The sequence below is a fragment of the Streptomyces sp. TSRI0281 genome (assembly GCF_001905125.1).
Classification (GTDB): domain Bacteria; phylum Actinomycetota; class Actinomycetes; order Streptomycetales; family Streptomycetaceae; genus Streptomyces.
The window spans coordinates 1-57,671 of sequence record NZ_LWLE01000021.1; the positions used below are offsets into that span (position 1 = coordinate 1).

General features: G+C 69.5%; 49 protein-coding genes, 1 tRNA gene, 2 pseudogenes and 1 riboswitch. Of the genes and pseudogenes, 32 read left to right on the forward strand and 20 right to left on the reverse strand.

Annotated elements, in window-relative coordinates; genetic code table 11:
* Nucleotides 1-146: 146 nt before the first annotated feature.
* The 10 genes from A6A29_RS24550 (at nt 147) to A6A29_RS24595 (ending at nt 10,138) form a co-directional block, all read left to right on the forward strand.
* Nucleotides 147-755 carry a CDP-alcohol phosphatidyltransferase family protein gene (locus A6A29_RS24550; protein WP_073722888.1) on the forward strand — a complete coding sequence of 203 codons (609 nt, stop codon included), beginning with the start codon at nt 147-149 and terminating at the stop codon, nt 753-755.
* A 112-nt stretch (nt 756-867) separates the two neighbouring features.
* On the forward strand, nt 868-3,363 hold the full coding sequence (locus A6A29_RS24555; protein ID WP_073722890.1) for a mannose-1-phosphate guanyltransferase: 2,496 nt from the start codon (nt 868-870) through the stop codon (nt 3,361-3,363).
* Nucleotides 3,364-3,460: 97 nt separating this feature from the next.
* Entirely contained in the window at nt 3,461-4,381 is a 921-nt protein-coding gene (locus A6A29_RS24560) for a DUF881 domain-containing protein (RefSeq protein ID WP_073722892.1), read from the forward strand.
* On the forward strand, nt 4,378-4,710 hold the full coding sequence (locus tag A6A29_RS24565; RefSeq protein ID WP_003970459.1) for a small basic family protein: 333 nt from the start codon (nt 4,378-4,380) through the stop codon (nt 4,708-4,710). Before A6A29_RS24560 ends, A6A29_RS24565 begins: the two co-directional genes overlap by 4 nt.
* Before the next feature lie 5 nt (nt 4,711-4,715).
* Nucleotides 4,716-5,516 (forward strand): DUF881 domain-containing protein, encoded by an 801-nt coding sequence (locus A6A29_RS24570; RefSeq protein ID WP_073722894.1) that lies wholly within the window; start codon nt 4,716-4,718, stop codon nt 5,514-5,516.
* Between the two features lie 190 nt (nt 5,517-5,706).
* Nucleotides 5,707-6,465 carry an FHA domain-containing protein gene (locus A6A29_RS24575; RefSeq protein WP_073722896.1) on the forward strand — a complete coding sequence of 253 codons (759 nt, stop codon included), beginning with the start codon at nt 5,707-5,709 and terminating at the stop codon, nt 6,463-6,465.
* Between the two features lie 41 nt (nt 6,466-6,506).
* Nucleotides 6,507-7,250: a transcriptional regulator FtsR gene (gene ftsR, locus A6A29_RS24580; RefSeq protein ID WP_073722898.1), complete on the forward strand. Its 744-nt coding sequence runs from the start codon at nt 6,507-6,509 to the stop codon at nt 7,248-7,250.
* Between the two features lie 53 nt (nt 7,251-7,303).
* Nucleotides 7,304-7,777, forward strand: coding sequence for a bifunctional nuclease family protein (locus A6A29_RS24585; protein WP_006123076.1), 474 nt, complete (start codon nt 7,304-7,306; stop codon nt 7,775-7,777).
* Nucleotides 7,778-7,945: 168 nt separating this feature from the next.
* A complete protein-coding gene (locus A6A29_RS24590) occupies nt 7,946-8,563 on the forward strand; it encodes a MerR family transcriptional regulator (RefSeq protein ID WP_073722900.1) in 618 nt (205 codons plus the stop codon).
* 99 nt (nt 8,564-8,662) lie between these two features.
* Nucleotides 8,663-10,138 carry a DNA polymerase IV gene (locus A6A29_RS24595; protein WP_073722902.1) on the forward strand — a complete coding sequence of 492 codons (1,476 nt, stop codon included), beginning with the start codon at nt 8,663-8,665 and terminating at the stop codon, nt 10,136-10,138.
* Here the strand turns inward: A6A29_RS24595 and A6A29_RS24600 are convergent.
* Entirely contained in the window at nt 10,060-10,431 is a 372-nt protein-coding gene (locus tag A6A29_RS24600; protein ID WP_073723006.1) for a PRC-barrel domain-containing protein, read from the reverse strand. The two genes, A6A29_RS24595 and A6A29_RS24600, sit on opposite strands and share 79 nt — an antisense overlap.
* A 132-nt stretch (nt 10,432-10,563) precedes the next feature.
* Nucleotides 10,564-10,661: riboswitch (glycine riboswitch) on the forward strand.
* A gap of 194 nt (nt 10,662-10,855) precedes the next feature.
* Between A6A29_RS24600 and gcvP the strand changes: the two genes are divergently transcribed.
* A complete protein-coding gene (gene gcvP, locus A6A29_RS24605) occupies nt 10,856-13,741 on the forward strand; it encodes an aminomethyl-transferring glycine dehydrogenase (RefSeq protein WP_073722904.1) in 2,886 nt (961 codons plus the stop codon).
* Nucleotides 13,742-13,822: 81 nt separating this feature from the next.
* Here gcvP and A6A29_RS24610 read toward each other — a convergent pair whose 3' ends face one another.
* A complete protein-coding gene (locus A6A29_RS24610) occupies nt 13,823-14,029 on the reverse strand; it encodes a DUF5999 family protein (RefSeq protein WP_073722906.1) in 207 nt (68 codons plus the stop codon).
* Between the two features lie 330 nt (nt 14,030-14,359).
* Nucleotides 14,360-14,944 carry a hypothetical protein gene (locus A6A29_RS24615; RefSeq protein ID WP_073722908.1) on the reverse strand — a complete coding sequence of 195 codons (585 nt, stop codon included), beginning with the start codon at nt 14,942-14,944 and terminating at the stop codon, nt 14,360-14,362.
* Between the two features lie 486 nt (nt 14,945-15,430).
* Here A6A29_RS24615 and A6A29_RS24620 point away from each other — a divergent pair, with 486 nt between their 5' ends.
* Nucleotides 15,431-16,936 (forward strand): glutamate-cysteine ligase family protein, encoded by a 1,506-nt coding sequence (locus A6A29_RS24620; RefSeq protein WP_073722910.1) that lies wholly within the window; start codon nt 15,431-15,433, stop codon nt 16,934-16,936.
* 103 nt (nt 16,937-17,039) lie between these two features.
* Here A6A29_RS24620 and A6A29_RS24625 read toward each other — a convergent pair whose 3' ends face one another.
* A complete protein-coding gene (locus tag A6A29_RS24625) occupies nt 17,040-18,830 on the reverse strand; it encodes a substrate-binding and VWA domain-containing protein (RefSeq protein WP_107468316.1) in 1,791 nt (596 codons plus the stop codon).
* Between the two features lie 185 nt (nt 18,831-19,015).
* On the opposite strand from A6A29_RS24625, the gene A6A29_RS24630 reads away from it, so the two are divergent.
* Nucleotides 19,016-19,795, forward strand: coding sequence for a CPBP family intramembrane glutamic endopeptidase (locus A6A29_RS24630; protein ID WP_073722914.1), 780 nt, complete (start codon nt 19,016-19,018; stop codon nt 19,793-19,795).
* A gap of 119 nt (nt 19,796-19,914) precedes the next feature.
* Here the strand turns inward: A6A29_RS24630 and A6A29_RS24635 are convergent, their stop codons facing one another.
* Nucleotides 19,915-20,922 (reverse strand): aminoglycoside phosphotransferase family protein, encoded by a 1,008-nt coding sequence (locus A6A29_RS24635; protein WP_107468317.1) that lies wholly within the window; start codon nt 20,920-20,922, stop codon nt 19,915-19,917.
* Between the two features lie 292 nt (nt 20,923-21,214).
* Between A6A29_RS24635 and A6A29_RS24640 the strand changes: the two genes are divergently transcribed.
* The 5 genes from A6A29_RS24640 to A6A29_RS24660 all read left to right on the forward strand — a co-directional run bounded on the left by A6A29_RS24640 (nt 21,215) and on the right by A6A29_RS24660 (nt 27,073).
* On the forward strand, nt 21,215-22,450 hold the full coding sequence (locus tag A6A29_RS24640; protein WP_073722916.1) for an epoxide hydrolase family protein: 1,236 nt from the start codon (nt 21,215-21,217) through the stop codon (nt 22,448-22,450).
* Nucleotides 22,451-22,593: 143 nt separating this feature from the next.
* Entirely contained in the window at nt 22,594-23,835 is a 1,242-nt protein-coding gene (locus A6A29_RS44280) for a Clp protease N-terminal domain-containing protein (protein WP_073722918.1), read from the forward strand.
* Between the two features lie 76 nt (nt 23,836-23,911).
* A complete protein-coding gene (locus tag A6A29_RS24650; RefSeq protein WP_079182996.1) occupies nt 23,912-25,405 on the forward strand; it encodes a sensor histidine kinase in 1,494 nt (497 codons plus the stop codon).
* Nucleotides 25,406-25,409: 4 nt separating this feature from the next.
* On the forward strand, nt 25,410-26,063 hold the full coding sequence (locus A6A29_RS24655; RefSeq protein WP_073722920.1) for a response regulator: 654 nt from the start codon (nt 25,410-25,412) through the stop codon (nt 26,061-26,063).
* Nucleotides 26,064-26,446: 383 nt separating this feature from the next.
* Nucleotides 26,447-27,073: a PadR family transcriptional regulator gene (locus tag A6A29_RS24660; RefSeq protein ID WP_073722922.1), complete on the forward strand. Its 627-nt coding sequence runs from the start codon at nt 26,447-26,449 to the stop codon at nt 27,071-27,073.
* A gap of 90 nt (nt 27,074-27,163) precedes the next feature.
* Here A6A29_RS24660 and A6A29_RS24665 read toward each other — a convergent pair whose 3' ends face one another.
* Nucleotides 27,164-27,595: a type II toxin-antitoxin system Rv0910 family toxin gene (locus tag A6A29_RS24665; RefSeq protein ID WP_073722924.1), complete on the reverse strand. Its 432-nt coding sequence runs from the start codon at nt 27,593-27,595 to the stop codon at nt 27,164-27,166.
* Nucleotides 27,596-27,674: 79 nt separating this feature from the next.
* A complete protein-coding gene (locus A6A29_RS24670; protein ID WP_073722926.1) occupies nt 27,675-27,869 on the reverse strand; it encodes a hypothetical protein in 195 nt (64 codons plus the stop codon).
* 245 nt (nt 27,870-28,114) lie between these two features.
* Between A6A29_RS24670 and A6A29_RS24675 the strand changes: the two genes are divergently transcribed.
* The 3 genes from A6A29_RS24675 (at nt 28,115) to A6A29_RS24685 (ending at nt 30,859) form a co-directional block, all read left to right on the forward strand.
* On the forward strand, nt 28,115-28,657 hold the full coding sequence (locus A6A29_RS24675; RefSeq protein ID WP_073722928.1) for a Clp protease N-terminal domain-containing protein: 543 nt from the start codon (nt 28,115-28,117) through the stop codon (nt 28,655-28,657).
* Between the two features lie 40 nt (nt 28,658-28,697).
* Nucleotides 28,698-29,726: an EamA family transporter gene (locus A6A29_RS24680; RefSeq protein ID WP_073722930.1), complete on the forward strand. Its 1,029-nt coding sequence runs from the start codon at nt 28,698-28,700 to the stop codon at nt 29,724-29,726.
* A gap of 158 nt (nt 29,727-29,884) precedes the next feature.
* Nucleotides 29,885-30,859, forward strand: a complete 975-nt coding sequence (locus A6A29_RS24685) for a DMT family transporter (protein ID WP_073722932.1) — start codon at nt 29,885-29,887, stop codon at nt 30,857-30,859.
* Nucleotides 30,860-31,055: 196 nt separating this feature from the next.
* Here the strand turns inward: A6A29_RS24685 and A6A29_RS24690 are convergent, their stop codons facing one another.
* On the reverse strand, nt 31,056-31,748 hold the full coding sequence (locus A6A29_RS24690; RefSeq protein WP_073722934.1) for a pyridoxamine 5'-phosphate oxidase family protein: 693 nt from the start codon (nt 31,746-31,748) through the stop codon (nt 31,056-31,058).
* Nucleotides 31,749-31,783: 35 nt separating this feature from the next.
* Between A6A29_RS24690 and A6A29_RS24695 the strand changes: the two genes are divergently transcribed.
* Nucleotides 31,784-33,115, forward strand: a complete 1,332-nt coding sequence (locus A6A29_RS24695; protein ID WP_073722936.1) for an aminotransferase class I/II-fold pyridoxal phosphate-dependent enzyme — start codon at nt 31,784-31,786, stop codon at nt 33,113-33,115.
* Nucleotides 33,116-33,196: 81 nt separating this feature from the next.
* On the opposite strand, the gene A6A29_RS24700 is transcribed toward A6A29_RS24695, so the two are convergent.
* A complete protein-coding gene (locus tag A6A29_RS24700; RefSeq protein WP_073723012.1) occupies nt 33,197-34,267 on the reverse strand; it encodes a DMT family transporter in 1,071 nt (356 codons plus the stop codon).
* Between the two features lie 74 nt (nt 34,268-34,341).
* Between A6A29_RS24700 and A6A29_RS24705 the strand changes: the two genes are divergently transcribed.
* Nucleotides 34,342-35,262, forward strand: a complete 921-nt coding sequence (locus A6A29_RS24705; RefSeq protein ID WP_073722938.1) for a LysR family transcriptional regulator — start codon at nt 34,342-34,344, stop codon at nt 35,260-35,262.
* 90 nt (nt 35,263-35,352) lie between these two features.
* On the opposite strand, the gene A6A29_RS24710 is transcribed toward A6A29_RS24705, so the two are convergent.
* The gene (locus A6A29_RS24710) at nt 35,353-35,817 is read right to left on the reverse strand and encodes a pyridoxamine 5'-phosphate oxidase family protein (RefSeq protein ID WP_073722940.1); all 465 of its coding nucleotides are present in this window, start codon (nt 35,815-35,817) and stop codon (nt 35,353-35,355) included.
* Nucleotides 35,818-35,966: 149 nt separating this feature from the next.
* Between A6A29_RS24710 and A6A29_RS24715 the strand changes: the two genes are divergently transcribed.
* The gene (locus tag A6A29_RS24715) at nt 35,967-36,635 is read left to right on the forward strand and encodes a cysteine hydrolase (protein WP_073722942.1); all 669 of its coding nucleotides are present in this window, start codon (nt 35,967-35,969) and stop codon (nt 36,633-36,635) included.
* 14 nt (nt 36,636-36,649) lie between these two features.
* Here the strand turns inward: A6A29_RS24715 and A6A29_RS24720 are convergent, their stop codons facing one another.
* From A6A29_RS24720 to A6A29_RS24735, 4 genes are all read right to left on the reverse strand, one after another.
* Nucleotides 36,650-37,093 (reverse strand): Rieske (2Fe-2S) protein, encoded by a 444-nt coding sequence (locus A6A29_RS24720; protein WP_073723014.1) that lies wholly within the window; start codon nt 37,091-37,093, stop codon nt 36,650-36,652.
* 430 nt (nt 37,094-37,523) lie between these two features.
* Nucleotides 37,524-39,434 carry a TerD family protein gene (locus tag A6A29_RS24725; RefSeq protein ID WP_073722944.1) on the reverse strand — a complete coding sequence of 637 codons (1,911 nt, stop codon included), beginning with the start codon at nt 39,432-39,434 and terminating at the stop codon, nt 37,524-37,526.
* 355 nt (nt 39,435-39,789) lie between these two features.
* Nucleotides 39,790-40,662 (reverse strand): hypothetical protein, encoded by an 873-nt coding sequence (locus A6A29_RS24730; RefSeq protein WP_073722946.1) that lies wholly within the window; start codon nt 40,660-40,662, stop codon nt 39,790-39,792.
* A gap of 457 nt (nt 40,663-41,119) precedes the next feature.
* Nucleotides 41,120-41,191, reverse strand: a tRNA-Arg gene (locus A6A29_RS24735).
* 210 nt (nt 41,192-41,401) lie between these two features.
* On the opposite strand from A6A29_RS24735, the pseudogene A6A29_RS24740 reads away from it, so the two are divergent.
* The 3 genes and pseudogenes from A6A29_RS24740 to A6A29_RS44285 form a co-directional block, all read left to right on the forward strand.
* Nucleotides 41,402-42,292, forward strand: a pseudogene (locus tag A6A29_RS24740) (endonuclease NucS domain-containing protein); the annotation flags it as partial.
* A gap of 10 nt (nt 42,293-42,302) precedes the next feature.
* On the forward strand, nt 42,303-42,752 hold the full coding sequence (locus A6A29_RS24745; RefSeq protein ID WP_338012894.1) for a SpoIIE family protein phosphatase: 450 nt from the start codon (nt 42,303-42,305) through the stop codon (nt 42,750-42,752).
* Between the two features lie 140 nt (nt 42,753-42,892).
* The gene (locus A6A29_RS44285) at nt 42,893-43,183 is read left to right on the forward strand and encodes a hypothetical protein (RefSeq protein ID WP_198953208.1); all 291 of its coding nucleotides are present in this window, start codon (nt 42,893-42,895) and stop codon (nt 43,181-43,183) included.
* Nucleotides 43,184-43,365: 182 nt separating this feature from the next.
* On the opposite strand, the gene A6A29_RS24755 is transcribed toward A6A29_RS44285, so the two are convergent.
* Nucleotides 43,366-43,755, reverse strand: a complete 390-nt coding sequence (locus A6A29_RS24755; RefSeq protein WP_073722950.1) for an ATP-binding protein — start codon at nt 43,753-43,755, stop codon at nt 43,366-43,368.
* A 2,718-nt stretch (nt 43,756-46,473) separates the two neighbouring features.
* Between A6A29_RS24755 and A6A29_RS24770 the strand changes: the two genes are divergently transcribed.
* Nucleotides 46,474-48,231: a dihydroxyacetone kinase subunit DhaK gene (locus tag A6A29_RS24770; RefSeq protein ID WP_073722952.1), complete on the forward strand. Its 1,758-nt coding sequence runs from the start codon at nt 46,474-46,476 to the stop codon at nt 48,229-48,231.
* A gap of 37 nt (nt 48,232-48,268) precedes the next feature.
* On the opposite strand, the gene A6A29_RS24775 is transcribed toward A6A29_RS24770, so the two are convergent.
* Entirely contained in the window at nt 48,269-48,967 is a 699-nt protein-coding gene (locus tag A6A29_RS24775; RefSeq protein WP_073722954.1) for an HAD family hydrolase, read from the reverse strand.
* Between the two features lie 527 nt (nt 48,968-49,494).
* On the opposite strand from A6A29_RS24775, the gene A6A29_RS24780 reads away from it, so the two are divergent.
* Nucleotides 49,495-49,767 carry a DUF5133 domain-containing protein gene (locus A6A29_RS24780; RefSeq protein WP_073722956.1) on the forward strand — a complete coding sequence of 91 codons (273 nt, stop codon included), beginning with the start codon at nt 49,495-49,497 and terminating at the stop codon, nt 49,765-49,767.
* 315 nt (nt 49,768-50,082) lie between these two features.
* Here A6A29_RS24780 and A6A29_RS24785 read toward each other — a convergent pair whose 3' ends face one another.
* Nucleotides 50,083-53,094, reverse strand: a complete 3,012-nt coding sequence (locus A6A29_RS24785) for a S8 family serine peptidase (protein ID WP_274535835.1) — start codon at nt 53,092-53,094, stop codon at nt 50,083-50,085.
* Nucleotides 53,095-53,396: 302 nt separating this feature from the next.
* Between A6A29_RS24785 and A6A29_RS24790 the strand changes: the two genes are divergently transcribed.
* Nucleotides 53,397-54,359, forward strand: coding sequence for a helix-turn-helix transcriptional regulator (locus A6A29_RS24790; protein ID WP_241838643.1), 963 nt, complete (start codon nt 53,397-53,399; stop codon nt 54,357-54,359).
* A gap of 342 nt (nt 54,360-54,701) precedes the next feature.
* On the opposite strand, the gene A6A29_RS24795 is transcribed toward A6A29_RS24790, so the two are convergent.
* The 3 genes from A6A29_RS24795 to A6A29_RS24805 all read right to left on the reverse strand — a co-directional run bounded on the left by A6A29_RS24795 (nt 54,702) and on the right by A6A29_RS24805 (nt 56,480).
* The gene (locus tag A6A29_RS24795; protein WP_073722991.1) at nt 54,702-55,514 is read right to left on the reverse strand and encodes a hypothetical protein; all 813 of its coding nucleotides are present in this window, start codon (nt 55,512-55,514) and stop codon (nt 54,702-54,704) included.
* Between the two features lie 116 nt (nt 55,515-55,630).
* The gene (locus A6A29_RS44950) at nt 55,631-55,996 is read right to left on the reverse strand and encodes a hypothetical protein (RefSeq protein WP_143197070.1); all 366 of its coding nucleotides are present in this window, start codon (nt 55,994-55,996) and stop codon (nt 55,631-55,633) included.
* 286 nt (nt 55,997-56,282) lie between these two features.
* A complete protein-coding gene (locus tag A6A29_RS24805; RefSeq protein ID WP_073722995.1) occupies nt 56,283-56,480 on the reverse strand; it encodes a hypothetical protein in 198 nt (65 codons plus the stop codon).
* Between the two features lie 167 nt (nt 56,481-56,647).
* On the opposite strand from A6A29_RS24805, the pseudogene A6A29_RS46925 reads away from it, so the two are divergent.
* Nucleotides 56,648-56,746 (forward strand): annotated as a pseudogene (locus A6A29_RS46925) (MerR family transcriptional regulator); the annotation flags it as partial.
* A gap of 500 nt (nt 56,747-57,246) precedes the next feature.
* Complete coding sequence (locus tag A6A29_RS24815) at nt 57,247-57,450, forward strand: cold-shock protein (protein WP_073722997.1); 204 nt, start codon at nt 57,247-57,249, stop codon at nt 57,448-57,450.
* Nucleotides 57,451-57,671 lie beyond the last annotated feature (221 nt).

Here is a 57,671-nt window from a genome sequence, read left to right on the forward strand (position 1 = left end):
GGGAAAGCCCCGTACCGCAAGGTACGGGGCTTTTCTGCGTTCACCGGCCTTTCGCCGGTGCTCGCGTACCCCTGTGCATCCGTCGGCGGTCGCTGAGGGTAGGGTCAGGGGGCATCATTGGCACGTTCTTCACAGGAGGCCCCCGGGTGGAGGTCCAGGAGACTCGGGTTCAGACGGACCGGGTCCTCACCATCCCCAATATTCTCAGCATGGCTCGCCTGGTCGGCGTACCGCTCTTCCTGTGGCTGATTCTCCGCCCTGTGTTCGGTGGGCCAACCAGTGACGGCTGGGCCCTGTTGGTGCTGATGCTCAGCGGCATCAGCGACTATCTCGACGGCAAGCTCGCGCGCCGGTGGAACCAGATCAGCAGCCTCGGGCGGCTCCTGGACCCGGCTGCTGACCGCCTCTACATCCTTTCGACTCTTGTCGGGCTCACCTGGCGGGAGATCCTTCCGCTTTGGCTCACGGCCGCACTTCTGGCCCGAGAGCTGATGTTGCTGGTGATGGTGGGAATCCTGCGTCGCCATGGCTATCCGCCGCCGCAGGTGAACTTCCTCGGGAAAGCTGCAACGTTCAACCTGATGTACGCGTTCCCCTTGTTGCTGCTCAGCGATGGAAGTGGTTGGCTGGCAACGCTGGCCGCCATTTTCGGATGGGCGTTCGCAGGATGGGGTACAACTCTCTATTGGTGGGCAGGGATCCTCTACGTGGTTCAGGTCCGCCGGCTCGTCAAGGCGGATGCAGTAGCCGATTGAGCTCGTTGATGCGGTGTCGCGCAGTGTGGCCGGCCCGCGGTTGATGTCTTGGAACCTGCCCCGACGGGCACAGTCGGCTAGCCGTCGTCTCTTCTAGGAGGACGTTTCCGACATGAAGGCCGTCGTGATGGCTGGTGGAGAAGGCACTCGCCTTCGCCCCATGACCTCAAGCATGCCCAAGCCGCTATTGCCCGTGGCCAATCGGCCGATCATGGAGCATGTGCTGCGGCTGCTCAAGCGGCATGGGCTCAATGAGACAGTCGTAACCGTCCAGTTCCTCGCCTCTCTCGTCAAGAACTATTTCGGCGACGGCGAAGAACTCGGGATGGAGCTCACCTACGCCAACGAGGAGAAGCCACTCGGCACCGCAGGGAGCGTGAAGAATGCCGAGGAAGCGCTCAAGGACGATACGTTCCTCGTCATTTCCGGTGACGCACTCACGGACTTCGACCTGACCGACCTCATCGCCTTCCACAAAGCGAAGGGCGGGCTGGTCACGGTCTGTCTGACGAGGGTCCCCAATCCACTGGAATTCGGGATCACGATCGTGGACGAGGACGGACAGGTCGAGCGTTTCCTGGAGAAGCCCACCTGGGGCCAGGTCTTCTCGGACACCGTCAATACGGGCATCTATGTCATGGAGCCCGAGGTATTCGACTACGTCCAGGCCGACACCTCCGTGGACTGGTCGGGTGATGTCTTCCCCCAGCTCATGAAGGAAGGCAAGCCGATCTACGGCTATATCGCCGAGGGCTACTGGGAAGACGTGGGCACCCACGAGAGCTATGTGAAGGCCCAGGCCGATGTGCTGGAGCGCAAGGTCGACGTCGAAATCGACGGCTTCGAGATCTCGCCCGGCGTATGGGTCGCCGAGGGCGCGGAGGTCCACCCGGACGCCGTGCTGCGCGGGCCGCTCTACATCGGTGACTACGCCAAGATCGAGGCGGATGTCGAAATCCGCGAGCACACGGTCATCGGGTCGAACGTCGTCGTGAAGACGGGGGCGTTCCTGCACAGGGCGGTGGTGCACGACAACGTGTACATCGGCCAGCACAGCAACCTGCGAGGCTGTGTGATCGGAAAGAACACCGACATCATGCGGGCGGCCCGCATCGAGGACGGCGCCGTCATCGGCGACGAGTGTCTGGTCGGTGAGGAATCGATCATTCAGGGCAATGTGCGGGTGTACCCGTTCAAGACCATCGAAGCCGGCGCCTTCGTCAATACCTCGGTGATCTGGGAGTCCCGCGGGCAGGCGCATCTGTTCGGCGCCCGTGGCGTCTCCGGAATCCTGAACGTCGAGATCACCCCCGAACTGGCGGTGCGGCTGGCAGGTGCCTATGCCACGACGCTGAAGAAGGGCTCGACGGTCACGACGGCGCGTGACCACTCGCGTGGTGCCCGTGCGCTGAAACGGGCGGTCATCTCCGCTCTCCAGGCCAGTGCCATCGACGTCAGGGACCTGGAGAACGTGCCGTTGCCCGTGGCCCGCCAGCAGACAGCACGGGGCAGCGCGGGCGGCATCATGATTCGTACGTCCCCCGGAGTGCCCGACTCGGTGGACATCATGTTCTTCGACGAACGGGGCGCCGATCTCTCCCAGGCGCGACAGCGCAAGCTGGACCGGGTCTATGCCCGCCAGGAATACCGCAGGGCCTTCCCCGGTGAGATCGGGGACCTGTACTTCCCGTCCAGTGTCTTCGACTCGTACACCGGTTCCCTGCTCCGTAACGTCGACACCACCGGTATCGCCGAGGCGGCGCTCAAGGTCGTCGTCGATGCCTCCAACGGCAGTGCGGGGCTCGTTCTGCCCAGCCTGCTCGGGCGGCTCGGTGTGGACGCGCTGACCATCAACCCGGGGCTCGACGAGTCGCGTCCCACCGAGTCGGCCGAGACCCGGCGGGCCGGGCTCGTGCGGCTCGGCGAGATCGTGTCCTCGGCGCGGGCCGCGTTCGGGGTGCGGTTCGACCCCGTGGGCGAGCGTCTGTCGCTGGTCGACGAGCGCGGCCGGATCATCGAGGACGACCGGGCTCTGCTCGTGATGCTCGATCTGGTGGCCGCCGAGCGGCGCAGCGGGCGGGTGGCCCTGCCCGTGACGACCACACGCGTCGCCGAGCAGGTGGCGGCGTACCACGGCACACAGGTGGAGTGGACGACCACCTCACCCGACGACCTGACCAGGGTGGGCCGCGAGGAGACCACCATCTTCGGAGGAGACGGTCGCGGCGGCTTCATCGTTCCCGAATTCAGCAGTGTTTTCGACGGCGCCGCCGCTTTCGTGCGGCTGATCGGACTCGTCGCGCGTACGCAGCTCACGCTCAGCCAGATCGATGCCCGCATTCCGCGCGCCCATGTGCTGCGGCGCGACCTGGCGACGCCCTGGGCGGTCAAGGGGCTCGTCATGCGGCGTGTGGTCGAGGCCGCGGGGGACCGCAGCGTGGACACCACGGACGGGGTCCGGGTGGTCGAGGCGGACGGACGGTGGGTGATGGTGCTGCCCGACCGGGCGGAGGCCGTCACGCATCTGTGGGCCGAAGGGCCCGACGACGCCTCGGCGCAGGCCCTGCTCGACGAGTGGTCGGCGATCGTGGACAGCGCGGGCAACTGATGTGAGGGCGGTGCACCGGGAGTTGTCGTGCCACGGCTCCCGGTGTACCGGTGGGGCCATTCGGCGGTAGCCGTAGTGACGTGCGACGATGTGCGGCATGTCGCAGCAGCCCCCCGATCGGAGCACCGTCCCGCCACCCGCACGCCCCGACGCTTCCATGTCGCTGCTGACCAATGTGATGGACCACAGTCTCGACGACGGGTACGCCGAGGCGACGGCCCGTCGCAAGGCCGACGGGAGCGCGGGGCTGCCCCGCACGCTCAAGTCGAAACTGGGTCTGGCGGCCGGACTGGTGGTGGCGGCTCTGGTGGTCACCCTCGGTGCCGCCGAGGCGAGGGTGTCGGCGCCGGTCGTGGCCAAGGAGCGCGAAGAGCTCATCGACCGCATCGACGCGGAGACCAGCGCGGCGGACACGCTGGAGTCGGACGTCGAGGAACTGCGCGCCGATGTGGGCGAGCGGCAGCGCAAGGCGCTCGAACAGCACGGCGGGGACCAGGGCCAGCTCGTGGCGCTGCTGTCCGGTGCCACCCCGGTCGAGGGGCCCGGTGTGAAGCTCGTCGTCGACGACGCCAAGGACACCGACCAGGGCGGTGGCGGGCCGCGTGAGTCGACCGGCTTCGCCGACACCGGGCGGGTGCGCGACCGGGACATGCAACGCGTCGTCAACGGCCTCTGGGAGTCGGGCGCGGAGGCCATCGCCATCAACGGCCAGCGACTGACAGCACTGTCGGCGATCCGCGCGGCGGGCGACGCCATACTGGTCGACAACAGACCGCTCGTGCCGCCGTACACGGTGCTCGCGGTGGGGGACGGCAAGAAGCTCAGCGCCGCGTTCCAGGACAGCGCCGACGGTCAGTATCTGCACGCGTTGCAGGAGAGCTTCGATATCCGTACCAGCATTTCCAGTCAGGGGAAGGTGCGGCTTCCGGCTGCGCCGAGCCTGATCGTCCGTACAGCAGAGCCGAAGTCCGCCGGCACCGGCAGTGGCGCGGCAGACACAGGGAAGGGCACATCGTGATCGCCGTACTGGGCCTCGTGGTGGGAGTCGTGGTCGGACTGTTGGTCCGGCCCGAGGTGCCGGCGGTGGTCGAGCCCTATCTGCCGATCGCCGTGGTGGCCGCGCTCGACGCCGTATTCGGGGGGCTGCGGGCCATGCTCGACGGCATCTTCGTCGACAAGGTCTTCGTGGTGTCGTTCCTGTCCAACGTCGTGGTGGCCGCGCTGATCGTGTTCCTCGGCGACAAACTGGGTGTCGGTGCCCAGCTCTCCACCGGTGTGGTGGTGGTGCTCGGCATCCGGATCTTCTCCAACGCCGCCGCCATCCGCCGGCACGTCTTCCGGGCTTGAGGCCGATGAGTAACGAAGAATCCCCCCGCAACGAGGAGCGCACCGGCGACGAGCCGGTCGACGCACCCGCGCCCGCACGCCAGGAGATCTCCGGACGCCAGCGGCTGCTGGCCGGTCTGTGGCCGCCCCGGGTGAGCCGTGCTCAACTCATCGTGGCGCTCCTGTTGTTCGTCCTCGGTCTGGGGCTGGCCATCCAGGTCCGGTCCAACAGCGACAACAGCGCCCTGCGTGGCGCGCGGCAGGAGGACCTGGTCCGGATCCTGGACGAGGTCGACGACCGGACGCAGCGTCTGGAGGACGAGAAGCAGCGTCTGGACGATCAGCGTACGGAGCTGGAGAACAGCTCCGACCAGGCCGAGGAGGCCCGGAAGCAGACGCTGGAAAAGGAGCGGCAGCTCGGTATCCTCGCCGGTACTGTGGCCGCGCACGGCCCCGGCATCACGTTGACGATCAACGATCCCGGTAGTGCTGTCGCGGCCGACATGCTGCTCGACGCCATCCAGGAGCTTCGTGCGGCCGGTGCCGAGGCGATCGAGGTCAACGGCGTGCGCGTGGTGGCCAATACGTACTTCGCCGGGGACGGCGGTGACATCCAGGTCGACGGGAAGAAGATCGAAGCACCTTATGAGTTCAAGGTGATCGGTAAGCCGCAGGATCTGGAGCCGGCGCTCAACATTCCCGGCGGTGTGGTCCAGACGCTGGAGAAGGAGCAGGCCACCGCTGTTGTCGAGCGGTCGGAAGACATCGTCGTGGACGCCTTGCGACCGGCGAAGCAGCCTGACTACGCTCGGTCGTCGTCGCAGTGAGCCACCGGCGCATGGGGGCGGAAGGACACGGGCAGGAGGTTGCGGGGGGTCGGCGCTACGGATTGGTGGCGCGTGGTGGAAACTGTCGGGTGGATACGGACGTTGTGAAGATGTCCGGGTCGGCAGGTGTGTTCATTCAGGGTTCGTCCTGCCCCACGGGCGGGTCTATGTCGGTCAAGGGGAATCGCCCGTGAAGTTTTTTGCGAAGTTGTTCGGAAAGAGTGCCCGCGAGGACAGCAACAGCGCTGCCCGCCACCGTGCTCCGCGCCAAGGCCAGGGCGAGGAGCAGGGCGGGGAGCGTCCGCTCTTCCGCGATGAAGTATCCGGTTCCGCCGGTGACGTCCCGGGTGCGCCCGGCGTGCCGTCCGGTGACCCCGCCGGTGCCGGACGCATAGGTTCCGGCGCACCGTCGGGCTCGTCCGCGCCGGTCTGTACGAGGTGTGGGCACCGTAACGCGGAGGCCAGCCGTTTCTGCTCCAACTGCGGTGCGCCGCTGCGGGGCGGTATCCCCGAGCGTGCCTCGGAGACGACGTCGACGATCTCGATCTCCGGTCTTGAGGCGTACGAGGCGGAGGCGACGGGCCAGACCGCCCTGCCTTCCCTTTCGCCGGAGGCTCAGGCGGCCGTCGACGCCCTGCCGGGCGGTTCCGCGCTGCTGGTGGTGCGCCGCGGCCCGAACTCCGGCAGCCGCTTCCTGCTGGACGGGGATCTGACCACGGCCGGCCGGCACCCGCAGAGCGACATCTTCCTCGACGATGTGACCGTGTCGCGGCGTCATGTGGAGTTCCGCAGGAACCCGGACGGTAGTTTCACCGTGAGTGATGTCGGCAGCCTCAACGGCACCTATGTCAACCGTGAGCGCATCGATTCCGTCGCGCTGTCCAATGGCGACGAAGTCCAGATCGGTAAGTACCGGCTGGTCTTCTACCCGAGCCAGCGGGGCGTGTGACCCTTCCCCCACTCCGTCCGGGGGGACCCCCAGGAAGGCCCATGCTGCGAACACCGACAGGCGGTGCCGGTCACGGCACCGCCACCGCGGACGCCCGCTCGATGAGCATCGGTACGGTGCTTCTCCAGCTGCGCGACGAGTTTCCCGAAGTCACCATCTCCAAGATCCGATTTCTGGAAGCCGAGGGGCTCATCGAGCCGCAGCGGACGCCTTCCGGGTACCGGAAGTTCAGCCCCGGCGATATCGAGCGGCTCGCGCAGGTGCTCCGGATGCAGCGGGACCACTATCTTCCGCTGAAGGTCATCCGGGGGCATCTCGAAGCCCTGGCCAGGGGGGAGCAGCCCGCGCTGCCCACCCCGGGCGGCCAGCGGGATCTCACCGAGGGCCTGTGGGACTCCGGCCTCGGTACGCCGACCGCCGTGCGGATCGGGCGCGCCGAGCTGCTCGCGGCGGCCGAGGTCGGCGAGGAGCAGCTCGACGAGTGGGAGTCGTACGGGCTGATCGTGCCGATGCCGGAGGGCGGCTACGACGCCGAGGCGGTCACCGTGGCGAGACTTGTGGCGGATCTGGGGCGATTCGGCCTGGAACCTCGTCATCTGCGGGCCATGAGGGCGTCGGCCGACCGTGAGGCCGGACTGATCGAACAGGTGGTCGCGCCCTTGCGCCGGCACCGGAATCCGCAGACCAGAGCCCATGCGGAGGCCACCGCTACGGAGCTCGCGGAGCTCTCCGTGAGGCTGCACGCAGCCCTGGTGCAGACGGCTCTGCAGGTCCGGCTCCACTGACCATGGAGGAGCCCGACTACCCAAACATGGCGGGCACGTCCTAGGGTTGCTGTGTGAACGAGCTTGACGTTGTCGGTGTCCGGGTGGAAATGCCCTCCAACCAACCGATCGTTCTCCTGCGTGAAGTGGGAGGCGACCGGTACCTCCCCATTTGGATCGGTCCTGGGGAGGCGACCGCGATCGCCTTCGCTCAGCAGGGAATGGCTCCGGCCAGGCCGCTGACCCATGATCTTTTCAAGGATGTGCTTGAGGCCGTCGGCCAGGAGCTCACCGAGGTCCGCATCACGGACCTCCGCGAAGGCGTCTTCTACGCGGAGCTGGTCTTCGCCAGCGGGGTCGAGGTGAGCGCCCGGCCGTCCGACGCCATAGCGCTCGCCCTGCGGACCGGAACGCCGATCTACGGCAGTGACGGTGTGCTGGACGACGCGGGGATCGCCATCCCCGACGAGCAGGAGGACGAGGTGGAGAAGTTCCGCGAATTCCTCGACCAGATCTCGCCGGAGGACTTCGGTACCAACAGTCAGTGACCGTCCCGCAGGGGTGTCGTCAGCGCATCCGACAAGCCTTTCCCGGTAGCGAGACACGGGAAACCACCCTCAGGGTGATTATCACTCGGCGTGCCGAGTGTGGCGATCGTTGACGCACCCCAAGTGACTGCCTACCTTCGAGTGGGCAGGTCAAGGACGGAGGTCGGCGTGAGAAGCAGCGGCGACGGTACGGCAGCGGGCGGGCCGTATCCGCAGCACGGCAGTGCAGCCGACCACACCATCAGGCAGCCGGTTCAGCCGGCTGCGGTGGCGGTGGAAGGCGTGGCAGCAGCGAGTGATATCGGCTATCGCGGACCGACGGCATGTGCGGCGGCGGGGATCACCTACCGCCAGCTCGACTACTGGGCGCGCACGGGGCTGGTGGAGCCGAGCGTGCGTCCGGCGTACGGCTCGGGTACCCAGCGTCTCTACAGTTTCCGGGACGTGGTCCTTCTCAAGATCGTCAAGCGGTTCCTGGACACCGGGGTCGCTCTGCAGAACATCCGCACGACGGTCCAGCATCTGCGGGCCCGGGGGTTCCAGGATCTAGAGCGGATGACCCTGATGAGCGACGGTGCGACGGTCTACGAGTGCTCCTCGCCCGCCGAGGTCGTGGCCCTGCTGCAGGGCGGGCAGGGGATCTTCGGGATCGCCGTCGGTGTGGTGTGGCGGGACGTGGACGCGGCGCTGTCCCAGTTGCACGGCGAGCGGATCGACACCGGCGAGACGCTGGTCGGCAACAACCCCACCGATGAACTCGCGCGTCGGCGCAACCGCGCCGGATGAGCGGCTGACCGGACCGGCGGCAGCGGCCAGGACCGCCCGGCACCCCGCACGGGGTGCCGGGCGGTCGCGTTGTCAGTGGCGTAGGGCAGCATCGGTGAGGTGAGAGCCGCGCCCACCATCCTCCATCTGGACATGGATGCCTTCTACGCCTCGGCGGAGCAGGCAGCCAAGCCGAGTCTGCGCGGCAAGGCGGTGGTCGTCGGTGGGCTCGGGCCGCGCGGAGTGGTCGCCACCGCGTCGTACGAGGCGCGGCGCCTGGGCGTGCACTCGGCGATGCCGACGGCGCAGGCCCGCCGGCTGGCACCGAACGCGGCCTACCTCGTGCCGCGCTTCGCGCTGTACCGGACCGTGAGCGACCAGGTGATGGAGCTGCTGGGCAGGCTGTCACCGTTGGTGGAGCCGCTCAGCCTGGACGAGGCATTCGTCGATCTGGAGGCGGGCGGGGTCGCGGACGACTCGGAGTCGGCCCGGGTGATGGGCGAGCAGCTGCGTGCCGCCATCCACGCGGTGACGGGGCTCAGTGGATCCGTCGGGCTCGCCGGGTCCAAGATGCTCGCCAAGATCGCCTCGGAGGAGGCCAAACCGGACGGACTGCTGCTGATCGAGCCGGGCACCGAACGGGAGCTGCTGGCGCCGATGCCGGTGCGGATCCTGCCGGGAGTGGGCCCTGCCACCGGGGACCATCTGCGGCGGGCCGGTATGACCACCGTCCACGACCTGGCCGAGGCGGGCGAGGCGGAGCTCGTACGGCTGGTGGGCAGGGCTCACGGTGTCTCGCTGTACCGGATGGCCCTGGGGCTGGACGACCGTCCCGTGGTCGCCGAGCGGGACGCCAAATCCGTATCGGTCGAGGACACCTTCGACATCGACCTGCACGACCGGGTACGGGTGCGCACGGAGGTGGAGCGGCTGGCGGGCCGGTGCGTGGAGCGGCTGCGGGCCGCGGAGCGCTCCGGACGCACGGTGGTGCTCAAGGTGCGCCGGTACGACTTCTCGACCCTGACCCGCTCCGAGACCCTCAGAGGGCCCACGGACGACCCCACAGTGGTGCGTGAGGCGGCCGCCAGGCTGCTGGAGGCAGTGGACACCACTGGGGGCGTACGGCTCCTGGGAGTGGGCGTCACGGGGCTCGCCGACTTCACCCAGGAGGATCTCTTCGCGCAGGCGGCCGATGCCCGGCACGCGGCGGAAGCGGAGGCCGAGGCGGAGGCACAGGAAGGCGCGGCGTCGGACGGCGGCACGGCGGACACCGGGGCCACCGTCGAGGAAGCGGCGCTGGAGAGCGCCGAGCCGCCGGCCGCCCGGCGCTGGCCGTCCGGGCACGACGTACGGCACGCGGTGCACGGCCACGGCTGGGTGCAGGGGAGCGGGGTGGGCCGGGTGACGGTCCGGTTCGAGGAGCCGGGCGACGAACCCGGCCGGGTACGTACGTTCCGCGTCGACGACCCGGAGCTGAGTCCGGCCGATCCGCTGCCGCTGGTGCGGGACCCCGCGGACTACTCCTCCTGGCCGGCCAGTCTGCCGAAGTCCCGGTCCGGACCGGTCTCCTCCGTGGGCGGGGAGTCAAGCCCGTAATGGCGGTAGAGCTGCAGTTCCTGCTCCGGGGAGAGATGCCGGCCGACGCCGAAGTCCGGCGCGTCCTTGATCAACGCCCGGTCGAAGGGGATCCGCAGCGAATCCCCGACGAACTCGCTGGGTTCCAGGGGGACGAAGGCGTCTCTGCTGAAGAGTCCGGTGCGCACGGCCGCCCACTCCGGGACTCCGGTCGCATCGTCCAGATAGACCTCATCAACCGTTCCGATCTTGGCGCCCTTGCGGTCGAACGCCTTGCGGCCGATCAGGCTGCGCGGATCGATGTCGGTCTGCACGGTGCCTCCCACTGGTCGCAACTGCTCGGGTGGTCGCAACTACTCCACAAGCACTACAAAAGTGCAGATCTCGGGCATCGGCCACTTGAGAAATCCGGCCCGGACCCCGCTGGTAGGCTGGCATATGGCTGCTGACCCCGTGCGGGAGAGTCCTCCGGTGCAGAATCCGGAGGCGCCGAAGGAGCAAATCCTCCCCGGAATCTCTCAGGCCCCCGTACCGCACGGACGAGGTCACTCTGGAAAGCAGGGCGGGTTTCGTGCGGGCATGTGCCGGGACGGATCCCTCCCTCACCGACGGTGAAAGCCGGTGCGCCGTGAGGCGGGCCGGTGAAGCTCTCAGGTTGAGATGACAGAGGGGGAGGCCGTTCGGGCACCCACGCCGTGGTGCCCCTCGCAGGTCGTGACAGACCAGGAGGCCTCCATCATGACCCCCCGTCGCACCCCGCTCTCCCAGCTGGAACAGGGCATTCCGTTCGAGCAGCGCCACATAGGGCCCGATGGTGCGGCCCAGGCGAAGATGCTCGCCCAGGTCGGCTACGGCTCGCTCGACGAGCTCACCGCCGCCGCGGTGCCCGACGTGATCAAGAGCGCGGAGGCCCTGAACCTTCCGTCGGCCCGTACCGAGGCCGAGGTGCTGGCCGAACTGCGCTCGCTCGCCGACCGCAACCAGGTGCTCGCCCCGATGATCGGGCTCGGCTACTACGGCACGTTCACCCCGCCGGTGATCCTGCGCAACGTCATGGAGAACCCCGCCTGGTACACGGCCTACACGCCGTACCAGCCGGAGATCTCCCAAGGGCGGCTCGAAGCCCTCCTCAACTTCCAGACGATGGTCGCCGAGCTGACCGGGCTGCCCACCTCCGGCGCCTCCCTGCTCGACGAGGGCACCGCGGCGGCCGAGGCCATGGCGCTGGCGCGGCGCGTCGGCAAGGTCAAGAACGGCGTCTTCCTGGTCGACGCCGACACCCTGCCGCAGACCGTCGCCGTGATCGAGACCCGCGCGGAGCCGACCGGTGTCGAGGTCGTCGTCGCCGACCTCACCGGCGGTATCCCGGCGGAGCTCGTGGAGCGCGGGGTCTTCGGCGTGCTCCTCCAGTACCCGGGTGCCTCCGGAGCCGTCCGGGACATCAAGCCCGTGATCGAGCAGGCCCATGAACTCGGTGCGATCGTCACCGTGGCCGCCGACCTGCTGGCGCTCACCCTGCTCACCTCGCCCGGCGAGCTGGGCGCGGACATCGCGGTCGGCACCACCCAGCGCTTCGGTGTACCGATGGGCTTCGGCGGTCCGCACGCGGGCTTCATGGCCGTCCGTGAGAAGTTCGCCCGCAGCCTGCCCGGCCGCCTCGTCGGCGTCTCCGTCGACGCCGATGGCAACAAGGCGTACCGACTGGCCCTGCAGACCCGCGAGCAGCACATCCGCCGCGAGAAGGCCACCAGCAACATCTGTACCGCACAGGTGCTGCTCGCCGTCATGGCCGGGATGTACGCCGTCTACCACGGCCCCGACGGGCTGCGGACGATCGCCCGGCGCACCCACCGCTACGCCACGATCCTGGCCGAGGGCCTGCGGCGGGCCGGCGTCGACGTCGTGCACGGCGCGTTCTTCGACACGCTGACCGTGCGGGTGCCCGGCAAGGCCGCCGCCGTGATCGCCGACGCCCGCGAGCGCGGGGTCAACCTGCGCCTCGTCGACGCCGACGTGGTCTCCCTCTCCTGCGACGAGACCACGACCCGCACCCAGGTCTCCGCCGTCTGGGCCGCCTTCGGTGCCGACGGCGACATCGAGGCGCTGGACGCCGCGGCCGCCGACACGCTGCCCGGGACCCTGCTGCGCGGCGACGACATCCTCACCCACCCGGTCTTCCACCAGCACCGCTCCGAGACCGCGATGCTGCGCTACCTGCGCAAGCTCGCCGACCGGGACTACGCGCTGGACCGCGGCATGATCCCGCTCGGCTCCTGCACCATGAAGCTGAACGCGACCGCCGAGATGGAGTCGATCACCTGGCCGGAGTTCGGCGCGCTGCACCCCTTCGCGCCCGCCGAGCAGGCGCAGGGCTTCCTCACCCTCATCCGTGAGCTGGAGGAACGGCTCGCCGAGGTCACCGGCTACGACGCCGTGTCGATCCAGCCCAACGCGGGTTCGCAGGGTGAGTTCGCCGGTCTGCTGGCCGTACGGGCGTACCACCGGGCCAACGGCGACGACCGGCGCACCGTGTGCCTCATTCCGTCCTCGGCCCACGGCACCAATGCCGCGAGCGCCGTCATGGCGGGCATGAAGGTCGTCGTGGTGAAGACCGCCGACGACGGTGAGGTCGACATCGCGGACCTGCGAGCCAAGATCGAACTGCACCGCGACGAGCTGGCCGTGCTCATGATCACGTACCCGTCGACGCACGGCGTCTTCGAGGAGCATGTCGCCGCCATCTGCGGTGAGGTGCACGACGCGGGCGGCCAGGTGTACGTCGACGGCGCCAACCTCAACGCGCTGGTCGGCCTGGCCAAGCCCGGCAAGTTCGGCGGCGACGTCTCGCACCTGAACCTGCACAAGACCTTCTGCATCCCGCACGGCGGCGGTGGCCCCGGTGTCGGCCCGGTCGGGGTCCGCGCGCACCTCGCGCCGTACCTGCCCAACCACCCGCTCCAGCCCGCCGCGGGCCCGGAGACCGGCGTCGGCCCGATCTCGGCCGCCCCGTGGGGCTCGGCCGGCATCCTGCCGATCTCGTGGGCGTACGTCCGGCTGATGGGTGGCGAGGGTCTGAAGCGTGCGACGCAGGTCGCCGTGCTCGCCGCCAACTACATCGCCAAGCGTCTGGAGCCGCACTTCCCGATCCTGTACAACGGCCCGGCCGGACTGGTCGCGCACGAGTGCATCGTGGATCTGCGGCCGATCTCCAAGGCGACCGGTGTCAGCATCGACGATGTCGCCAAGCGGCTGATCGACTACGGCTTCCACTCGCCGACCATGTCGTTCCCGGTGGCCGGGACGCTGATGATCGAGCCGACCGAGAGCGAGAACCTCGCCGAGCTCGACCGTTTCTGCGACACCATGATCGCCATTCGTGGCGAGATCGAGAAGGTCGCCTCGGGCGAGTGGAGTGCGGACGACAACCCGCTGAGCAACGCCCCGCACACGGCGGCCGCGCTCGGTGACGAGTGGACGCACGCCTACAGCCGCGAGGAGGCCGTCTTCCCGGCCGGGGTGTCGGCCGCGGACAAGTACTGGCCGCCGGTGCGCCGGATCGACGGTGCCTTCGGCGACCGCAACCTGGTCTGCTCCTGCCCGCCGCTGGACGAGTACGACAACTGACGGATGCCGTAAGGCGTGCGCGGACATGCGTCGGGGCCGGTGCGGAGATCCTCCGGGCCGGCCCCCTTCGTACGGCCGCGGTCAGGCGGCTTTCATCACCCGGCCGACCCCCAGCGGCCGGTGCGGGGCGATGATCTGCCCGTCCGGCAGCAGCTCACCGGTGTCCTCGAAGAGCAGGACGCCGTTGCACAGGAGGCTCCAGCCCTGTTCCGGGTGGTGTGACGTCAGGCGCGCGGCTTCCCGGTCGGCGGAGTCGGCGGTCGGGCAGGGTGGCTGGTGCTGGCACATGGCTGGGTTCTTTCGCTGCGTCGATTCGAATGTCCTGCGGCTGGCTGAGGTGTTCATGGCCGTCCCCGTATCAGTCGGCCGGGTCCCAGTGTTGCCCTACGGGCGTCATTCCGCAGGGATTTCACCGCAGCTCCTGTCTTCCTCTCATGACGCATCACCCGGCAGGACGGTTCAGCGCAACAACACTGTCCCTTTGGGTGGTTCGGGGTGGCCGGACCGGGCTAGTCCGGACGGGTAGGAATGCGCCCCCGCCGTTCCCCGTCCCACCACCTCGTGTTCGGTGGGACGGGCAACCGCGGGGGCGTACGTGCGCGGAAGGGCGGGTTCGGCTCAGGCCGAACTGAGCAGCGGACCCGGAGTGACGCGCAGGGTCATCACCGGAAGCAGATCGGCGACGCGGTGCGGACGGTGCGCGGCGATACCCGGTGGGGCGGGCGCCAGGGGCACCAGCACATCGGTCGGGGCCAGCGTACCGCCGGAGGCATCGGCCTCGGTGTCGCCGTGCAGCCACAGCGTGAGCATGTAGAGCTCCGGGATGGACAGCAGGCGCGCCTGGTAAGCGGAGGCCGACGCCTCCGCCTGCCGTACGGCCAGTTCCGTCGAGGCGAGGTAGGGCCCCTCGAAGAAATGGGAGAAGGCCCAGCCGTCCGGGGTGAGCATCGTGTCCGCCGCCGCGACGGCGCGCTCCTCGCTGCGGATCAGGAACCGCCATGCGGCGAGGCGGGTACGGGGCGCGGTATCACCCGCGACGATCCGTTCCAGTACGTGGACGGGGAGCGGGAGTTCGGGGCTCAGCGGTCCCTGGACGGACCGCAGAGCGGGTGTACGGGCTTCGCGGACTGCGGTGGGAGAACCGAGTGCGGCGAGAACGCTGCGCAGCGCGGGCGCGGGAGCCGGAGGAACATGCAGCGGCATGGTGGGTTGCCTCTCACTTCGGAGACACGGTGATGCGTGGGTGGGTGCAGACGGCGCTGTCGGCATGCGGGGGCCAGAGGGGGCCGGGACCGGGCCGGTTGCGTCAACTCTCTGCCTCGCCCGCGGAGTTTATACGAAAAGTGTTCCCTCGATGCTTCCACTAGCCGTTTCGGATATGGCCCACAAGGTGGCATCAGGACTTTGAATTGTGGAGTTTATGATGATTCCGTCCGCCCCGTTCGTCCCTCGCCTGGGACTTTTCCGATGCAGCGGTAGGGCCGAAACTCATCGGTGATTCCACCACGTGCTTCTCGACCGAAACCCCACATTGCCGCATGCCGACGGAATGTGCCCGCCCGATCCCGTCGAAGACTAGCGGGTGTCCGGCGCCCGCGGGGCGTTATGGATCACCTCGACTGGGCATTATCGATCGTGATGCGAGCGGCCTGGTCCACGGGCCGCGCACACTGGAGGAGGGACCCTTCGATGGGGGAGAAGGTCGTGGCGGGAGCCTTTGACCTGTCCGATCGGCAGACGTACCGCAGAAAGCTCAACCAGTGCCTGGAGGGGCTGGGGAGACTCCTGGCGGAGCGGAGCTTCGATCGCCCCAGGAACCTCATGGGGCTGGAGATAGAGCTGAATCTGGCGGGCTCCGACGGTATGCCGAGGATGCGGAATGCGCAGGTGCTCCAGCGCATCGCGAGCCAGGATTTCCAGACCGAACTGGGGATGTTCAATCTGGAAGTGAACATTGTTCCGCACCGGCTCGGCGGACGGGTTTTCGACCAGCTGGCGGAGGAGCTGCGCACCGGGCTCGCCTATGCCCATCGGAAGGCGGGCGAGGTCGATGCGGGGATCGTGATGATCGGAATCCTGCCGACGCTCGGCAGGCAGGATGTGGTGTCGGCGAACCTCTCCGAAGCGGAACGTTACACGTTGCTCAACGATCAAATGTCGGCGGCCCGTGGGGAGGATTTCGCCCTCGATATCGAGGGCGTCGAGCGACTGGTCTGCACCTCGCCCTCGATCGCTCCCGAATCGGCCTGCACCTCGGTGCAATTGCACCTTCAGGTGACGCCCGAGCGGTTCGCGGACGTCTGGAACGCCGCCCAGGCCGTCGCGGCCGTCCAGATCGCGCTCGGCGCCAACGCACCCTTCCTGTTCGGCAAGGAGCTGTGGCGGGAGTCGCGGCCACCGCTGTTCCAGCAGGCCACCGACGTACGGCCGCCCGAGCTGCGGAATCAGGGGGTACGGCCGAGGACCTGGTTCGGGGAACGGTGGATCAGTTCCGCGTACGAGCTCTTCGAGGAGAATCTGCGGTACTTCCCGCCGCTGCTGCCGATCTGCGACGACGAGGAACCCCTGCGGGTCCTGGACGAGGGCGGGGTGCCGACGCTCGCCGAGCTCGTGCTGCACAACGGCACGGTCTACCGCTGGAACCGGCCGGTGTACGGACTCGCGGACGGCGTTCCCCACCTGCGCGTGGAGAACCGGGTCCTGCCGGCCGGGCCCACGGTGACGGACGTGATCGCCAACGCCGCGTTCTACTACGGGCTGGTACGGGCCCTGGCCGGGGAGTCCCGGCCGGTGTGGACCAAGCTGCCCTTCGAGGCCGCCGAGGAGAACTTCGACGCCGCCTGCCGCCACGGCATCGAGGCCGAACTGCTCTGGCCGTGCACCGGCCGTTCCGGCGGGATCACCAAGGTGCCGGCCGTCAAGCTCGTACGCGACGAACTGCTGCCGCTCGCCGCCGCCGGGCTCGACGCCTGGAACATCGAGCCCGCGGACCGCGACCTCTACCTCGGGGTCATCGAAGAGCGGTGCAGGCGACGCGTCAACGGAGCCTCCTGGCAGGTCGCCACGTACCACCGGGCGCTGGAGGCCGGACTGGAACGGGACGCGGCACTGGCGGCCACCACCCGGCGCTACGCCGAGCTGATGCGGACGGGCGATCCGGTGCACACCTGGCCGACCGGGTTCCCGGCGCCCTGACGCGGACCGTCCGCCCGGACCGCGGACCTGCGGGGGGCGGTGCCCCCGTGCCGGGGCCGGGAGGCGGGTCTGCGTGCTGCGCGGTTCCGTCCGGTCCTGAGGGCTACTCCTGCGAGGCGCGCCCGTTCTCTCCGGCGGTCATGATGGCCTGCAGGATCACCGCCTGGATCTCCGCCGGGTCGCTCACCTCGTACCCGCCGCCGCCGGTCACCTTCGCTATCGCCGACACCTCGTCGCGGTCGGCGTCCGGGCCCACCGCGATGGCGATGATCGGCACCGGCCGCTGCGGGTCGGCGAGCTGCTTCAGCCGGTCGATCAGCGCGCTGCGGGAGATGCCGTGGGTGTCCTGGTTGGAGCCGTCGGTGAGGATCACCAGGGCATTGAACTTGCCCTTCACATACGAGGACTGGGCCGCCTCGTACGAGGCCAGGGTGGTGTCGTACAGACCGGTGGCCCCGCCCGGTACGGGCCGGAGCCCCGCGAACGCCGCCGAGAGCTTCTCCCGGTGGGTGCCGCCGCCCTTCGCCGGGTCGCCGAGCCTTCTGGCCGGCATCAGCTCGCGGTAGTCCTTCTCGCCGTCCAGCGTCGTCGCGAACTCCCACAGCCCGATCTCGTCGTTCGCGGTGAACTGGCCGAGCGCCTGGATCAGGGACGCCTTCGTCACGTCCATCCGGGACTGGTTGCGGCCCGGCACCGGGGTGGCCATGGAGCCGGAGACATCGACGACCGTGGTCAGCCGGGCGCTCTGCACGGTGATCGTCCACATGCCGAGCGTCTCCTGGAGGGCCCGCGCGGACGGGGCCTCGGCCGCCGAGGTGGCGTACGGCTGGGGATCTTTGCCGCCGGCCGACGCGACGACCGTGTCCACAGCCGTCCCGTCCACGGGCCGGAAGCCGTGCCGGGTGAGGATGGTCCGCGAGCCCGGGTCGTTCAGCAGGGTCATGAAGCGCAGGGCCGCCCGCGCCTCGTGGGTGCTCAGTTTCGGCTCGTCGACCAGGGTGTACGGGTAGTTGAGGAGCGGGGTGCCGTCCTTCGGGTAGAACAGGTCGAGCTTGCCCCCTCCGGTCGCCTCCGCGTTGTGGGTGAACGCCGCCTGCTCGGAGACGAGCACCGCCTGGTTGCGCTTCGGGTTGCCGTCCTCGGCGCCCGAGCTGTCGTGGGCCAGCGTCTCCAGCACCTGGGCGTCACTGTCGGACATCCGCTGGGCCAGTACCTTCGCCGTCTCGGCGACCCTGGTGCCGCTGTCCCCGCCCTGCTTGTCGGACGAGGCCCCGATGCCGGCCAGCGCGAGCAGCCCGGTGGCACTGCGCGCCGGGTCGGCGGCACCGAGGCGTACCTTGTCCGACCGCATGGCCGACGCGACCAACTCGGCCCAGGAGTAGGTCTTCTCGGGCCAGCCCAGTTCCTCGGACGCCGACGGCACCATGCCGAGGGCCACCGGTGAGGAGGCCACGGAGTCGGACGGGGTGATCGGGATGCCGTCGCCGATGCCCTTGGCCCGGTCCAGCCAGAGGTCGGAGTCGGGCAGCCAGACCTGGTAGTCGACGGACTTGCCGCCGGTGGCGAGCGCGTCGGCGACCTTGTAGGCGTCGCGGGCCACCACCTCGACGTCCAGGCAGCGGCCGTCGGATCTGACCTCGTCCGCGCGCGCCTTGTCGGCGATGGCGCGCATGGCGGGGGCGATGTCGGGGGAGGCCGCCATCGACAGATGCACGGTGGAGTCCTCGCAGGACTCGGAGAACGACAACAGGCCGCCCTGGGCCGCGACCGCCGTTCCCGCCGCCACGGCGAGTACCAGCATGGTGGCGATGGCAACGGTGCGGCGGCGACGCGGGGGAGGGCCGTCCCGGTGTCCCTCCGCCTCGTAGTCGTCAGGCAAGCTATGACGTCCCATGTCGGTGGTGCCCCTCCTTGAGGATGTACAAGGAAAAAGGGGGACCGCACCATCGGCGATGGTGGTCGTCCCCCGGCCTGTCGCGCATGATCTTCGTACCTGCATTCGAGACCCTAGTGGGACGGCGGGCGGGATGAGACGCGATTGCACAACTAAAGGCAGGTGGACAGGTGGAGACGGGGCGCGTGGCTGATTCTTTTCCCCAAGAGGCCGTGTCACAGCGGATCCTGCGGTCCGAGACGGTGTTGGTGCTGGCTCTCTCGCTGGGCGCGAGCGGGGTGTCTGCCCTGATCAGTTTTGTCGGATCGCTGACCAAACCAGGGGGTTTGAAGGATCAGGCGGCCACGCTCAATGGTTCGCACGCTCCGGGGCGGCCATGGCTGGATCTGGCATGGCAAATGTTCGGAATCGCAACGGCTCTGGTGCCGGTCGCCCTGGTCGCACATCTGCTGATCAGGGAAGGAGCGGGCCTGCGGGTCCTCGGATTCGACCGGACCGGACCCGGGCCCGACCTCGGCCGCGGCACCCTCGTCGCCGCGGGCATCGGCAGCGCCGGGCTCGCCTTCTACCTGGTGGCGCGTGCGACCGGCTTCAATCTCACCGTGGTTCCGGAGTCGCTGCCCGACGTGTGGTGGAAGTTCCCCGTACTGATCCTTTCCGCGGTGCAGAACTCCGTACTGGAGGAAGTGGTCGTCGTCGGATACCTGCTGCGCAGACTGGGGCAATTGGGCTGGACGCCGATGGCCGCGCTGGTGGCGAGCTCGGTGCTGCGCGGTTCGTATCACCTGTATCAGGGCATCGGCGGCTTCATCGGCAACATGGTGATGGGCGTCGTCTTCGTGCTGCTGTACCGGCGCTGGGGGCGGGTCGGACCGCTGGTCGTCGCGCACGCGCTGCTCGACATCGGGGCGTTCGTGGGATACGCGCTGCTCGCCGGAAAGGTGGACTGGCTGCCCACGCCATGAGCGGACGTTCGTCGGGGGACGTACGGGAATCCTTCCCGCGCCCCATCCTTTTCGTGCCAGGCACAGATGTCCCGTCGCACGGAGTGCGTCGCGCAGGTGACTCCGGGACGGGACAGTCCTCAGACCGGCGGCTCATGGAGGAGTCTCAGCAGCCACTGGGCGCCTTCCGCGGAACCTGTCGCGTCTGCCGTGCCGGATGCTCCGGGGAAGAGACGGCCCCAGGAACAGGCGCGGCCGATAGCGCCGAGCCGCTCTGCCAGGGCCACGGCGCGCCGCAGTTCTGCCGCTGTCCGACCGGTTCCTGTCCACGGTTCCAGGTAGGCGTCACGCAGCCGGGGCAGCACCCCGGGCCCGTACCGGTCGCAGGCGCTCCGAGCAGGGACGAGGAAGCTGCAGAAGGGATGGGAGACGGCGGCGTCGCCCCAGTCGAAGAAGGTGAACCGGCCCGGCTCGGGGGCGAAGAGCTGACCGTCGTGCAGATCGGCGTGGTCGAGTGTGTCCGGGATGCCCGCGTCGGCAAGCTCCGTGCACCACTCCACCAGGCGCGGCCGCAGCCGGCGCAGCTCGGTGAGCTCGTCCGGCCGCAGCGCGGTGTTCTCGGCGATCGCCCGGTCGAAGACGTCGGGAAGCGCGGTCGTCCGGGCGCTGGGGACGCCGAGCAGTTCGAGCTCCTCGGCGTGCGGGACGAGCGCGCGCTGCATTTCCGCGTACTGACTCAGCGGCTCTTCCCAGGCCCGCGGATCAACGGGGCTCCGGTCGAGTACGTCCCTGAAGAGATCGCCACCGTCGGGGAGCAACGACCATCCGCGTTCGGCGTCGATCGCGAGCGGTTCCAGCACGTGTCCGGGAGCCCAGCGGGCCAGTGCGGAGGTGAGCGCGGCCTCGAAGGCGCTCGCGGGCGGATTGGCCTTGAACCAGACGGAGCCGTGACCTTCGACGGGCATACGAACCAGGACGGACCACGGCCGAAGCCGGACTCTCCGTCGCCCTGTTTCACGCAGGCCACGAGCAGCGAGCCCGCGCTCGGCCCAGGCGAGCGCGGCCTCCCGCCAGGCCGCCTGCTCCCAGGGCGTCAGCGCGTCCTGGTATGTCCCCCGGTCCACCACCACCGACATGTCGTGCCGCATCGCGCCATCCCAGCACGGAGTCCGCCCGGCCTCCATCCCTTTCTCTCGCGCGGCCCGCCCCACACGCACCACCACGCCGCGTGATCGATGGCGGCCCGTCCTGCCGGCAAGCTTCACGGCGGCCTCCAGCGCGGGGCACCCGGTAGGAGTGCATCGGTCGCCCGGCAGCTCCCGCACCACCGGCAGGCACTCGCCACGCCACTGCCCGCACACCTCGAACCGGCCCGGCTCGCCGCCCAACCGTCCAGCAGGCCGACGACACCGCTTCCGCTACCCAGTAAGGAACCACGCCATGACCACCCCTCATGCCTTTCCCCTGGAGCCCACCCCGATCCATGTGTCCGACAGGGTCCTCGATGACCTGCGGGCCCGTCTCGCCCTGACCCGTCCGCCGCTGGACGAAGGGAACGGGGACTGGTCCTACGGCGTCCCGGACAGCTCTCTCCGTGAGCTGGTCGCCTACTGGCGGGACGGCTACGACTGGCGCAGGGCCGAGGCCGCCATCAACCGCTACGAGCACTACCAGGTGAGCGTCGCCGGTGTCCCGGTGCACTTCATGGGCAAGCCCGGCCGCGGCCCTCGCCCGATCCCGTTGATCCTCACCCACGGCTGGCCGTGGACGTTCTGGCACTGGTCGAAGGTGATCGACCCGCTCGCCGACCCGGCCGCGTTCGGCGGCGACCCCGCCGACGCGTTCGACGTCATCGTGCCGTCCCTGCCCGGCTTCGGATTCCCCGGCCCGCTCACCGGCTTCTCGGACGTCAACTTCTGGAAGGTCTCCGACCTCTGGCACACCCTGATGACCGAGACCCTGGGATACGAGAAGTACGCCGCGGGGGGCTGCGACATCGGCGGGATCGTCTCCAGCCAGCTCGGCCACAAGTACGCCGACGAGCTGTACGGCATCCACATCGGCTCCGGGCTGCCGCTCGACTTCTTCAACGGTCCCCGCGCCTGGGACTTCGCCCGGGACCGGCCCCTCACCGACGACCAGCCCGCCGACGTCCGCGCCCGCATCACCGAGCTGGACCACCGCTCGGCGTCCCACCTCGCCGTGCACATGCTCGACGGTGCCACCCTGGCCCATGGGCTGAGCGACTCACCCGCCGGACTGCTCGCGTGGCTGCTGGAACGCTGGAACGCCTGGAGCGACAACGGCGGCGACCTGGAGTCCGTCTTCACCAAGGATGACCTGCTCACCCACGCCACGATCTACTGGGTGAACAACTCCATCGCCACGTCGATGCGTTACTACGCCAACGCCAACCGCTACCCCTGGACCCCCGCCCACGACCGCACCCCGGTCGTGCAGGCCCCGGTCGGCCTCACCTTCGTCACGTACGAGAACCCGCCCGGCATCCACACCACCACCGAGCGCGTCCAGGCATTCAAGACCGGCCCGCAGGCCGATTGGTTCAACCACGTCAACGTCAACGCCCACGACCACGGCGGCCACTTCATCCCCTGGGAGAACCCCGACGCCTGGGTGAGCGACCTGCGGCGCACCTTCCACGGCCGCAGGCCCTGAACGACCCTGTGGGCGCGTCCGGCGACGGGCCGGGCGCACGCCGCCGATCGGACGGGGAGTGTGGCCGATCGGCAGAAGCGATGGCGCGGTGGGTGCGCCTAGCGTTGTCCGGACCAGGCCAGCACGCTTTGAGGGGAATGTTGATGAGGCAGCGAGGGACGGCCGGAGCAGCCGATGGCACGACGGTGACCGGAGCGACCACGGAGTTCGAACCGGACGTCGTGGACCTGTTCGTGGAGACACTGCGCCGTGCGGCCAGGCGTGAGTTGTCGGCGGTGGGGACGGACACCCTGCTGGGGGAGTTGGTGATGGGGGACACGGACGCCGGTGCGGCGATCGCCCCGGGCATGCGGAAGGCCGGTTCGCTCAGCGGGTTGATCACCGGCAGGGCCGGCCGCGGCTGGGTGAGCGAGGAAGAGGCACCCGGAGGACCGGTCGGGGCGGGCACCGGTGCGGAAGCTGATCAGGATGCCGACGGGAAAGAGGTGGATGCCGCCTGGCATGAGGCACGGTGGCGCGTCGGCCTCGGGTCGCGCGGATCGGCCGCGGACAGCGGCGGGGTGCTGCCAGGGATGAGCGGGGCGCTGCGCGCGTGCCTGTTGCTCGCGCTCAGGTCGGCGCGCGCCGAGGGGACGATCTCCGTGCGCTGCAGGCATGTGGCCCGTGCCTTGCTGGACCTGCCGGACAGCCGGGCACGGGAGGCCCTGCTGTTGCAGCGGCTGGACGTGGCCGCCGCGTCGAGCGCGCTCGATCGACTGGACGCGAGCGCCCCGGCGGAGACCGAGGGACCGGAATCCCGCGGCGTCATCCTGCTCCGCCAGGCCGGAACGGTGGGCAGGAGCGGCAACCGCTTGACCCGCGCGCTGACTTCATGGACCTCGGGAAGCACCGAGAACGGCTCACCGGTCCTGTTCGCGGTGTCCATCGAGGCCATGCGGCAAGCGGTACGGTGCGGACGCGCCGAGGTGGAGCCGGCGGATCTTCTGCTGGGGACGCTGGCGCTGGACCGGGCACTGCACGTCGCCGGGCGCTCGCTTCCCGGGAGCCTGGAGGACGCGAACTCCGCTCCTGCCCTGCTGCGCCGACACGGCGTACGGCAGGTCTCCCTGGTCTCGTCGGCCTCGGCGAGCTTGTCCGCCGTTGTCCCCGCCGACGGTGTGCGGCGGTCCGCCGCCGCCGAGCGGGCCGTGGCGATGGCGCGGCTGTCCGCCGCCGAGCACGGGTCGCCCACGGTCGGTACGGTCCACCTGCTGTCCGCGCTGCTCGACGAGCCGGCGGCGGACGCGGACGGCGGGGCCGGTGGCGCGGTCGTCGCGCTGCTGGCTGCCGACCGGGTGGACGTGGCCGCGCTGCGGGCGGAACTGAGCCTCCGGCAGGGCGCATGACACCCGTGCCCGCCGGGCGGCGACCGCTGCGGCTACCGTTCCTCGCGGGAGACCCGGAGGCGGTGCGAGGGAGATCATGAGTCAGGCGCCCGAATCCACGCGGCTGTCGCGCCCGTCCGTACGGCTGAGGCGCACATCGGCCGGTGCGACGCGGTGGCTGCGCCGTGAGGCGGTGGAGAGCTGGTCCGCGGTGCGTGCAGCCGAGCGCCGTACGGTCGTCACCGAGACGCTCCTCTGTGCCCTGGTCGCGGCCGCCGGTCTGATGCCGCTGCTGCTGGCGCCCCCGGACCGGCCGGTGTCGGCCGTCGCGGAGGCGTTGTGGGCGGCGATACTCGTCCCCGCCCGGCGCGGCCGGCCGGTCGCCGCGGTCCTGGGTTCCTCCGTGCTGGTCGCGGGCGACAACGTGTGGACCCTGGCGGTGGCACCACTGATCGTGCTGTCCGCCACCCGTCGTATCGCACCGCCCCGGCGTGTGTGGCAGCTCGTCGGGGTGGCCTGCGCCGCGGTCGGTGCCCTGAGCCTCGCGCGTGCCCTGGTCCGGCCCGGGACCCTGCTGCCGGAACTGTCCGAGAACGCCGTCTCGGCGGTGCTTCTTCTTCTGCTTCCGGCCCTGGCCGGCACCCTGCTGGGGCGGCGGCGGCCCCTGGTCAGCCTGCTGCGGGAACGCAACGCCTATCTGGAGCAGGCCCGTGTGCTGACCGCCTCGGCGGCCCGGATGGAGGAACGGACCCGGATCGCGGGAGAGATGCACGATCTCCTGGGACACCGGCTGAGCCTGATCTCGGTGCACGCCGGGGCGCTCGAACTCGGCGCCGCGCGGCAGGCCCCCGCCCTCGTCGGACAGGCCGAGTTGCTCCGTACGACTGCCGGTTCGGCCATGGAGGAACTCCGCGAGATCCTCGGTGTCCTGCGGTACGAGGACATGACCGGTCCGACGGACGGGACCCGGGAGGAGAGGGGAACGCGTGAGGACATCACCGCGCTCGTGACGGAATCCCGGCATACGGGCAGCACCGTCGAGTTGGACTGGTCCGTGCCCGACACGTCCGAGGTGGGCCCCCGTACGCGTCAGGCGATCCACCGGGTGGTCCGCGAAGGGCTGACGAACGTGCTGAAACACGCGTCCGGCGCGCCCACCAGGGTGGTGGTGCGAGGCGCGGACAGAGGTGTCGACGTGTCCGTCACCAACGAGGCGCCCCGCGCGTCCGGCCATTCCCACGGCGGAAGTCACAGCGGGCTGGCCGGCTGCCAGGAACGGATCTCGTTGCTCGGCGGCACGTTCCGGGCAGGCGCCTTGACCAACGGTGGATTCCGCGTGGCGGCCTGGCTGCCCACGCACGGCAACGAGCCCGTGGGAGTCGCCGCGCTCCAGGGGGCCATCGCCGATCCCTTTCCGGACCCGGCCCGCCGTCGATCCGACGGCAACGAACAGAGAGGGGCACGAGCCCCTCTGCGGGACGAGGTCCTGACCTGGCCGCGCGTCCTGGGATCGGGCTGCCTGGCACTGCTCGTGACCCTGCCCACGGTCGCCTTCCTCATCATCCTGCTGGTTCACGCGGCCCTAGGATGACCTGATGATCCGGGTTCTGGTCGCCGACGACGAGGCGCTGATGCGCGCGGGAATCCGGATGATTCTGGAGAACGCCGAGGACATCGCGGTGGTCGCCGAGGCGGGCGACGGCCGTGAGGCCGCCGCGGCATGCCGCGCCCAGGACATCGACGTCGCCCTGCTCGACATCAGCATGCCGGTCAGGGACGGAATCGCGGCGGCCGAGGACATCACCCGCCTCTCGCCCCGCACCTGTGTCGTGATGCTGACGGCGTTCAGTGAGGAAGCGAGCGTGACGCGCGCCCTGCGGGCCGGTGCGAGCGGATTCCTCCTCAAGGACACCGGGCCCGCCGAACTGATCCGCGCCGTGCAACTCGCCGCCGGAGGCGAACCGGTACTGGCCCCCCGGATCACCCGGCGGCTGCTGGAACGGCACGTGAAGTCCGGCAGGGACACCGAGGCCGCGCTGCGCCGGACCGAAGAACTGACCCCGGCCGAACGGGATGTCCTACGGCTGCTGGGCACGGGCCTGTCCAACGCGGAGATCGCCGACCGGCTCTATCTGAGTGCCGGCACGGTCAAGGCCCACATCAGCCGGATCCTCACCCGCACCGGCTGCGCCAACCGCGTACAGGCGGCCGTCCTCGCCCATGACGCCGGGCTGCTCACCGATCGTTGAGCCGGCTCTCCGCAGTCCCGCACCGGCGGACGCGAGCGGCACAAGCCGTACCGGGGCGGCACGCGGCGCCTCCGCCTCCGCACCCGCACCCGCACTGGCAGAACCAGGTTCGCCGACCGAACGTCTCGATCGGACGGTAGGGGGCAACCCGAGCCGGACCGGACAGCGAGATCGCCTCCCGGCAGTGACAGGAAGCGAGATCGTCTCCCGGCAGTGACAGGAGGCGCCGTTCCGCTGGGCCGGTGACCTTCCGCGTCCTGCGACTCAGGCGTCGGAATTCCACGCGACGACACACGAACGCTGGGCACAGGGGTTTGCCAGGCGATAGTTTCCGATATATCGTTGACGCATCGCGACAGATCAACGATAGAAGGAGCGTAGCGATGCGTTCACATGGACACGAGCATGAGCACGGACATGGACACGGGCACTGTGGGCCCGGTCACCCGGGTCGGGGCGACTTCGAGGGGCGGCGGGCGGCCTTCGGGCAGTTCGGGCCGCCGTTCGGTGGCGGTCCCTTCGGCGGTGGCCCCTTCGGTGGCGGGCGCGGGCGGGGTGGCGGCCGGGGAAGGGCGCGGCGTGGTGACGTACGCGCGTCGATCCTGGCCCTGCTGAAGGACCGGCCGATGCACGGGTACGAGATGATTCAGGAGATCGGCGAGCGCAGTGGCGGGGCCTGGCGGCCCAGTCCTGGCTCCGTCTACCCGACCCTCCAGCTGCTGGAGGACGAGGGCCTGATCGTCAGTGCCAGCGAGGGCGGCAAGAAGCTGTTCACGCTCACCGACTCCGGGCGCGGTGAGGCCGAATCCGGCCCCGACGCGCCGTGGGAGGAGGCCGGGCGCGGCGTCGACTGGGAGAGCGTGAACGAGATCCGTCAGGCCGGCTTCGGTCTGATGGAGGCGTTCGGGCAGGTCTGGAAGACCGGCTCGGCCGATCAGCGGGAGAAGGCGCTGTCGGTCATCAATGACGCCCGTAAGAAGCTCTACCTGATCCTTGCCGGCGAGCACTGATGGTCCGGTGCGTCACAGTCGGCACGAAGGGCCCCGCGGTCGATCCGCGGGGCCCTTCGGTGCGTCCGTGCCCCGTCGGTGTGCAGAAGGTCATGCGGCGGCGAGGCCGCCGAGCTTGCGCAGCGACTCATGCAGCGCCGCCGTCGCCGAGTCCTTGAGCTTGCCCGCCATCAGGGAGACCGCGGCCCCGGTGAACTCCCCGTCGATACGCATCGTGGTGGCGTCCCCGTCCGGGGTCAGCGAGTACCGCATGCACAGGGCGACCCCCATCGGCCCCTTGCCCCGGGTGGTGAGCAGCCGGCCGGTCTCCAGCTCGTCGACCGTCCAGGTCACCTCGGCGGGGAAGCCCATGAGTTTCATGTTCTCCTCATAGGTGGCGGCGAGTTCCAGTACGGCGGGGCCGCCCTTGGGGAAGCTGGTGTGGGTGGCGTTCCACTCGCCGTACGTGGTGAAGTCCGTGAGTTGAGCCCAGACCTTGTCGGCGGGTGCCTCGATGCGCGCCTCGGCGCTGACCTCGGCCATGCGACCACCCCTTGCTCGTCGGGTTACGGTGTCGCGGAACGTAGCGTCGGCGGCGAGAACAAGCAATGCTGATGGACCGTCAGATCTGCTGGGTCTGCCGGTTCCGCCAGATCACCGCCGAATCGAACCAGTCCGATGCGCGCGGATGCGGACCCTCGTCGTGGCAGTGGAACGCCGCCCAGAAGAGATCGGCGGGCAGGGCGTCGTCCGGTGCGTACACCCGGTAGACGTACTGCAGTCCGTCCTGCGCCAGCAGGGCGACCATCCAGAACACCGCCGCCGCGCTCCTTCCGGGTGCTGTGAGTTCGCTGTTGCGTGAGGGACGTGTACCACGGGGCTCGCGGTTGCCCGGGGGTGTGGGGCAAGGCGGCGTGCGCCACTTTTCGGCTGGGTTGTGTGCCTGGCGAGATCTCATCCGGAAGGATGAGGGGGTGATCTGATGTGCCCAACTTGGGTGGGATGTGTAAATGGGCCCCTCCGGGGATGTTCCGGCACCGGGGGACTGATGGGGTAAGAGGTGTGCAAAACCGGACGCCGCGGATACCCGAACAGCCCGCACCGAACCCTGTCGACCTCGATGCCGGACTCACTGTTGAGCTGGCCTCGGTGGTGACCGGCGCGCGCAGGCGGGCCCTGCGCGACGGTGACCGTCAGATCGACACGGCCCATCTCCTGCACTCCCTCATCGAATCGGACCCAGCGGTCCGGGAAGCCTTCGACGGCGGGCCGCAGCTGGCCAGGGTGCTCGGCTACCTCGTGCAGCGCAGTATCGGCTACGGGCTTCGCTGGCAGGGTTCCGTCGAGGACTCGGGCGCGGTCCCGGTGGTCCGGGAGGCGGCGGTGGACGGCTGGTCGCCCTCGGCCGTGTCCGCGATGGAAGCGGCCGGCCACAGCGCCGGACTCCGCGGCGAGTCGCGGGCCGGCGGCCTCGACCTGCTCTCCGCGCTGGCGGTCGACACGGAGTGCCGGGCCGTGGAGGTACTGGCACGGGCGGGTGTGGACGCGGCGTGGCTGGCGGCCCGCGCGGCGGAACGGACGGCCGAGGCGTCTCGACAGGTGTGACAGGGGTGACGGTGCTGATCGCAACTGTCATGATGTGCCGATGCACGCGTCTCAGGGGAGAAGCGCCGGCCTGGGACTAGCCCTTGCCTCGGCCCTCGCATTCGGTGGTTCAGGGGTGGCGGCCAAGCCGCTGATCGAGGCCGGGCTCGACCCGCTGCATGTGGTGTGGCTACGGGTGGCCGGCGCCGCACTCGTCATGCTGCCGGTCGCCTGGCGCCACCGGAACCTCGTGCGTGAACGGCCCGCTCTGCTGGCCGGGTTCGGCCTGTTCGCCGTCGCCGGTGTCCAGGCCTTCTACTTCGCCGCGATCTCCCGTATCCCCGTCGGTGTGGCGCTGCTGGTCGAGTACCTGGCCCCGGCGCTGGTTCTCGGCTGGGTCCGCTTCGTCCAGCGCAGACCCGTCACCCGGGCCGCCGCGCTCGGCGTGATCCTCGCGGTCGGCGGTCTGGCCTGTGTCGTCGAGGTGTGGTCCGGACTGAGTTTCGACGCCGTCGGACTGCTGCTCGCCCTCGCCGCCGCCTGCTGCCAGGTCGGCTACTTCGTCCTGTCGGACCAGGGCAGCCAGGACACCGCGAGCAGTGGCGGGAAGAGCGTCCCGCCGCCGCATCCGGTCGGGGTCATCGCCTACGGACTGCTGATCGGTGCCGCTGTGCTGACCGTGGTCGCCCGGCCCTGGGGCATGGACTGGGCGATCCTCGGCGGGACCGCGGACATGAACGGGAACGCGGTCCCCGCGTGGCTGCTGCTCGGCTGGATCGTGCTGCTCGCCACCGTGCTCGCCTATGTCACCGGAGTGATCTCGGTGCGGCTGCTCTCCCCACAGGTGGCGGGCGTCGTCGCCTGTCTGGAGGCGGTCATCGCGACCGTGCTCGCCTGGGTGCTGCTCGGCGAGCACCTCTCCGCACCGCAGCTCGTCGGTGGCTCGGTCGTCCTGATCGGCGCGTTCATCGCACAGTCCTCGGCGCCGAAACCGCCCTCCGGGCCGGTCGCGTCGGCCCTCGCCCCGCCCGAGGGGGCCGTCGGGGGCACCGCCGAGGGGAAGTTGTCCGTGGGACGCACCTCGCCGTAGTGTGCCGAGCATGCATCTGACCGTACTTCCGCCGCCTGCCGCCTAGCGCGGGCGGCCACTCCTGACGAAGACCGGGCTCGGGCAGTCCCCGAGCGGTTCGTCGCTGCCCGCGTGCGGAGCCGAGCGACCACCACCCCGTCCTCCTCTGGAGAAGTCACGTGTCGAACCCTGCTTCCGGCCTGCCCGTCGTTCCCGGCCTGCCCGTCGGGCGGAGCCTGCTGTACCTCGTCGTCGCCGGAGTCGCCTGGGGCACCGCCGGAGCGGCCGCCTCCCTGATCTTCCGGGTCAGTGATCTCGGGCCTCTCGCCCTGTCGTTCTGGCGCTGCGCCGGCGGCCTCGTCCTGCTGGCCGGAGCACTGGCGCTGCGGCCGCGCCGTGCCCCCGGCCCTGCGGAGACCGGGCGCCGCCGGCTGCTGCGCATCCTCGGGACCGGGATCGGTCTCACCCTGTTCCAGAGCGCGTACTTCGCGGCCGTCGAGGTGACCGGCCTCGCGGTCGGGACCGTCGTCACGCTGGGGGCCGGGCCGGTCCTCATCGCCGTGGGCGCGCGGCTGACCATGGGCGAGCGCCTCGGCCGCGGCGGGCTGGCCGGGGTGACCGGTGCGCTCGCGGGACTGGCCGTGCTGGTGCTCGGCGGCGACGGTGCCGAGGTACGGCCGCTGGGCGTCGCCCTGGCGCTGCTCTCCGCCGCCGGATACGCCGCGATCACCCTGCTCACCCGGTGGCTCGGGCGGGACGGCGGGGGCGGCGACGCACTCGCCACCAGTGCCTGGGCGTTCGGGATCGGTGCCGTGGGGCTGCTGCCGATGGCCGCTGCCGAGGGGCTCGTGCCGCACACCGCGGAGACCGGTCAGGTGCTGTGGCTGCTGGTGTACGTGGCCGCGGTGCCGACGGCGCTCGCGTACGCCCTGTACTTCGCCGGCGCCGCGGCGGTCCGGTCGGCGACCGTCTCCGTGATCATGCTCCTGGAGCCGGTGAGCGCGGCGCTGATCGCCGTGACCGTGCTGCGGGAGCGGCTGACGGCGGCCACCGTCATCGGCACCCTGCTCCTGCTCACCGCGGTGGCGGGGCTCGCCTTGGCCGAGGCGCGCGGCGCGGCGGCCGGCCGACGAAAGGCTGCCGTCACGGTGTGACCGCCGGGCCGTTGCCGTGCGGCGGGTCCGCGCTCCGGCGGATCTCCGCCGTCCGGCCGGTCCGACGCGCGTGACCGGCAGGCATCGCAGGTCACCGGCACGAAATACGCCGACAAGCGCCGCAGGCCACCGTGGCGAGATACGCCGGCAGGTGCCGCAGGCCACCGTGGCGACACGCACCGGCAGGCGCCGCAGGTCACCGTGACAGATACGGCGGCACCGCGATGGCCGGGTCGAGATCGTCCGCCGGGACGGGCTCGGCGTATCCACGGGTGAGCGGGACGATGCCCGCCCAGTGGGGCAGCCCGACATCGGCCGGTTCGTCGCCGGGGCCGCCGGTGCGCACCTTCGCGGAGACCTCGTCGAGGTCGAGCCGGATCACCGCCGTCGCGGCCAGTTCCTTCGCGTCGGCGGGCCGCGCGTCCCGCGACCTGCCGGGGACGACCTGGTCGACGATCGCGTCCAGTGCGATGCGCCGCTCCTCGGGGTCGGTCACCGTGACCGCCACCCCGTGGACCATCACGGAGCGGTAGTTCAACGAGTGGTGGAAGGCGGACCGGGCCAGCACCAGTGCGTCGACATGCGTGACCGTGAGGCAGACCGGCAGACCGGGGTCCGCCCCGTCCGCCGCGCGCAGCGGCCGGGAACCGGTCGAGCCGTGGACGTAGAGCCGTTCGCCGATCCGGCCGAACAGGGTCGGCAGCACGACCGGCGCACCGTCGCGGACGAAGCCCAGATGGCAGAGGTACGCCGCGTCCAGTATCGAGTGGACCAGCTCCCGGTCGTAGGAGGCCCGCTCCTTGCTCCGGGTGGGAACCGTGCGCTCGGTGGGCAGGTACGGGGCGGCGGCGTCCGGGCCCGTACTGTCGGGCGTTGCGATGTCCGGCATTGCGTACTCCATTGCACTAGTGCATAATGTAGTTTGTGCTAGGAGAGTATCGGATCAGTGGGCGGCGCGCATCGGAAATTGCCGCCAGTGTGGAGCGAGGCGTCGGCTCGGGAGATCTCGCGCCCGGACAGGTACTGCCTCCAATGCGGGAGTTGGCGGCGCTCCTGGAGGTGAACCCGAATACGGTGGCGGCCGCCTATCGCACCCTGCGCGAGCGCGGGGTGATCGAGACGGCGGGACGCCGGGGGAGCCGGGTGCGACCGCGCCCCGCCAGTACCGCGCGCGGCTCACTGCGGATCGAAGCCCCACCGGGCGTACGGGACCTGGGGGAGGGCAACCCGGACCCGGAGCTGCTGCCGGATCTGGGGGAGGCGCTGGCCGTGTCCGCCGCCGCGTACGCGCGGCAGCCGGGTCTCTACGGCGAGGCGCCGGTGGTCGCGGAGTTCGCCGCGTTCGCGCGTGCCGCGATGGATGCGGACGGGGTGCCGCCGGGGCCGCTGGCCGTCACCTCCGGATCTCTGGACGCGATCGAGCGGGTGCTGTCCGCGCACCTCAGGGCGGGCGACGCCGTCGCGGTCGAGGATCCGGGGTGGGGCAGCCTGCTCGATCTCGTACCGGCGCTCGGGATGCGTGCCGTGCCGGTGGGCGTGGATGACGAGGGCCCGTTGCCCGCGGACGTGGAGCGTGCCCTGCGGGCGGGTGCCAGGGCGCTCATCGTCACCGACCGGGCGCAGAACCCGACGGGGGCCGTGATCGGTGCGGAGCGGGCCGGGCAGTTGCGCGCCGTGCTCGCGGGCCACCCCGGGGTGCTGCTGATCGAGGACGACCACGGGCACGCCATCGTCGACCTGCCGCTGCACCCGCTGGGCGCGGTCACGGACCACTGGGTGTTCGTACGGTCCGCGGCGAAGGCGTACGGCCCCGATCTGCGGGTCGCCGTGCTGACGGGTGACGCGGTGACCGTCGACCGGGTGGTGGGGCGGCTCGGCCTGGGGCCCGGCTGGGTCAGCAAGTTGTTGCAGCGGGCCGTGCTGCATCTGTGGACCTCGGGCGCCGTCGATCCGGCAACGGTCGCGGGGTCGTACGCGGAGCGCCGCGACGCCCTCGTACGGGCACTGGCGGAGCGGGGTGTGCGGGCGCACGGCCGCAGCGGGATGAACGTGTGGGTGCCGGTGAGCGACGAGACGGGAGCCGTGGCCCGGCTGTTGCGCGCGGGCTGGGCGGTGGCGCCCGGGGCGAGATTCCGGCTGGCTGCGCCCCCGGCGGTGCGGCTCACCGTGTCGACGCTGGCCGCGGCGGACATCGAGCCATTGGCGGACGCGGTGGCCGAGGCGGCGGGACCGGCGCGCCCGATCAGTTACGGCTGAGGGGCGGCGGGGCGGCGGTCGGATGCGCGGCAGGGGCCGGGGAGCCCGGTCCCTGTTACGCGGCCGAGGCCGGGCGCCCGGTCACGGTGCGGCGGCGCGGCCCGGTCGGCGGCGGCCGGGCCGTCGTGACGGGCGGGTCGCCGCCGACCCGGCCCGGCTCTGCGTGAGAGCGGCGCCCGCGAGGACGATCAGGGCGCCGACCGGGGTGTTCCAGTTCAACTCCTCGCCGAGGAGGGCGACCCCGGCCGCGGTGGCGATCACCGGGATGAAGTAGGTGACCATCTGTGCGGTCGTCGGGCCGACCTCCGTCACCAGGCCGTACTGGAGCAGCACCGCGAGGCCCGTCCCCAGGGCGCCCAGCGCGACGACGGCGAGCGTCGGCAGAACGGGGAAGGATGTCGGTACGGAGGTGAACAGCGGGGTCACCACGGCCAGTTGCAGCGTTCCGACGAACAGCTGGCTGCCGGTCAGGGCCAGCGTGGACGAACCCGTGCCGGCCAGCGTCCGGCGCACGTAGATCCAGCCGATCGGGTAGCTGAGGGAGGCCAGCAGGGCCATCGCCGTACCGCTGGGATCCAGGCCGGAGAACCCCTGCCATGCGCCGAGCACGGTCAGTACGCCGAGGAAGCCGAGGCCGAGGCCCGCGACGCGGCGGCGGGTCGGCCGGTCCTCGGACAGCGCGACGATCGAGAGCGCCATGCCCCACAGCGGAGACGTCGCGTTGCAGATTCCGGCCAGCGTGGACGGAATCGTCGTTTCGGCGTAGGCGAAGAGCGAGAACGGCAGCGCGTTGAGGAAGAACGCGGCGACGGTGAGATGGCCCCAGGTCCGTGCCGAGCGCGGCAGCCGCTCGCGACGTACGGCCATGGCGACGGCGAGCACCGCCGTACCGGACAGCAGGCGGCCGAAGGTCACCTGGAACGGGGCGTAGGCATCGGTCCCCACCTTGATGAGCAGGAAGCTGAAGCCCCAGATGAGTGAGAGCGCCCCGAACCGGATGCGCCAGTCGGTCACCGGCCGCCGGGCGGGCGCGGATGCGGGTGCGGACGGGTGAGGGGGCGTGCGCGGGGGTGCCGACGCGGCGCCCGTCGACGGTGCACGGGGCGCGGTCGGCGCGGCCGGTGCGGTCGCCGGTTCGGAGGGGGCTCTCATGGGGACAACGATGACGAAGGCAATCACGTAGAACAAGTGAAAGTTACTGGTATCGCTCGCGTAGCATCGCTTACATGTTGAACCTGGAGCGCCTTCGTACGCTGGACGCCCTCGCCCGGCACGGCTCGGTGAGCGGAGCCGCCGGAGGGCTGCACGTCACCACCTCCGCGGTCTCCCAGCAGATGGCCAAACTGGAACGCGAGGTGGGTCAGCAGCTCCTCGCCAGGAACGGCCGCGGGGTTCGCCTCACCGACGCGGGCCGGCTGCTCGCCGACCATGCCGCGCGGATCCTGTCCCAGGTGGAACTGGCCCAGTCGGACATCGAGGCCCAGCGGGGCGAGGTGGTGGGCGAGGTGAGGATCTCGGCCTTCCCCACCGCGGCGCGCGGGCTGCTCCCCGCGACGCTGGCCGGGTTGCGCGCGGACCATCCGGAACTGAAGGTCCGCACGACGGAGCTGGAGCCGGAGCAGGGCATTCTGGCGGTGTTCCGCGGTGATGTCGACCTGGCCGTCGTGCTCGACTGGAGCAACAAGCGGCTGCCCGTGCCCGGCGGGCTGACCAAGGTCGAACTCCTCGCCGACGCCCCGGACATCGCCATGCCGGCCGGTCATCCGCTCGCGGACCGCGCCGAGGTGGCCCTCGCGGACTTCGCCGAGGACGAATGGGTGTCCTGGCCCGAGGGCGAGTTCTGCTACGAGTGGCTGATGTTCACCCTGCGCTCCGAGGGAATCGAGCCGCGTATCGCGCATCTGGCGGGCGAACACCACACCCAACTCGCCCTGGTGAATGCCGGGTTCGGCGTCTGCGTCGCGCCGCGTCTGGGGCGCGGCCCGGTGCCGGACGGTGTGCGGCTCGTACCGGTACGGCAGACCGTGCGGCGGCACATCCACGTCGTGTGGCGCACGGGCGCCGACCGGCGCCCGTCGATCAGGGCGGCGGTCGAGGCGCTGCGCGGAGCGGGCCGGGCCGCGGAGGCCGCCGGGGAGCGTCCCTGAAGACCGCCCCCGCCATCCCCGGCGGGACGGTCCTCTGTCGCGACCGCCCTCTGGGACGGCTCTCGCCCTCCGGTGCCCGGTGCGGGCCCGTCAACCGGTCAGCTTGCGGAAGTCCCAGGAGGTGACCGTGTCCGGCGTGAGCCGCAGCCAGGCGTGCCGCCCGTCGTGCGGCATGGCCTCCATGCCGAAGTACTTGGGTGGGAACAGCCCTTCCGGTACCTCCAGTTCGGCGCAGACCGCACCCGTGCGAGGTGCCTCGCCCACGAACTCCACCTCGCCGGACAGCTCCACGCCGCGCAGTTCCCCGTACTCGACCCCGTCGTCGACCACCACGGCGATCCGCGGGTCGTGACGCAGCTGGGCCCAGCGAAGGCTGCGGGTGAGGGAGTACAGCCAGAGCGAGGTGCCGTCCCAGACGAACCAGAGCGCCCCGGCATGCGGCCGTCCGTCGGCGGCGAGGGTGGCCACGCGGCAGGTGCGCTGCTCGGTCAGATAGGCGTCCCGTTCGCCGTCGGTCATCATGATCCGGCGGCCTCGTCGCTGAGTGACGGCCATGGAGTGTCCCCTCCTGGTGTCTGACTATGTGTCAGAAATCATGAGGGCTCTTCCCCCGTCGCGCAATGCCCGTTAACCTCGCGCGCCCGGTCCGTCCGGGCGATTCCGTCCCTCACCGGGGGCGGACAGCCGACAGGAAGCGAGGCACTGTGCCGTCCAAGGAATCGCGGGAGCGGCTCGTCGCACAGCTCGACCCCGCCACCACCGCGCTGCTGACCGTCGAGTGCCAGCAGGGCGTCGTGGGCCGGGACAGTGCCCTGCCCGAACTCGCCCGGGAGGCCCGGTCCTCCGGCGCGCTGGCGAACGTGGCCAGGCTGGTCTCCGCGGCGCACGAGGCCGGTGTCCAGGTGGTGCACGCGGTCGCCGAACGCCGCCCCGACGGGCGCGGCGCCGGAGACAACGCCCGGCTCTTCCGCGCCGCCGCCCGGCTGCCCGTCCAGCAGTACTCCGGCAGTACGGCCGTGCGCGTCGCCGAACCCATCGAGGTGGCCGACGAGGACCTCGTCGTACGACGGCTGCACGGTCTGTCTCCCCTCGCCGGTACGGAGGTGGACGCGCTGCTCCGCAACCTGGGCTGCCGGACCCTCGTCATCACCGGGGTATCGGCCAATGTCGCCATCCCCAACGCCGTCTTCGACGCCGTGAATCTCGGCTACACGGCGGTCGTGCCGTCGGACGCCATCGCGGGGGTGCCCGCCGAGTACACCCCCGAGATGATCCGCAACACGCTCGCCCTGGTCGCCACGATCACCACCACCGACGACGCGCTCGCCTGCTGGAAGCGCCGCCGCGGACAGGGGGCGGCTACGCCGGGGTGATCGCTCCGGGGCGGCTATGCCAGGGTGATCGCACCGTCCTCCACCGTGATCCGCCGGGCGGGCAGCGGCCGGGTGGCGGGCCCGGCGGTCACCCCGCCCGTCGCGGCGTCGAACGTCGAATCGTGGCACGGGCAGTTGATGGAGCCGTTCGAGACATCCTTCACCGCGCAGCCCTGATGGGTGCACTTGGAGGAGAACGCCTTGAACTCACCGGCCTTGGGCTGTGTCACCACGACACCCTGCTTCGCGAACACCGTCCCACCGCCCTCGGGAATGTCCGCGGTGTTCGCGAGGACCTCCCCGCTCTTTCCCGCCCCGGCCTGTTCGACCGTGTCCGAACCCTCCGAGCCGTCCGATCCGCCGCAGGCGGTGAGTGCGGCGGTCACTCCCGCCGCGCCCACCGCCGCGACGACGGTGCGGCGTCCGAGGAGGACCCGGCGCTCCTGCGATGCGCTCATTGCGGCATTCCCTTCATCGGTGTCCATGGCTTCGTCCAGGGATACGTTCCGGTGGGCGTCCGCGTTCACGCAGCGCCCGGGAATCAGCCGGACCGGACGTCCTGCGTGTACCGGTGCCCGGTCATCGGACTCGGCGTAGGGCGGCGCGGCGGGGCCGGGGCTGTCCGCTGGAGGTCGGCCTTGTTCCTCCGCGGCAACGGGCGGCTCACCTCCGCTCGCGCGGAGAGCACGTCTGCTGGCCTACCTGGGGGTGCCGGTTCAGCTTCGCCGTGCCGCGTCCGCTTTCCGCACCGTCTTCGCCGTGTGGTCAGCCGAGTCGGCCAGGTTGCGGAGTGCGCGGGAGACCCGGCTGAGGAACTCCACAACGTGGTCGTCGCCGAGCCTGACCCGGACGCCGGGACGCGCAGCTCTCCGCTTCCGGCGCCGACGTTCACTCAGCGATGTCGACGCCGTATCCGCGTGCGAGAGCGGCGAGGCCGTGGTCGTAGCCCTGGCCGACGGCGCGTAGGCGCCAGACCGCGCCTCTGCGGTAGATCTCCGCGAGCAGCATGGTGCGTTCGGTGGTGGCGGCGTCCAGGGTGGCGCGGGCGAGCGGCGCCCCGCTGCTGCCGGGGGCCGCGCCGATCTGGATCGCACCGACCGTTCCGAAGGTCGCGGCGCCGTCGAGGGCGGCAGCGACGACGACCTTGCGCGTCGCGGGCGGCAGGGAGGCCAGGTTGAGGGCGATGGTCTGTTCGGCAGGACCACCGGTCAGCAGCCGCGCAGTTCCAGCCGGGCTCTCCGGGGCCCCGTAGAAGACGAAGTCCTCGTCGAAGGTGACCTGCTCGTCCTCGTCGAGGAGGAAGGCGACGACGTCGATCTCGTAGCCGGACTGCGGGGCCCAGCCGGCGGTGACGTACCACTCCGGTGCGGGCCTGCCGTGCGGCATGGGCAGGTCGATGACGCCCCCTCTCGGCATCACATACGGCTCCTGAGACCGGAGCGCCGCCGCAGCCGGTGCGGTGGCGGTCGGAGCGGAGAGCCAGTGGAGGTCGTGCGCGGGGAGTCCGAGGGTGGTGATGCGGCTCATGCGCCGGTCGCCCTCCCCTCCCTCCAGGAGTACGACGTCGGTGACGCCGGCGGACAGGTTGACCGCCGCGGACCCGCCCAGCTCGACGACGCGGGTACGAGCCGCCGCGGCATCGGCGTGGGCGCCACCGAGCACCAGCACGCGACGCCCGGCCAGAGGCTTGTCCAAGGTGCCGACGGGGGGCTTCGGCCGGCGCGGAGCGGGTACCGGCGTACCCGAGGCGGCCGTGGGGAGATCTGCTGCTTCCGGGACGGGTGCGGCAGAGGCTGTGGTGGGCGCCAACTTCAAGGGCCCGACGAATGGTTCTGCTTCCGGCTCAGCCGCGGGGGCGACAACGACGGCCGTCGCCTCATGGGCTGTCCCCGGCCGTACGTCGGCCAGCAACCGCAGGAAGGTGTGCTCATCGATGACCGGCACGCCTTCGCCAAGTGCGCGTCGCGCCTTTGCCGAATCGGACGTCGGTTCATTGGTGACCAGCACGCTGGTGTGTCGGCTGACGGAAGTCATCATGTTCAGTCCGGTGGCGACCGCCCGACCGACCAGCTCAGCCCGGGCATGGGCGGTCTCACCGGTGATCGCGACCTTCATCCCCTGCTGGAGCGGCCCGCCGGGAGTCAGCCGTCCCGGATTGCGATAGGCGCAGGGAGTCTTCGGCGGCTTCGGCGTGAACTGCGATTCTGCCCGGGGCGGGCAGGTCACCAGCGGCAAGGGCAGATCGAGCCGCGCTGCCTCGTGCAGTGACGCCCGCAGGATCCCGGCCAGAACACGGGTGTCGTCCAGCGCATCGTGCGCACGCTGCTGGGGGACGCCGTAATGGGCGGCGAGGGTGCCGAGCTTCATGTCGTCCGTCGGCGGATCCACCTGGCGATTCAGAGCCAGGGTGCACAGCCGCTGCGACACCGGCAGCCACATCCGCGCACGGGCGAACTCGTAGGCCAGGAAGTCGTAGTCGAACTGGGCGTTGTGGGCGACCAGGACCCGGTCCTGAAGCATCGCTCCGATCCGCCCGGCGACCTGGTCGAAGGTCGGCGCACCCTGTAGTCGCTCGACGGTCAGCCCGTGCACCTCCACCGGTCCCGGATCGCAGCCCGGATTGAGCAGGGTCGAGAACTCCCCGGTCTGCTCCCCGTCCGGACCGATCGTGATCACCGCGAGGGACAGCACGCGATCTCGCCGGGCCATGAGGCCCGACGTCTCCACATCAACCAAGGCCCAGTCGTAGGCGTAGTCGCCCGTGGCGGGCACATCGAAGGAAGCGAAGACGAGACTCATGGCGGCAAGGATGATCCGATATCCGGTCCTCCTTCAACCCGTATGCCGATTTGCCATCGTTTGGATGGCTGCAATGAGGCGGTCCTACGACGTCGCCCCGCTGAACTGGCGCGTGTCGTCACTGCCCTTGGTGCCCCATCACCACTTCCTGGAGTGGGTCTACCAGGTGACCCACGAGCTGCTCGTCACTCTGCTTGGAACGTCTCGCTTGCAGAAACGCCGGAGAGCCATCGCGCGGCCCAGGCTTCGGCACTGTCTCGCCTCTTGGCGTGCGCGATGGCCTGAGATTCGCCTTCGAGGAGCGAACTGAGCCTGTCCATCAGACCGGTGCCCGCCAGGAAGTGGGCGAGTGGTGCTACCGACGTGGCCGCCCCCGGTGTGACGGGACCGCCGTGAGCGAGTGAATTGCGCACCGATCGCAGACGATTGAGGGCGCGCGACCAGCGGTCATCGAGCTCCTCGTACCAGGTACGCATGCCCTCGCCTCCTGCTGTTCGGCCCGCCATGTTCTCAGCACGCCGGGCAGTTGGCCACGGAACGGGCCGTCCCCGGCCGCGTTCCCGTGAAACCAGTCGCGGTTGTACAAGGTAATGGGGCCGAACGTCTGGACCATGCCTGCGATCCGGGCCTTGGCGAAGGCGTGCCACACCACGTGATGGGCCTGACGCGGAGGAGTTGTCAGCAATCGCTCACACAGAGTGAGGCGGGATTCTTCGGGCAGCCCGGCTGCTGACGTGACGTCTTGATGCGACAGTGCACCCAGATCCTTGATGTCTCCTAGATTGAGCCGAGCCATCTGCACGTCCACAAGACCGTCGAGCAAGACACCTGAGAGGGAGCGCATCACCTCTGCGGAGCGACGCCCGGAACGCTCCAGGAGGGCGCGTAGAAGGAGGGTACGCGCGCTGATGTCCTCGTAGCACTGGCTGTCCCTGACCGCGGACACGATGTCCCGCCAGGCATGCATCAGCTGACTGTCCGAACACGCCTCCTGGGAAAGGGCGCGCATGAGCTGTTGTGCCTGTGCCACCTGTCCTTGGGCCCCGTGCGCAGGCAGGCCGACCATCGCGGAGCGGAAGGCTGTCAGATGGATGTCCAGACCTTGTCGGTATCCGGGGCCCAGACGATTGACCCCGAAGTCGAAGTCGGCCATGGCGGCCTGCCAGTAGAACCGGTGCCGCTTCTCGAAATCACGCGAGTCGTTGAGCCACGATTCGAGTTGATCCAATGCTGCCGGGAAGGTCAGATCCGTCCGTCCTCCTCGTACCAGTGGTCGCGGAGGGCCTCTGCCAGCTCGAAGGTCCACGATGGGTCGACTACTACATCCCCCGAAGAACATGCGCTTCAGTGTCCCTGCCATCTGAGGCGACGCATGGGAATCCGAGCTTCGGCCAGGCGGCTGACGCGCACGGTCAGGGCGCCTCGCTTTGCGCGGCGGAGGGCGATGCTTGTGGCCAACCACAGACCGTGGCGTGGGTGAGCGGCGCGACGGAAGGAGACCTCACCGAAACTTCGGGAAGTGTTCGGGAACAACACCCGCCGAGGGTCGGACGAAATCGTCTCCAACCGGACACCCGCCGACTCCGCCCGAGGGCCCACCCGCCCTCGCGAAGCTGCTCCGCCGAGTCCGATAGACGGCCCCTGAACAGCAAAAACGCCCTCCCGATGGGAGGGCGGAGAGAGGGCGCCCCCGGCAGGACTCGAACCTGCGGCCAAGCACTGAGAAGGCACGTGCTCTATCCGCTGAGCTACGGGGCTGACCTGCGAAAACGCGGCTTCCTAACGCTGTCCCCCGGGGCGTGGGGGACGCATGGGGGAAGCGTAGATTCCCGGTGACCGGGGCACGCGAGCGCTCTCCGGCTGGGCCGTACGTAGGTCCTCACGTTATCTTCACGCCCCCGCAGCCTCTCGCGGAAACAATCCCACACCTCGTCGGCGTTGGTGATCTCCGAGCCGAGGAAGGGAAGGTGTCGGGCCTGAAGCTGTTCCGCACGGACACGACGAATAGCGGCATGACCTCGGTCATGCCGCGTCTTGCTGAGATCGAGGCCGATGTGCAGAGTCTCATCGAGGCGCACATGGAGACGCTGCTGGGCGTCCGGTTTCTGGCGAGCGAGTACGGCACGGTCCGGTGCACGCGGGCCGCATCGACTCGCTCGGGCTGGACGAGAACGGATCGCCGGTCATCGCCGAGTACAAGCGCGACGCCGACGCCGACGTCATCAACCAGGGCCTGTTCTACCTCTCGTGGTTGACGGACCACCGTGCCGAGTTCGAGCACCTGGTCCGCGACCGGCTCGGGGTGACGGCCGCGTCTCAGGTCTTGTGGAGCGCACCGCGCCTGACCTGCGTCGCCGGCGACTTCACCCGCTACGACGTGCACGCCGTGCGCGAGCACCGGCGCTCGATCGACCTGGTCCGCTACCGACTCTTCGGCAGCGACATGCTTGGCCTTGAGACCGTGGCGTCCGTAAGCGGCGGCATGCAGGGAGCGCACCGGGGCCCGTCGGCGGGCAGCCGCTCGGGCGGCGGCCGACATCCGGAGCGCGTCGATGGTGGAGCTGGCGGGCGCGGTCGACGAGGTCCTGCTCGGGCTCGGGGACGGGGTGAACCGTGTCGAGCGCAAGACGTACCGCGCGTATCAGCGGCTGCGGAACTTCGCCTGTCTCTGCCCGCCGCAGCGCAGTAAGTCGCTGGTCTACCCGCAGGTTGCCCCGACGCAGGTCGACCTCGTTCCCGGTTTCACCCGGGACGTGTCCGGGCTCGGCCACCACGGGACGGGCGATCTGGAGGTGCAGCTCCGTACGCCGAAGGATGTGGAGCATGCGCGGGAGCTGTTCCGGGCGAGCTACGCGGCAGTAATCGCCTGTGGGTTTCCTGGCCGTGCTCGCTTCGTGGCTGCTCGGTGGTCGCGGCGTGGCGCCTTTCGACGTACGGGCAGGTCGTGGCGGTGGACTATCAATGATCCGCGGCCGCACCGTGATCGGCCGGCTGGAAAGCCCCACCACCCTGCCGGTCGGCTTCGGCGGTGACCAGCCCCACGTCAGCGAACGGATGCTGCAACGCGGAGACCGTATTCTGTGCTTCGCCGACGGCCTGATCGAGGAACACCAGCCCGGCGGAGAGGAGTTCGGCGAGGTACAACTCATCGAATGGACCAGCCAAATCCTGCAGGACCACACCGCGGTGCGTGCCGTGGTCAGAAGGCTCTTCCACACCTTGCGACGGGAACGGGGCGGCATGACCAGTGACGACTCGACCATCTTCCTCATCGAACGGCGTGGCGGCAAAGCCGACCATCTGGCCACCCTCACATGAGCCGACAGCACCCGGGCTCCCAACCATGCTGTCGAAAACAGAGGTGACGGCCCGGACTGCAGGGCGGGACCCGGTCCCGCGAACGCCTGTCTCGCGGTAAGGCTGCCGGAACAGATGTGGCACACGCCCGACTGCCCGCGGTGGACCATCATGCAGATCAACCGGGAGGCGAACTTCCGGCTATCGAGGAACAGGACGCGTGGGCCAAGGACGTCTTCCCCGCAGCACATGAGCGGCTCAAGCAGGCCGCCGCCGCGTTGCCCGCCGACGAGTCCGCCCAGCCGTTCGCTGACGCCCTGACCGGGCTGGTCCACGCGCGGGCAGACACCACGGGCTTCGTCGTCCTGCACCGCTGGGCGGAGATCCTGGAGCGCCAGTTCCCACCGGAGCTCCACGACCCGGACCACGTCGCCGAGCGGTACCTGCGTTGATCTTCGGATCGTCTGTGGTCTTCGGGTGGTCGCCGCGGGGGTGCCGTCAGGCGATCTTTGTCCTCGTGGTCCGGGGCCGGGCGGGTGGGGTGGGCGCCGGGCGGTGGTGATGGTTCTGGCCGCGTGTACCCCTCTGTGGGTTGAGGCTGGGCGCCCCCGTCCGGGGTGCGGGCGCTCTGGTGCTAGCGGGGGAGGAGGGCGGTGACGGTTTTGCCGCCGGCCGGCCGGTGGGTGACGGTGGTGGTGCGGGCGAGGTGGTTGACCATGGGCCAGCCGAATCCTCCGGTGCCGCCGGTCCGGTCGGGGGTGCGCATGCGTGGGGCGTGTGGGCTGGGGTCGTGCACGGCGACTTCGATGGTGTCGGGGTGTGCGGTGAGGTTCAGGGTGCAGGTGCCGCCGCCGTGGCGCAGGGCGTTGGTGACGAGTTCGGAGACGACCAGGACCACGGTGTCGGAGGCCTCGGCTCCGATCGCCGGTACGAGCCGGTCGAGGAAGTCCCGGGTCTCCTCGCGTGCGCCGGCGACGGATGTCGCGGAGCGGACGGTTACGGCGGTGATGCTCATCGTGTCCATCAGGTCCCCCGGTCTCTGGATCGTCAATGCCCGGTCCTGCCTGTCCGGGGCTTGTGCCCGGGCTGCGGCCCGTCAACCCGGTTTGCTCCCGCCTTCCCTCTCTGTTCGAGGTGGATTGCCTTCCTGCCGGGCACGCCAATATCTGTGGTGGCTGGAGTAGACATCGGGTGGTGGTGTGGTTATGGTTTCTCTCGTAGCCCAGAGAGACGGCAGGGCTCGGCAGAGATGAACTGCCGGGCGGCAGTACCCGTAGTTGCAGTGTGCAGGGCGGTGCGGTGGTGGAGTTCCGGAGCCGGAGAAGTTGCAGGATGGCGACGGGGCTGACGGCCGGACCGGGTGGCCCGCGGTAGTCAGGGGCCGCCGTGAGCAGTACCGCAGTTCAGTCAGTGCAGTACCCGCACGTGCGGGTCGCGGTATCCAGCAGTGAAGTGAGTGGTTCCTCGGTGAAGGCGTCGGCTGCGGGCGTGCGCATCGGGAGGTTCGGCAGTGGGGTTCCAGGCCAGAGCGGATGCAGGACGGGCGACGGGGCTGGCTGCCGAAGAGTGGCGCTGTCACAGGCCACGGAGCAGTTCGCATCACCAGCAGTACGCAACAGAGCAGTACCAGCAGTTGGTAAGTGATTGATCCCAGAGGGAAGAACGGAGGAGCCAGGCGCCATCAGGATCGCCCGGGCGGAAGTCTTGAGCCCGGGTACCGCAGGACATCGATAGTGAGGTGGTCTCCGGTCAAGCAACCGCGATCCCCGCAACCCCCGGACCTCTTCCCGGCGGGCATGCGGAAACACAGAGCCGGCGTAGCCGATCAAGGCCGGCTGATGGTGTAGCAGTTCCTTCGGGGCCCGGGTGCCATATGGCACCCGGGCCCCTCCAGCGTGTTCCGGAGAGAGGTGACATGACAGCAGACGACTCGTTCGGCCGTCTCTCCGACGGCACCCCACGAGCCCGGCGACACCACCCCCCAGGTCATGTCTTCGACAGAGGGGACACAGTCATACCGGGCCCGGAGGCCAGCGGCCCCGTTGCAGGACCGCGAAAAACATAACGGGGGCCCGCTTCCTGCCGGTCGTGCGAACCCTCGCCCCCACTTCGCGGGAGCCACCCGCCCGTCCTACCGCCGTATCGCCCCCTACAGCGTCACCGCCGCAGGCCTCTGGGACACAGCCGAAAACCCGTCCAGTCACCGGCAGGCGAACGACGCTGACCGGGGAAGCCGCGTCGAGGTCGGTTCCCAGACAGCGCCCTTCGGGGGAGGCGTGGCCCGGCTTTCGGAGAGTGATGGTGGAGACGCCGGCCAGCGTCTCCCAGATGATCAGTCCCGATGAGCTTCGCGGGAGCCCGGCTGCCCGCTTCGGGAGGACCGGCGGGTGATGCGCCTGGTCATGAGGGCGATGGCGGCCCATGTGGTCAACGCTTCTGTTGACTGAACCAACTTGGGAGTTTTCCCAGTTCAGGAAGGGTATGGCGGATGCTGCTGCTAGCTTCCGGGCATGCCTGAGAACGAGACGGCCGAGCGTGATCTGTCCGCTCTGGAGCTGCCGCAATGGGGCCGCTTGCGAGAGACCGGTGATCCCTGGGATCCGTACCAGCTGATCGACAAGGACGGGCGGGTCTGCGCGGAGGCCCAGGCGTTCTTCAAGGACCTCCAGGCCGTCGGCCGCGGAGACACGACCCTCCGTTCCTACGCGCTGGACCTGCTGCGCTGGCTGCGATTCCTCTGGGTGCTCGACACAGGTGGGACCAGGCGACCAGTGTCGAGGCGAGGGACTTCATGCGCTGGATGCTGCTGGCCGACAAGCCCGTGCGAGTGCATTGGGGCGCCACCAGCTCCCACCGCGGACAGCAGCACCGAAGGGGCCCGGCGTCGTCAGGCCGGCACCGGGGACGTAGAGCACGACGGGCAGGGGGCCCGGCGGGCCGCCGACGGGAGCGCCCTCGTGCGCATGGGCGCACCCCAGCCGCACCCGGCCAGGTCGATCAGCACCGAGGGTTCGGCCGACCGATGTTCTCAGGCACCGTCTGTGCTCGGGTGTGCCTGTGCGACGAGTGCGCCGTACACGAGGTCGCAATGGCCGGTTGCCTTGACGTCGACCTGGACTCCGTTGAGTAGGCCCACAGACGGTGTGGTCGGTACCCCCGGCCCTCGCCTGCGCGAGTCGGGGGCCGCAGGGTCCCAGAGATCAGGACAGACACGTCGGCGCGGTCTCCCGTCGGCCGCCGCGAACGCCAGGCGGGAGTGCACCGAGCGCGCTTCGCCGACGGACAGCGCCGAGGGCTCCTCCTGCGTCGAATTCCTCTCGCAAACCAGAACCAGGTTGTTGGGCCGGCCGCTGAGTCGGCAGATCGTGGCGTCGGCGTCCTGTTCGCCGCCCCGGCTCCTGGAACGCGGCCGGACGGTTGTCCTCCACGGAGATCCCACGGCTCACGGGTCGTCCTGCTGAATCACCCGGGTGCGCAGGTCGAGAGGCCCGGCGCGGCGGGCCGGCCGAGGGGTTTCCCAGCGGCTACTCCTGGGGTCCGCGCAGACTGTCACGCGCGGTGGGTGCGCGGCGAGCGGGGTTCTCGGTGAGACCCGTTCGCGTTGCGGCCGGCCCGCCGGAGGCGACAATGGGGTTCCGCGCGATGTCCCCCTGGGCGGATGGTTCTGCGGGCCCGGTGACTGGGTGCCGGGCAGTGGCCCGTGGGGACCGTTCCTGTGAGGCGCTCGCCCCTGGAGGTCCAGATGAGCTTCTTCCTTCCTGATCGCGAGGCGGTCCTGACGGGATGCCAGGGGCTGGCGCTGTCCCATCCGGGGATCGGGGTGTGTCCGGACCCGCTCTACATGCTGGCGACCCGGCCCGCCCCGGGACGGAAGGTGGCGCTGGTGGCCGGGGGCGGCGCCGGACACGAGCCACTCGACGGTGGACTGCTGGGGCGCGGTGGCGTGGACGCCGTGGTGCCGGGCCCGGTGTTCACCTCTCCAACAGGTGCCCAGGTGGAGGCGGGAGCCCGGGCCGCCGCCGCGCTGGGCTCGCGTGGCGGTGTTCTGCTGATCGTGAAGAACTACACCGGGGACCGGATCAACTTCGCTCTCGCGGCGGAGCGGGTCCGGGCCACCGGGATCATGGTGGACGAGGTGGTGGTCGACGACGATCTCGCCACCGCAGGCTCGGCGGCGGGGCGGCGCGGGACGGGGGGCGTGCTCGTCGTGGAGAAGATGCTGGGGGCGATGGCCGACCGGGGCGCCGGCCTGGAGGATCTGGCCGGGCTGGGTGCCGAGGTGGTGGCCGCCACGCGGAGCCTCGCCGTCTGCGCCCGCGCCCACACCTCCCCGGCGCTCAGGTCACCCGCGTTCGCTCTGCCGCCGGGCTCTCTGGACTACGGCGTCGGGATCCACGGCGAACGGGCCGCCCGCACCGTCACTGCCTCCCGTCCGGTCGAAGACACCGTCGGCTGCATGCTCGACGAGCTGCTGGCCGATCTCCCGCGGGCCGGGGACGGGGTCATCGCCGTGATATCAGGGCTGGGAGGGACGGGGGAGCTGGAACTGAGGGCGATCAGTGCGCTGGTCCACCTGAACCTGACCGCACGCGGGGTACCGGTACGTTCGCTGGCTACGGGCGTCTACGCCTCCGCACTGGACATGGCCGGGTTCAGTATCACCCTCACCTGTCTGGCCCCGGGCTGGCTGGAGCTGTGGACGGCACCCGCGGACACACCGTTGCGCCTCCCCGGCCCGGCGAACTCCGACGGCGTGTTCCTTGAGCCCCCGGAGGGGTTCGGCCGAGTTCCCCTCCATGCCACGCCCGCTGTCGGGCCCCGAGCCGGAGGTGCCTTCCTGGACGAATTGCACCGGATATGTCTGGCGGCGCATGCGGACCTCACCGCCCTCGACCAGGCGGCGGGGGACGGCGATTTCGGCGACAACTTCTGCGGCGGCGTCACCGCCGCCGTGCAGTGTGCCCGCGAGAACCGGCTGGCGGGCACGGCCGCGCTCGCCGAAACGTTCCGTGACCGTGTCGGCGGCTCCAGCGGCCCTCTGTTCGGCCTCCTGTTCACCGCTCTGGAGCCTGTTGCCGACCGCACGCCGCCCGACATTCCACATCTCGCCGCCGCCCTTCAGCAGGCGCTCACCCGCATCAGCGCCATTGGCGGCGCCGTGCCCGGTGACCGCACTTTGCTCGACGCCCTCGCCCCCGCGGCAAAGTCCTTCACGGCCGCGTCATCGGGCAGCCACCACCCGCCGGTGACCAGTGCGGCGAGGGCAGCCGTCGACGGCGCCCTCGCCAGCGCGGCGCTTCCCGCCCGCCGTGGCAGGGCCAGTTACACCGGCGCCCACGGCACCGGGCAGCCCGATCCTGGCGCGGTCGCGATCGCCCTCGTCCTCATCGCGCTGGCGCGTGTCCATGAACCGGGCCCAGCCGCCGATCTGCCCGACCCCGCCCGGGTCACCCGCGCCGAAGACCTCGGGGTATCGCGCACACCCGGGGCACCGGGGTGAGTCGTTCCGGTGCCCCGGGTGCGGGAATACGGGTGCCTCAGCCCGAGGGCGCCCGGTCCCGGTCGCCCCAGCTTGCGATCCAGGCGGCCAGGACCTCGTCCTCCAGGGACTCGACCCAGGCGTCGGCGAGCCCGGCGCACTCAGGGGAAGGACCCGCGCCGACCCCGACGACAGGCATCCCCGCGTGCACCGCGGACTGGATCCCGCACAGCGAGTCCTCGATGGCCAGGCACTGGGCGGGTTCCACACCCAGCAGGTCCGCCGCGCGGGTGTACACGTCGGGATGGGGCTTCGGCCGCATCCGGCCGACCGGGACCACAACGTGGCGGAAGTGCCCGAGAAGCCCCGCCGAGCTCAGGCAGGCCTCCACCACGTCCCCGGGGCAGTTGCTGGCCACCGCGAGCGGCAGCTTTCCGGCTGCGGCCTCCACCACCGCCGACGCGCCGAGGCACGTTACCGGCTCGGCGGAAGCCAGCATCCGGAACGCGCCCAGCAGCTGATCCGTCATCTGCGACGCCAGTTCTTTCCGCCCGGCCACCTGCGCCATGAGCCTCCCGCACTCGGTGTAGTGGATTCCCTGCGACAGTTCCCAGAACTTCCTGTCCGGGACAACTCCGTATTCATTGAGGACCTGCTTGCGGGCGTCCACCCAGTGCTTCTCACTGTCCATCAGGGTTCCGTCGCAGTCGAACACGACCGCTCTGGGGGACCAAGTTTTTCCTCTGGATTCCAGCACTTTCGACCTCTTTCGCGAATTCGTGCAGCCCGGCGAGCCCGAACAGTGAAACGGAAGGTTTAGAACGCTGCCGTCTTCGGACTGCCGGCAGGCAGGAGAATTCCCGTCACTGCTGCACGAAATTGTGCAAGGAAAGATATTCACGGAAACGAGAGAAAGGAAGAGGGTGACCGGAAGTGAAATGAGAAGAAAATAAAGAATTCCACTCATGGAATTTAATTTACATCGCGAAAACGGGCACGAAAAGGAAGGATATGTGCCGAACAAGAGCGGCCTCGGGCAAAATTTAGCAACCATGTGCCCTGGTAAGAACGTTCACCCTCCGCATGTTCCTAAACCTCGATGCAATCCCATCTCCGCCTTTCGCGGAGAAGCAGGAGGTCCGGGGCAACCGCGCGGTCGCGCAACCGGTCGCCCGGTCGGAGCGTCGCCTTTCCCTGAACGATGTCCGTCTACGGTGGCGAGGTCCGGGCCGACACTGCACCATCGGAGAGACGCCCGGACGCAACCGGACCCGAGGAGGGCACATGGCACTGAAAGCCGACCCCAAAGTTGTGCGTGAGCTGGTCCACCGCTACGACAAGCTTCAGAGTCTCGATGCACCCTGCCCGGGATCCTCAATCAATCCCGGGATCGAGGGCGTCGTCTACACCCTCTGTGTCCTGACCGGTACCCGCGACGAGCCGAACGCTCTGGCCGCCGCTCGCAGCTTGCTTGCGCACCCCGACTCATCCCGCTCGGAACACATCCCGCCGTGCCCGGACCCGCTGCAAGATGGCGCCACGACCACAGATCGGTGAACCGCCCCGCTCCACTCCGGCCTGTCCACGCGGCCGCGGCTGTGCCGGACACGGCTGGAAATCCGAACGGCTTCCAGCCGGCCGGGGTGCTGTAGAGGGCCTGGTCCGGTGTGGCCAGCGCCGCCTCAGGCTTCTTCTCGGTGTGCAGGAGGCGCAGCAGCTCTTCCTGGGCTGGGTCGGAATGCCGGCCCACCACCTGGTAGTTGACCCGTTTCTTGTCGATGCCTATGAGGTCGTCGTGAGCCCGTGTGTGTGCGGGTATGGCGGAAGGGGGTGGCAGCGCAGTCGCGCCGCCACCCCCTTCCGTGTGCCGGGTCAGTTGAGGGTCAGGAAGGTACCCGCGCCGTTGGAGTATTCGATCCAGGTGGTGGACCGGGTGTCCGCCGGGATGCCGGACCAGGTGGCGGTCAGGTCGGTCGGGGTTCCGGGGGTGACACGGGCATGGTCGGGCGTGACGGTGACCGTGCCCGTGGTCGGGCTGTTCTCGGTGATGTTGTTCACCTGGTAGGTGTACGGCGTGACGCTGCCGCCTGTGCTGCTCTCGTCGACGGTGACCACAGCCAGGAAGATCTTTCCGGCCTTGGGCTGCCGCAGGGAGATGGTGGATGTCCCGTTGCTGTCGGGGTCGGCGAACTGGAGTTCCTGCGGGGCACCGTCGAGCAGGGGCCCCCAGACGACGCCGACGATGGTGTCGGCAGCCGGATCGAAATGGACCGAGATCTGGGAAGCCTTGGTACCGGCCGGGATGGTCGCCTCGTAGTAGACCTCAGCGGTTCCGGTCAGGGTGCCCGTGGTGGGGGGTGAGGAGACCGGGCCGTGGGCGGTGGCCGTGAGGGTTGTGGTGGCCGGGGTGACGGAGTAGGTGATCTCGCCGCTGGTGCCGGTGCCCTTGATCTCGGCAGGGGCGTGGACGCTCTGCGGGGTGACGACGACCGGACTGCGGACGGAGGTCCGGCCGGAGGTCCAGGTGAGGGAACCGGTGTTGAGGATTCCCGAGGGTGCGGTCGTCACGTCGAGCTTGACGGTGAAGGTGCGCTTCTGCCCAGGGTGCTTGAAGTGCAGGACGGACGGGGAGACGGTGGCCTTGATACCGGGAAGGTCGACCTTGGCGCGGTAGGTGCCGGCCGAGGTGGCGGTGACGGTGCGGGTGACTGTCTGGGTGCCGAAGAGTTCACCGATCGCGATGGAGGGGTAGTTGAGGTCGCTGGGGTCGATGGCTTTGGTCCCGGTCCGGGTGTTGATGCCGACGCCTTCGAGGTAGGCGAGCCAGTCCCGCTCGGTGGAGTCGTAGACGAGTCCGGGCCGGAGCATTGCCCGGGCTTCGACTTCGCCGGCTCCCTGGGCGAAGACGTCATCGCTGTTCTTGCCGTCGGCCGTCTTGGTGGGGGACGCGGTGGTCATCATGGCCGACTTGACGCTCATGGGCGACCAGGTGGGGTGCTCGGAGAAGTACAGGGCGGCGAGGCCGGCGATGTGCGGGGAGGCCATCGAGGTGCCGGAGTAGAAGTCGAAGTCGCGGCCCTCGTTTCCGGGCGGTGAAACGGCGGCGAGGATGGTCGCGCCGGGTGCGGTGATGTCGGGCTTGAGGAGGTCGCCGTTGCCGATGAGGGAGGGGCCGCGGGAGGAGAAGCCGGCGACCTGCGGGTAGGCGGCGCTGTTGCCGCCCCGGGTGAGGGTGACGGTGGCGTTGTCCGTGGCGGCGTAGTCGCGTACGGCGGTGGCGTCGGGGGCGTTCAGGTGGACGGTCGGTATGGAGTGCAGGTCGCCGTCGGTGCTCTCGTCGCGGGTGTTGACCAGGACCATACCGATGCCGCCGGCTCTCTTGACCTCGGCGGATTTGTCGATGCGGGCATTGGTGCCTCGGTCGCAGACGACCACCTTTCCGGCGGTGCGTGCGGGGTCGAGGGTGCCCGTGACGCAGAGATTGGCGTCGGTGGTGTCGGCGTCGGTGGTCTTTACGGTGGCGGCGCGGACGAGAGGTACGGAGCCGACAGTGTTCTGCACGCTGGTGCTGATGCCGGTGTAGTTCTTTCCGTTGCCGAGGGTCACGGTGCCGGTGTGGGAGGCGATTGTTCCGGCTGCGACGGTGGTGGTCCAGGGCGCGGTGTTGTCGAGGCTGGAGGCGTCGGGGCCGGCGTTGCCTCCGGCGGTGGCGACGAAGATGCCGGCGGCGGCGGCGTTACGGAGCGCGGTCTGGGACGGATCGTCGTACGCACTTTCGAACTGGGCGCCGAGGGAGTAGTTGATGACGTCCACGCCGTCGGCGACGGCCTGGTCGATGGCGGCCACGAGATCGCTGGTCAGGCCGCCGTCCTGGGTGCCGTCCTTGCTCTGCCAGAGGGCCTTGTAGACGGCGACGCCGGCGGCGGGGGCGACACCGGAGATGGTGCCGAAGTCATGGCCGTCGGCGGTGGCGTGGACGGCGGCGTTGCCTGCGGCGGTCGATGCGGTGTGGGTGCCGTGGCCTTCGCTGTCGCGGGGGGAAAGGTAGCCGGCGCGGTTGGATTCGGGGACGAGCCGGAGCCAGGAGTCGCCGAAATGGCGGGCGCTGATGATCTTCTGGTTGCAGTCGGCGGCGGTGAAGCTCTCGCCGGTCTGGCAGGTGCCGGTGAAGGTGGTGCCGTCGGCCTTGTGCATGACGGTGGTGGTGCCGTCGAGGTAGGGCCGGTAGGGATCGCCCTTGGCGGGTTTTCTGACGGGTTTGCCGGTGGGCTTCTTGGCCGTGAGCGCGGGGGCTTTGAAAGAGGCGCTCTCGGGCCAGATCCCGGTGTCGATGACGCCGATGACGATGCCCTTGCCGGCCTTGGCGGTACCGCCGAGGGCGGCCCACAGACCCTTTCGGCCGGAGAGTCCGAGGAAGTCGGCGGAGTTCTTGTCGTCGGTGGCATGGTGGAATCGGTCGGGGGCGATGCCGGTGACGCCCTTGGTGGCGGCCAGTTGAACAAGTTGGCGGGCGTTGAGCTGGGCACTGAAGGTGTTGGTGGTGACGGCGTAGTGCTGGCGGACGGTGGCGCCGACCTTCTTGGCGACGTGGGTCTGTTCGCCGATCAGGTGGGTGCGGTATCGCTTGGCGTTGGTGGTGGTGACGTCGATTTTCCTGCCTTCGGTGGCTTTGGTGGCGGGGAGGTTGTCGATGCCGCCGTCGTAGGTGACCAGAGGTTGGCCGGCAAGGGTGATCAGGTAGGTGCCGGTAGCGAGGGGGGTGGTGCGGCCGACGGCGGTGGCGGGGGTGGCAAGGGGAAGGCTGAGGGCGGCGAGGGCAGTGGTGAGCAGGGCGCCGATGGCACCGCGGCGGGTGCGGGACGCTCTTCGTGGCTGAGGTGTCACGGGATTCCTCACAGGTGTCCGGACATGCCAGGTGGGCGAGCGGGGGTGCTCGCCTGGCGGGGGTGTGCGCCGACGGCTGGGGGGTGAGTGAACCGCCGGTCACGTCGGGTGGTTGATTGGCGATTCGGGAGAAGTGAACGCTGTGCGATCACATGCTGTCCAGATAATCTGTTGGCGTCTTTGGCCTGGTGACCAAACGCGCCACCTGTGAGGGGACCCCGGCCGGACTTGACTGCCCGTACCTGTCCGGGGCGGCCCCATACGTATGGCAGGGAGGCTTGGTTTTGCTGGAGGCAGTGGGTGTGAGCGCGTTCGACGAGAGCGTGTACCGAGCCGTGTTGTCTGGACCGCAGAGCGCCGTGCGTGACCTCGCGGAGAGCGCCGGGGCCGGGGCGGCGCGCACAGGACAGGCGTTGAGGCGCCTCGCCGGTCTGGGGCTGGTGCGGCGGGTAGGGCGCGGCCAGTGGGAGGCGGTCAGCCCGCGGTCGGCGCTGTCGGCGTTGCTGAACCGGCGCCGCTCGGAAGCGGAGACGGTGTTTGCGGGGGTGGAGACCAAGTTCGCCGATCTGCACCGCCTGCACCGGGCCGGGCAGTTGCGGTCGGATCCTGGCGCCTTGGTGGAGGTGCTGACGGGCCGGGAAGTGCTGACACGGAAGATCGAGGAGTTGAGCCGGTCCGTCACCACGCATCTGTGGACGTTGGACAAGCCTCCGTATCTGGAGCCGGTGGGACAGCCGCATTTCAATGAGTGGGAGACGGCGACGACTCGGGAGTGGTTGGAGCGCGGGGTGGACATCCGGGGGGTGTACTGCCTGGAGTCGATCGAGCCGCCCGGGCGATTGGAGACGCTTCTGAATCTGGCGGCGCTCGGGGAGCAGTCGCGGTTGTTGCCGCATCTTCCGTTCAAGGCACGGATCGTGGACCGGCGGGTTGCGGTGGTGCTCTTGGCGGAGGGAAGCCAGGACTCCATCGTGCTGGTGCATCCGTCGGGTCTGCTGGACGGGCTGATGGAGTTGTTCGAGGCGTACTGGGAGCGGGCCGAGCCGTTGCTCTCCGAGGGGTTGGGTCTGGGGGAGGGCCCCAGCCAGGAGGAAATGGTCCTGCTGCGGTTGTTGCACGCCGGGTTCAAGGACCAAGCGATCGCCCGGCATTTGGGGGTGAGTGTGCGTACGGCGACGCGTCGGGTGGCGTCGCTGATGCGGAGGCTGGATGCGGGAACGCGGTTTCAGGCCGGGGCGAAGGCGCGGGAGCGGGGTTGGGTGTGACGTTTCCAGGGATCTTCGAGGCGAACCGGCCCGACCCAAGACGATCGCTCAACTGCGGCGGCGACAAGGCCCTGCCCGTCCTCGTCGTCCGCACCAGCCCACCGCTGCTGTCCCCACGGCAGCAGGACTCCAACTGGACCCGGGACACAGCTCGAACCTCGCCCCCTCTGCCCCAGTTCGTGCGTTGCACTGACGGCCTGCCGGAGCCCTCGCGCATGAAGGGGCAGCAGGGGAACGGAGCAGGCTCCGCTGACGGCGTGGGCGGCCCGATGGGTGGTCGGGAGCCGTCTCATGGCCGGTGACGTGACCGGGGCCTGTACGTCCCCTGCCACTGCGATTTCGCTACGGGGTGGCGTATACCCTCGACATCGCGATCTCGCGGATGGTTTCTGGATCGTTGGGTGGCCTCAGCGTGCGAGTGCTGATTACTTGGGTTCCGGTGTCGGGGGCGGCTGCGGCCAGTTCCGTGAGAGCTTGGCGCACTACGTCGTGGGCGGTGCCCTGCTGGTGAGGGTTGTCCAGCAGCAGCAGCCCAGGGAAGGCGCACTCCTGGTCGAGATCTCTTTCGAGGAACAGGATGGCGTAGCTGTATGCCAGGAAGAACAGGACCTTGGCCTCTGCTCCCGGACCTTGGTTCCAGGGCCGGGAACCGACGTAGAAGGTGAGATCGGTGTCCCTGATCGTCACCTCCCGGGTCACCCGGAGCGTGTCGCGGTAGCGGGCGAGGAAATCGTTCATGCGGTCGGCGAAGGAAGAACACCGGTCCATGGGAGACAGCACGGATGTCCTCAAGGCCGGCTGCCGCTTCTCGATCTGATCCACGGTCTGCTGAGCGGAGAATAAGGTGCGGTGTGCTTCGTCGCGACGCTGCAGAATCTCTTCCATCGCCGGAAGGGCAGTCATCTTATGCTCCAGTTGGGCGATCTCCGCGGCGAGTCCTTCCAACGTCGCCATGAACGGGGAAAGTTGTGCGGTGCGCTGTTGGTTGAGTCGCTGCGCCAGTTCGGCCTGCTGTGCGTGCAACGTCTGCTGAAGCCTTCGCGTGGCTTCCAGATCGGTTGCGGTGTGTGTGATGACGTCATCCAGCTCGGACAGTTCCGACTTCAGGGACCTGATTTCCACCTGTGCCCTGCGCCGGCGCTTGTCATCATCCACCGGCTGGAAGCACAGATAGCAGGCGTCCTCGTGGTGAGCACGCTTGGGATCGACGCTCTGCTCGCAGGCAGGGCACAAGCGGACTGGCAGGGCGTCGAAGACCTCGATGGAGGTGATCAGACATTTTCCATTCGACCTACCTCGGCTGTGACCGTGCGAGCCGAGCGGCGGTGTTCTTCAAGGAGATGTTCCAGGTCCGCCATCTCCTCGGTCGCGCGCCTGAGCTGGCTGGTGACGTCCCCGTAGGCAACGGTCAGGGAGGAGTCGTATCCCGCGGGCGCCCCGGCAGGAGTGTTTCCTTCAGTAATGCCTTGGATTTCAGCTGTCAGAGTTCGACGGCGTTCATGGATGGCATTGAGCTTGCCCTGCAGCTCGCGGCGTGCTGCGGCGACCTGCTCTGCGCTGTGGGTGAGGGGCAGGCCCAGGTTCTGGGCGATAGCGGTGATGGCCTGCAGAGTGCCTTCCCGGACCTCCCTGCTCACGGCCTCACCTCGACGCCGTCTCGCCTGTGCGAGCTCGAAGTCCCGGTTCGCCTGGGCGGTTCGGGATTGGGCGAATCCTAGGAGCTGGCTGACGACGGCACGCCGGACGAACTCATGCTCCTTGTTCGCGAAGCTCGTCCAGGAGTCCTCGTTTCGGTAGAAGTGACGCAAGGTGTTGCGGAAGGAAAGGGCGACCTGTTCAGTGGCCGCAGTCGGATGAAGCCGCTTGGGTGTACGAGCGTGACTCTGCCGATCCGAAGCCCGCGCTCGGATGTGCTGGGCTCGCTCATGGGCGGATCTCCTGATGGAAAGTCGCGTTGCCGACCTCGTCCGGAAACAGGTCGTAGATGAGGTTCTTCAGGTCGGTGCCTGACATGTCCGCCAGGTTGCCCTGCATGGCTCGGCATCTCTGGACCAAGGACTGGAACTGCTCCATCGCCGTGAGCTGGGCTGCCGTCGTCTTACCGGCGGCCGTGAGCTTCACCCGCTCAGGGTTGTGGCTGACGGTGATGGTTGCGAGGCCGCGGGCGGTGAGAAAGGACAGAAACTGTGCGCTTCATGACGGGAGGTTCCTCGGGCCGCCCGGGACACTCGGGGCGTCGCCGTGCTTGCGGGTGTCCGCAGGTATGCAGTTGTCCGGCCGTCCGCCGCCGGCCCGTCATCCTCGAAGACCAACTGGAGGAAGCCCAGCGGATCAACGCCGAGTACCGCCGCACCGCTGAATCGGCGAACCCTGCAACCTCGGCCTGAGCGGTGCGTGCCCGCCGGGCGCCGTACACGCCCGGCGGGATTTGGGCACACGTGATCAGGGCCGCGCAGGAGCAGCACCGCGCGGCCCTGATCCGAGTCGGGACTGGCATACGGGTTGGTGGGGCCGTCGTCCGGGAGGACAGTGCCACCGCAATAGTTGTGCCGCCGAGCTGCAAAACGGCAACCGCTCCTCCTGGAACGCTGCGCTCGGGGTGGATTAATATCTATGACTGCCAGATGAGGGTTTAATGTGCCGCGCTGGCAGTGTGTTTACTGCAACGAACGGAGTGGAATTATTGACCGTACGCAGGCCGCTACCGCATGCTACTGTCGATCTCAGTTGCAGTTGTGGTTCCCAAAAAACTCCAACGCCCCTGCCGGTGTTTTCAGCCGCAGGAAGCGTTTTGTATTTCCGGTCTTTCTCCGGGCGGGGCATCATCGCGGCGACCCGGTGTCCGTGGATCGCGGGTTCCGGCGTACTGCCCCAAAGGAGATATGACATGGCGTCAGGCACTGTGAAGTGGTTCAACGCGGCCAAGGGTTTCGGCTTCATCGAGCAGGACGGTGACGGCGCTGACGTGTTCGCCCACTTCTCGAACATCGCCGCCCAGGGCTTCCGTGAGCTGATCGAAGGCCAGAAGGTCACCTTCGACATCGCGTCGGGCCAGAAGGGCCCGACGGCCGAGAACATCGTTCCCGCCTGACGCTGACGCGTACTTCGTAGCTGGGGCCCGCATCCCTCGGGGTGCGGGCCCCAGCTACGGGCATTTCCCGCATGGGGTCACCTGCGGGGCATTCGCCGCCCGCAGACTCTTCTCCAAGGGTGCTCGCTCCTTCGGAGCTGCATCCCATCGACGTCCTGAATTGCGCATCCGCATGACGTCACCCATTTCGCTGTTTGTGCCCCGCCGGGTTCGCCGCAGGC

Coding starts and splice junctions, on each gene's coding strand:
- A6A29_RS24660 (WP_073722922.1), top strand. CDS start 26,447: ATGCGTTCACATGGACACGAGCATGAGCACGGACATGGACACGGGCAC.
- A6A29_RS24640 (WP_073722916.1), top strand. CDS start 21,215: ATGACCACCCCTCATGCCTTTCCCCTGGAGCCCACCCCGATCCATGTG.
- A6A29_RS24610 (WP_073722906.1), bottom strand. CDS start 14,029: ATGTGCCAGCACCAGCCACCCTGCCCGACCGCCGACTCCGCCGACCGG.
- A6A29_RS24755 (WP_073722950.1), bottom strand. CDS start 43,755: ATGGACACGATGAGCATCACCGCCGTAACCGTCCGCTCCGCGACATCC.
- A6A29_RS24655 (WP_073722920.1), top strand. CDS start 25,410: ATGATCCGGGTTCTGGTCGCCGACGACGAGGCGCTGATGCGCGCGGGA.
- A6A29_RS24700 (WP_073723012.1), bottom strand. CDS start 34,267: ATGAGAGCCCCCTCCGAACCGGCGACCGCACCGGCCGCGCCGACCGCG.
- A6A29_RS24560 (WP_073722892.1), top strand. CDS start 3,461: ATGTCGCAGCAGCCCCCCGATCGGAGCACCGTCCCGCCACCCGCACGC.
- A6A29_RS24635 (WP_107468317.1), bottom strand. CDS start 20,922: ATGCGGCACGACATGTCGGTGGTGGTGGACCGGGGGACATACCAGGAC.
- A6A29_RS24725 (WP_073722944.1), bottom strand. CDS start 39,434: ATGAGTCTCGTCTTCGCTTCCTTCGATGTGCCCGCCACGGGCGACTAC.
- ftsR (WP_073722898.1), top strand. CDS start 6,507: ATGCTGCGAACACCGACAGGCGGTGCCGGTCACGGCACCGCCACCGCG.
- A6A29_RS24710 (WP_073722940.1), bottom strand. CDS start 35,817: ATGGCCGTCACTCAGCGACGAGGCCGCCGGATCATGATGACCGACGGC.
- gcvP (WP_073722904.1), top strand. CDS start 10,856: ATGACCCCCCGTCGCACCCCGCTCTCCCAGCTGGAACAGGGCATTCCG.
- A6A29_RS24570 (WP_073722894.1), top strand. CDS start 4,716: ATGAGTAACGAAGAATCCCCCCGCAACGAGGAGCGCACCGGCGACGAG.
- A6A29_RS24705 (WP_073722938.1), top strand. CDS start 34,342: ATGTTGAACCTGGAGCGCCTTCGTACGCTGGACGCCCTCGCCCGGCAC.
- A6A29_RS44280 (WP_073722918.1), top strand. CDS start 22,594: ATGAGGCAGCGAGGGACGGCCGGAGCAGCCGATGGCACGACGGTGACC.
- A6A29_RS24665 (WP_073722924.1), bottom strand. CDS start 27,595: ATGGCCGAGGTCAGCGCCGAGGCGCGCATCGAGGCACCCGCCGACAAG.
- A6A29_RS24625 (WP_107468316.1), bottom strand. CDS start 18,830: ATGGGACGTCATAGCTTGCCTGACGACTACGAGGCGGAGGGACACCGG.
- A6A29_RS24720 (WP_073723014.1), bottom strand. CDS start 37,093: ATGAGCGCATCGCAGGAGCGCCGGGTCCTCCTCGGACGCCGCACCGTC.
- A6A29_RS24650 (WP_079182996.1), top strand. CDS start 23,912: ATGAGTCAGGCGCCCGAATCCACGCGGCTGTCGCGCCCGTCCGTACGG.
- A6A29_RS24680 (WP_073722930.1), top strand. CDS start 28,698: ATGCACGCGTCTCAGGGGAGAAGCGCCGGCCTGGGACTAGCCCTTGCC.
- A6A29_RS24780 (WP_073722956.1), top strand. CDS start 49,495: ATGGCACTGAAAGCCGACCCCAAAGTTGTGCGTGAGCTGGTCCACCGC.
- A6A29_RS24690 (WP_073722934.1), bottom strand. CDS start 31,748: ATGCCGGACATCGCAACGCCCGACAGTACGGGCCCGGACGCCGCCGCC.
- A6A29_RS24555 (WP_073722890.1), top strand. CDS start 868: ATGAAGGCCGTCGTGATGGCTGGTGGAGAAGGCACTCGCCTTCGCCCC.
- A6A29_RS24615 (WP_073722908.1), bottom strand. CDS start 14,944: ATGCCGCTGCATGTTCCTCCGGCTCCCGCGCCCGCGCTGCGCAGCGTT.
- A6A29_RS24815 (WP_073722997.1), top strand. CDS start 57,247: ATGGCGTCAGGCACTGTGAAGTGGTTCAACGCGGCCAAGGGTTTCGGC.
- A6A29_RS24770 (WP_073722952.1), top strand. CDS start 46,474: ATGAGCTTCTTCCTTCCTGATCGCGAGGCGGTCCTGACGGGATGCCAG.
- A6A29_RS24620 (WP_073722910.1), top strand. CDS start 15,431: ATGGGGGAGAAGGTCGTGGCGGGAGCCTTTGACCTGTCCGATCGGCAG.